Raw genomic sequence first — 57,671 nt, 5'->3', positions numbered from 1 at the left:
CGAGAATTTCATGGTGAACTTGTATGCGATCAAACGGAATCGAAAGAGCTACGCTTCTTTTCACTTGATGAATTACCTAGTAATCTTCCTCCTGTTATTGAGAAGATTATTACAGATTATCTAAAAAAACAAGGGAACGCTTAACGTTCCCCCTCGAATCCAATCCGCTTTTTAATTTCCGCTAAATTTACCTTCGCAATAGCACGTGCCCGCTCAGCACCTTTTTCTAACGCTTCATATAATAAATTTCGCTCATTCATATACATCTCATATTTCTCACGAGGTCCTGCTAATTCCCGGTCTACAACGCGAAACAACTCTTTTTTCACATCTCCCCATCCAATGCCAGTTTCATACTTTCCACGCATCGACTGTATTTCATCTTCTGTCGCAAATTCTTTATATATTGTAAATAACGTTCCTAGTTTTTTCGGTTCCTTTGGAAGTGAAGAATCCGTTTTTATTTTAAATATTAATTTCCGTAGTTTTTCTTGCTCTGCAAATAACGGGATCACATTCCCATAACTTTTACTCATCTTCCTTCCATCAAGTCCTGGTAATATTGCGCCTTCTTCTTGTATGACATACTCCGGAAGTGTAAATGTCGTGTCGAATGTGTGATTAAAATACGTCGCAATATCACGTGCAATTTCAATATGCTGAATTTGGTCTTTCCCGACAGGTACATGTGTAGCTTGAAATAATAAAATGTCAGCTGCCATTAAAATCGGGTACGTATATAACCCCATGTTCACTCCGGCATCAACCTCTAAACCCGCCTCTTTATTTTGTTCTACTTTCGCTTTATACGCATGAGCACGGTTCATAAGACCTTTCGGAGTTAGACAAGCTAATATCCAAGCTAATTCTAAAATCTCTGGTACTTCTGTTTGCCGATAAAAAACAACATCTTCTCCAAGTCCGAGCGATAACCAAGTAGCTGCTACCTCTTTCGTATAATCACTGAATTTCTCTGAATCATGAACAGCATTTAACGCATGATAATCAGCTATAAAATACAATGCTTTTCCTTCATTATTCTTTGACATTTGCAATGCAGGTTTAATCGCACCAATATAATTTCCTAAATGCGGATAACCTGTCGGCTTAATTCCTGTTAATATTATTTTCCCACTCATACTAACTCCTCCTTTCTCAAAATAAAAAGAGCCCCTCATCCTTAAAAAAGGACGAGAGACTCCCGCGGTACCACCTTCATTAGCTATCATTATAGCTCACTTCAACTTCTTAACGTGAAGTAACCGTCTTTACCTACTCATTTCAGTTAGAAGCTCCAGAGCCCATTCCATATTCATCCCTTACTGATTCCCACCACATATCAGCTCTCTGAAAAGTTTCGAATATGTACTCTTCTCTTTCATTGCTTTTTCGTTATTTTTTTACAGTTTATCACATTTCACTTCAAAACAAACCCGAACTTTCTATTTTATATAGCAGGAATTTCCACTTCAAGTGTCTAATATTATATAGGTTTGCAGAAATACTCGAAACAACTTTGGAGGTTTTTTCATGGTAAAATATATATCCATTTTAGGTTCCACAGGATCCATCGGCACATCTGCATTAGATGTCGTTTCAGCTCATCCTGAACATTTTAAAATCGTCGGTTTAACCGCAAATTATAATATCGATCTTCTTGAGCAACAAATCAAAACGTTTCAACCTCGCATTGTAAGCGTTGCGACAAAAGAGTTAGCAGACACGCTTCGTACACGTATTTCAGCGAATACAAAAATCACATACGGAACTGATGGCTTAATTGCGGTAGCTACTCACCCTGATTCAAATCTTGTATTAAGTTCCGTTGTCGGTGTTTCCGGACTACTTCCAACGATTGAAGCATTAAAGGCGAAGAAAGATATTGCCATCGCTAATAAAGAAACGTTAGTTGCAGCTGGACATATCGTAACTGAACTAGCGAAACAAAACGGATGTCGTTTAATTCCAGTCGATAGTGAGCATTCAGCTATTTTTCAATGTTTGAACGGTGAAAATAATAAAGAAATCGACAAATTAATCGTTACAGCCTCTGGCGGTGCATTCCGTGATAAAACACGTGAAGAAATGAAAACTTTACAAGCTAAGGACGCTTTAAAACATCCAAACTGGTTAATGGGCGCAAAACTAACGATTGATTCTGCCACATTAATGAATAAAGGGTTCGAAGTAATGGAAGCGAGATGGCTATTTGATATTCCGTATGAAAAAATTGATGTAATGATTCATAAAGAAAGTATCATTCATTCTTTAGTAGAATTTATTGATGGATCAGTTATGGCACAGCTCGGTGCTCCTGATATGAGAATGCCGATTCAATATGCGTTTCACTATCCTACTCGGCTACCTTCTTCCTATGAAAAATTAAATTTATTAGAAATCGGTAGTTTACATTTTGAAAAACCAGATTTAGAGAAGTTCCCTTGTCTACAATACGCATATGAATGTGGCAAAATCGGTGGTACTACTCCCGCTGTATTAAATGCAGCAAATGAAATTGCGAATGCACTATTCTTAAAAAATGAAATTGCCTTTTTCGATATTGAAAAAACAATTTACAAAACAGTTGAAGCTCATCATAACGTAAAAGATCCTTCACTAGATGCTATATTAGAAGCGGATCAATGGGCGCGCCAATACGCAAATGAATTGTTAATAAAAAAGAGCTAAAACAGTTTTATCTGTTTTAGCTCTTTTTTCACGTATTCAACTTAACAAATCTATAACCGTGCGTAACTAACACTTTTAATATCGCATACCCTGGAATGGCTAAAATAATGCCCATAATCCCGAATAAGTTTCCGGCAGTTAAAATGATAAATATGATTGTAATTGGGTGAATATCTAGCTTTTTCCCCATTACTTGCGGAGAAATAAATTTACCTTCTGCTAATTGTACAACCATCATAACGATGATTACTTTTAACACCATTGCTGGCGAGTCGATAAATGCGATAATTAACGCTGGTGTAATGGCGATAATTGGTCCTACGTACGGAACGATATTTACAATCATCGCTAAAATCGCAAGTAATACCGCATATTTAATACCGATAATAAGGTAACCGATTAATAGCATAATACCGATAAACAAGCTCACGATAATTTGCCCTCTAATATACGAACTAATCGCATAATGCATATCATCTAGTATTCTCATTGCTGCTGGTTGTCTTTGTTCTGAAATGAACTTTAAGAAGTGATTCGGCAATTGTTCGCCATCTTTTAAAAGATAGAACAATATAAATGGAACCATTACAAATGTTAAAACAACCTCTGTAACAGTACTCAAAAATCCAGTTACATTGCCAGTTACTGATGATAATGACTTTGTAAAATCAACTGTATATTCTTTTACCATATTCGCAACATTAATATTTAAATTCTCCTGGATTTTACCGAGTAAATTACTTTCCCCGAATCTACGTGCTGCTCGTTCAATCTCATGACCGAAATACGGTAAGTTATCAATTAATGCATCAATTTGATCTTTAATAATAGGAATAACCGTTAAAACTAAAAACACAAATAATCCAATTACTATTAAGTATATTGAGGCTATTGATACGATTCTTGAAACACCTTTCTTTTCTAAAAGCGAAACGAATGGATGTAAAATATAGAATAGCACGCCCGCTAATAGTACTGGGAAGAAAATTGTTTTTAAAAATACGATAAACGGTGTAAAAACAAAGGATATTTTTGTTAATAATAAAATATTAATGAACAATAACGCAAATCCAAGTAATACCGCCAAATAATTTTGTTCTCTAAAAAACTTTCTTAACTTATCTCTTTTTCTTATATTTACTTTCTCCAATGAAACCACCTCTTCGAATGATGAAAAGCCCTTATTCAGGGCTTTTCATCATAATCTATATCTCTATTTCCTTGCAGCTTTCACTACAAATGATACAATAAGAATTAACACGATTGCACCTAATAATGCTGGCACGACATGAATCCCACCAAATGATGGCCCAAAAGAGCCAAATAATCTACCACCTAACGAAGCACCTAATAAACCTGCGATAATATTTCCGAACATACCACCCGGAAAATTTTTACCCGTTATAGAACCTGCAATTGCACCTATAATAGCACCAACTATTAATGTGATAATCCATCCCATTTTTAGTCCTCCATTTCTATTATGGTGTATTTCTTTTTCATACTAAATTGTTATGTAACTATTATAATTATTATATCCAATAAAGAAAAATCTTGTCAAATCTATGAAAATACAGCCAACAAGGAGGTTCTTTCTCTATGATTCAAAAATTAATAACAACTTCTCACAAAAACGCTACTTCTATTTTAAGCATTCAAATACCAGCTTATGAAATTGAGGCAAAATATATAAATAGTACAGCTATCCCTCGCCTTTATGATACTGTAGCTGATATTCAATCATGTGACGAAATTTTTTACGGCTATTTTTATGAAGATGTACTTGCCGGATTTATTTCTTTTAAAATTGGTGGCGAGGAAGTTGATATTCATCGTTTAGTAGTATCCCCCGATCATTTTCATAAAGGAATTGCTACTAAGCTATTACTATATATATTTGACATGTTCTCCTCTTCAAAATCATATATTGTACAAACAGGGAAAGAAAATACACCTGCTTTGTCTTTATATAAAAAACATGGCTTTATCGAAGTACAAAATATTGTATTGCCTGATGGTGTAGTTTTAACTTCACTAAAAAAGACAGAAAACAATAAATAGTTTGACTAAACTGTTTATTTATGTTATTTTTTACTTTATAAAACCTTTTGCTGAGTCCAATTTTTGGAGCGGGGGAACCACTTTTGTAGCTATGCTACTTGGGGCGAATCTTTTTTAAGTAGGGAAACTCTCACTTCCCGAGTCCGACAGCTAACCTCGTAAGCGTAATGGGAGAGGAAGGTGCTTTTTGCCTATGTTACACATTTTGCCTCCTTAATTATAAATATGGGATCGATACCAAATAGTCACCTATATTTATAAAAAAGGAGATATGTATTATGTTACGTTTATCTGATCACGCAATAAAAATGATGGAGCAAAGACTTCGATTAGAACAACATCGCACATATCAAGCAAATAAAGTTGTAGATAACTTACATCACAAATACTTCTTTCAACATATTTTTCAGCCGAAACGATAATAAAATGCTTATTTAAAACTAAAAACACAAGGTGTGTCTAAAAAGACATTCCTTGTGTTTTTTATATTTCTTATAATATTCTCACTACATTTAAACTTGCTGTAATTGTACCTGCTATAGTAGTCACATGTCCAACACCTAACGGGCCATTTTGTAATATAAATGTTGAATTTGCGCTCGCTACATTTACGAGAAGCGTATTTGAAATGGATGGTTCCAGCACTACAGTTGAAGTCGTTACATTTTGTATAAAACTCCCTGTTACTTGTGTTCCATTTAATAATAATCTTACAGATACTACTTCATTCCCACCATTTGCATCCCCTTGAAAATAGTAGCTTACTAAATATATCCCTGGCGTCGCTACTGTGACTGTCGTAGCACTAGTTAAAGATACACCAGTTCCATATACAGTGGATCCCGAATTAATTGGAATGTTAGCATTTGCTGCAATTGTACTTGTTGATGTAGAGAAGAAATAGCCACCACCTGTTGATATAGCAGAAGATCCTGTTGCACCGGTTAAGCCAGTTGGACCAGTTGCTCCCGCCTGGCCTGTTACTCCCGTTCCCCCTGTTGCTCCAGTTATTCCTTGTATGCCTTGTATTCCAGTCGGTCCTGTTGCTCCTGTCACTCCCGCCTGGCCAGTTGCTCCCGTTGAACCGGTTATCCCTTGTGGACCTTGGATCCCTTGTGGACCTTGGGGACCCGTTGCTCCCGCCTGGCCGGTTGCTCCAGTTGGACCGGATATCCCTTGTGGACCTTGGATTCCTTGTAAACCTTGGGGACCCGTTTCCCCCGCCTGGCCGGTTGCCCCGGTTGGACCTGTTACTCCTTGTGGACCTTGAATTCCTTGAGGACCTTGGGGACCCGTTGCTCCCGCCTGGCCGGTTGCTCCAGTTGGACCAGTTGGTCCTGTCTGACCGGTTATTCCTTGTAGACCTTGCGGGCCTGCCTGACCGGTTGGGCCTTGTGGACCTTGCACTCCTTGTATCCCCTGAATTCCTTGGGGACCGGTTGGACCAATTGGACCTTGGATTCCCTGAATTCCTTGAGGACCTGTTGCCCCAGTCGGACCGGTTGGGCCTTGTGGACCTTGCACGCCTTGAATTCCTTGAGGACCGGTTGGGCCTATATTTCCTTGTGGTCCCTGAATACCTTGAATTCCTTGGGGACCGGTTGGACCTGTTATGCCACTCGGACCTTGTATTCCTTGCACTCCTTGTGGGCCGGTTGGACCACTCGGACCTTGCACGCCTTGTAGCCCCTGTAAACCAGTTGGGCCTGTCGCTCCCCTTACTCCTTGCTCACCTTGTATGCCTTGAATTCCTTGCGGACCTGTTGGGCCGATTGGACCCTGTGCCCCTTGCACTCCTTGTGGACCAGTCGGACCCGTTGGACCGATTGGTCCTTGTATTCCTTGTAGACCTTGCGGACCAATCTGACCCGTTGGACCTTGTATACCTTGTGGACCTTGAATGCCTTGATCACCCGTTGGACCGGTTGCCCCCATCGGTCCCTGTACTCCTTGCAAACCTGTTAAACCGGTTGCCCCTGTCGGGCCGATTACACCTTGCACCCCTTGAATTCCAGTTGCTCCTGTCGCTCCAGTCACTCCTGTTGATCCCGTTGCTCCCGTCGGACCGGTTGGACCCCCTGGTGACCCTGCTGGACCTGTTGGACCTGTCGGGCCTCCCGGTGGACCCGTTGGACCGGTTGCTCCTGTCGGGCCAGTTGCCGAACCTGTTGGACCGGTTATTCCGGTCGATCCTGTCGAACCGGTTGGACCTGGATCCCCTTGTAAACCAGTTACTCCTGTCGGACCGATTACACCTTGCACTCCTTGAATTCCTTGAGAGCCAGTTGGGCCTACCTGCCCCATGTCTCCCTGGGGACCTTGTAAACCTTGAACACCAGTTTCCCCTTGTGGCCCCACCGGCCCCTGTTCCCCTTGAACACCTTGAGATCCTGTTGGGCCTGTTGGACCAATCGAACCCTGTATTCCTTGTATTCCTGTTACACCTTGTAAACCACTACTTCCTAAATTACCTTGAACACCTTGTATACCAGTATTTCCAGTCGGACCAGTTGGACCATTTTCCCCTTGTACTCCTTGTATACCTTGTATTCCGCTTGGACCGGTGGGACCGATTTCACCTTGCAGGCCTTGTATTCCTTGTATTCCCGTTGGACCAGTTTCTCCTATTGGACCAGGTATTCCTTGTATACCTTGATTTCCCTGTGGACCTGTCGGACCTCTTTCGCCTTGAATTCCTTGAACACCTTGTATTCCCTGTGGACCTTGTTCTCCCATAGATCCTTGACTACCTTGAGAACCTTGTGGTCCAGTTAAACCCGTTGGGCCTGTTGGACCATTTTCTCCCTGCAGCCCTTGCACTCCTTGTATTCCTGTCGGACCGGTTGGACCGATTGGACCTTGTACGCCTTGTATTCCTTGCGGTCCAGTTGGTCCACCTAAAGAACCCGTCGGACCGGTTGGTCCTGTGGACCCTGTAATACCTGGCGACGGAAAAGGAATAGGTGCTTGAAACTTCCTACACTTATCTTGATTATTCACAAGCATCTCCTCCCGTTTATAACGCATCAAACTATTTGTAATATATTTAAGCTAGCTGTTATCACACCCGATAATGTTGTTACATGTCCAACAGCTAATGGACCATTTTGTAATGACAAAGTGGAATTTGGAGAAGTAACTTCAATTACCATCGTATTGGAAATCGCTGGTTCTAATACAAAACCTGCTGTAACATAAAAAATAAAACTCCCTGTGACTTGTGTTCCGTTTAACGTCAGCCTTACTGAAATCGTTTCATTTCCACTAGTTGGATCACCTTGAAAATAATAACTTACTAAATATATTCCCGGCGTACTTAACGTTACGGTTGTTGCACTTGTTAAACTAATCCCTGTTCCAAAAATTGTAGAACCAGAACTGATTGGTATTAGCGCATTCGCTGCAATTGAACTCGTTGCAGTGGAAAAGAAATAACCTCCCCCACTAGGTAAACCCGTTGCTCCTGTCGCTCCTATTATTCCTGAGAAACCTATAGGTCCTATACTACCAGTTGCTCCCGTAGGGCCGACCGCTCCACTTGGGCCTTGACTACCTTGTGCTCCAACTGGCCCTGTACTACCACTAAGCCCCGTCGTTCCTATTAATCCAGTTGGGCCCTGCAATCCTTGGACGCCTTGTATTCCTTGTATTCCAGTTACTCCCGTTGCACCTGTATTGCCTGTCGTTCCCGTTATCCCTTGTATTCCCGTAACCCCTTGAACACCTTGCACACCTTGTGGTCCAATTACCCCGGTTGCTCCCGTCGATCCAGTTTCACCCGTTGCACCTGTAATTCCAACATTTCCTTGTGGGCCTTGTGGTCCCTGATTACCTTGTGCCCCTCGGACTCCTTGAGGGCCAGTTATACCGACTTCCCCTGTATTTCCTTGGGGACCTCTAATTCCTTGTGCACCGGTTGGACCGATAATTCCTTGCACACCTTGTATTCCTTGCACACCTTGAGCTCCTGTTGGGCCCATTATTCCTTGTAATCCTTGAGGACCTTGCAAGCCAATAGCTCCAGTCGGACCGATAATTCCTTGCACACCTTGTATTCCTTGCACACCTTGTGTACCTGTTAATCCGGCAGCCCCTTGTATCCCTTGAACTCCTTGAGGACCTTGGACTCCAGCTGCTCCTATTTCCCCTTGGATTCCTTGTACTCCTTGGATTCCTTGTGCTCCAGCTGGACCTGTTGCTCCTCCGATTCCTTGAGAACCTTGAACTCCTTCCGCTCCTGTAACACCAGCCGGCCCAGCTATCCCTTGTATTCCCACCATTCCTTGTGCTCCTGTTGAACCTATTACACCTTGAGTACCTTGAATACCTTTAGGACCTTCTGCACCGGTTGGGCCAATTTCCCCCTGCGGACCTCGTATTCCTTGTGGACCTTCTGCACCGGTTGGACCTGTTATACCTTGAGTACCTTGAGGACCTTGTGCCCCTTGGACTCCAACTGCTCCAACTACACCTTGGGAACCTTGTGCTCCTCTTACACCTTGAGGACCAGTTGGACCTGTTATCCCCTGCACTCCTTGCGCTCCTATTGGTCCTATCCCTCCGCTTACCCCTATTGAACCAGTCGCTCCTGTTGGACCAGTTGGACCTCCTGGTGGGCCGGGTGGACCGGCTGGTCCAGTCACCCCACTAGAAGGACCAAGCGGCCCGGTCACTCCCGTCGGACCGCCCGGAGGTCCTCCTGAACCTTGAATACCAATGCTACCCGTCACTCCCGTTATACCTCTTATTCCCTTTATCCCTTGAAAACCTGTTGCTCCCGTTATACCTTGTATCCCTTGCACACCTTGTGGACCTTGTAAACCTATTACACCTGTTATCCCTTTTATTCCACTTATACCTTGGGCACCTTGTATTCCAGTAGAACCAGTTGGACCCAATTCGCCTTGTATCCCTTGAGCTCCTTGTGGGCCTTCCTCTCCAGTAATTCCTTGTATCCCTTGGAGGCCGTCTTCTCCTTGTATACCAGTAGTCCCTTGCTCCCCTTGTATTCCTTGAGGACCTTGAGAACCTTGGGGGCCAGTTACACCTGGGACTCCAGTTGCGCCTCTCTCTCCTTGCATTCCTTGTGCCCCCGTTTGTCCTCGCTCACCTATTTCCCCTTGTATTCCTTGTGGGCCTTGTAGACCTTGACTATCAGCAGGACCCGTAGCTCCTTGTATTCCTTCTAATCCTTGTACTCCAATATCACCAATTGGACCTTGGTTTCCGGTTAATCCTTGAGCACCTTGGAGACCAGTTGGACCAGTAATACCTTGCCCTCCGGTATCACCGATAGCTCCTTGTATCCCTTGTGCTCCTGTTGTCCCTCGCGGCCCTTGTATTCCTTGAAAACCTTGAGGACCTTGGGGCCCAGTTGCTCCTGTTGGACCGGTCACTCCTGTTGGACCAACTGGACCTTCATGTCCTCCTGTAGGTCCAATTGGTCCACTGTTACCAGTAGGGCCTGTTGCTCCTATGAGCGGAAGAGGCAGTGCCACTCCGAATTTTTTGCAATTTTTATGATGACGCACAACAATCCCCCTCCCCAAAATAATTACACTTCTTATATGAAATGCATTGTTATAATAAAAGTACACATTTAACCTCAATTTTTTAAAAATAAAAGAGGCCTATCATTTGTTTGAAATGATAGGCCTCTTTTATAAAAACACTTTATTTTCTAGCTTTATATAAAGAATAATACTTCGTAGAAGGCATCGCTAGTTCTTCATCAAATGTGCTAGATGGTTCAGGTTCTTCTATTCTCTCAATTGTAAAACTAATTTAAATTATTATTTACATTTTCTATGATTGTGTTTCATACAATCATGTCGCGGGAAACAAGGTATAACGGGTACAATCTCAGTGATTATCGGTGTTATAACCGTTGACGTATTATTAGTAGGATTTGGATCAGGTGTGTCACTACTAATAGTAGCCGTATTTACTATAAACCCAACTGCATTTGGACTTACAAATCCTCGAATTATTATCGTAACAAAAGCAACATTAGCCAATGTTCCTATCCTTAATGTCCCCGTCCATGGATTGAATGTTACTCCTCCATCTACTGAAAACTCCACATTGCTTAGTTGACTCGATATCGCATCTGTTACAACGACATTCTGTGCACTTGATGGTCCGGCATTCGCTACGAACAATGTGTAAGTTAACAATCCACCTGGAGTTATTGTATTTGCATTCACTGTTTTTATTATTGAAATGTCTGCCGATTCACTTACAGGCGTAACAACAGTAGATGTGTTGTTGTCAGGGTTTGGATCCGGCGTTATCGACCTTACAGTTACAGTATTCGTAACAAATCCTTCCGCAGCGGAATTTACTATCCCTCTTATTAAAATGATTGATGTTTCACCCTTTGGTAAATCACCTATATTCGTAGAACCTAGCCACGGATTAAACGTTAATCCTCCATCTACTGAAAATTCCACATTTGACAGTTCACTCGGTACTACATCAGTTACCGTTACAGCCCCGGCATCTGACGGGCCTAAATTCGACACTACGATAGCATAAGTCATTAACTGACCTACCGCTACTGGCACTGTACTTCCTACTTTTACAACAGCAATATCCGCTGACGTATTCACCGATGTCATAATAGTTGAGGTATTATTCGTTGGGTCTGGATCTGGTGTTGTTGAATGTACGGTTGCTGTGTTTGTAATGATTCCGAGAGCAGAAGAACTTACCATTCCCCTGATGAAGACGGTTACTGATGTCCCACTAGCTAATGTTCCTAAGTCAAGAGAACCAAGCCATGGATTAAACGTATTTCCTCCATCTGTTGAAAACTCTGGATTCAGAATCTCACTCGGCACCGTATCTGTAAGCGTCACATTTTGTGCATCTGATGGTCCGGCATTTGAGACAACCAGCCTGTAAATGAGTACCTCACCCGCATTCACTGAAGTCGGACGACCAAATTTCATTACTGAAATATCCGCTGACTCAGTTACTGGTGTAACAATGGTCGATCTGTTATTCGTTAGATTCGGATCTGGTGTCGGAGAGCTTACTACTGCCGTATTCCTAATGAAGCCAGTAGCTGATGAACTTACGGTTCCTCGAATTAAGACAGTTACTGAAGAACCATTTGCCAGTGTACCTATATTGATAGAACCAGACCATGGATTAAATGTTACCCCACCATTTGTTGAAAACTCTGGATTTAAAATTCTCCTTGATACAGCATCTATCACCGTAACAGCTTCTGCATCTGACGGGCCCAAATTTGATACAACCAACGTATAAGTGAGTACCTCGCCTGCGTTTACTGGATTTGGATTTCCTGTTTTCACCACTGAAATATCTGCAGATGCATGCACAGGCGTATCAATCGTTGTCGTATTATTCGTTGGATCTGGATCTGGTGTTGTTGAATTTACTGTTGCTGTGTTAATAATTGTATTCGTAGTAGAAGCACTTACCGTTCCCCGAATTAAGACCGTCACCGAAGAACCATTTGTCACTGTACCTATATTGGTAGAACCAGGCCATGGATTAAACGTTACTCCTCCATCTATTGAAAACTCTGGATTTAGAATTTCACTCGAAATAGCATCCGTTAACGTCACATTAAACGCATCATTTGGTCCAGCATTTGATACTACTACACTATAAGTGAGTACCTCACCAGCAATAGCTGGAGATGGGATTGCTGTTTTCACCACAGAAATATCTGCATCATTATTAACTGGCGTAATAACTGTTGAAGTATTATTATTCGGGTCTGGATCTGGTGTAGTTGAATCTACAGTCGCTGTATTCGTTATCAATCCTGTAGCCAAAGGACTTACCGTTCCTCTTATTATAATTGTTTGCGACGCACCATTCGCTAGTGTACCTATATTAATAGAACCCGGCCATAGATTAAACGTTACTCCTCCGTCTGTTGAATATTCTGGACTTAAAATTTCACTTGGTATAGCATCCGTTAACGTTACATTTAACGCATTATTCGGTCCGGTGTTCGACACTACCACAGTATAAGTCAGCACGCCTCCTGCAATCACTGGACTTGGATTCGCTGTCTTTACCACAGAAATATCAGCTGAAGTATTTATCGCGGTAAACTCCGTAGACATATTGTTTGTTGGATCTGGGTCTGGTGTAGTACTACTTACTACAGCTGTGTTCGTAATTAATCCCGTAGCAGAAGGATTTACAGTTCCTCTTATTATAATTGTTTGTGACGCACCATTTGCTAGTGTACCTATATTGATTGAACTCGGCCATGGATTAAACGTTACTCCTCCGTCTGTTGAATATTCCGGACTCAAAATCTTAATCGGCACCAAATCTGTAAGCGTCACATTTTGTGCATCTGATGGTCCTGCGTTCGACACTACAATTGTGTAAGTCAGCACGTTTCCTGCAAGTACTGGATTTGGACTTCCTGTTTTCACCACTGAGATATCAGCTAAAGTTTCAACTGGAGTTTCAAAAGTCGAGGTGTTATTCGTTGGATCTGGATCTGGTGTTGTCGACGCTACAGTCGCTGTGTTTGTGATGTTTCCAATAGCAGAAGGACTTACCGTTCCTTGAATCAACACCGTTTCTGATGTTCCATTTATGAGTGTACCTATATTGATTGAACCAGGCCACGGATTAAATGTTACTCCTCCATCTATTGAATATTCCGGATTTAAAACAACACTTGTTATAGCATCTGTGAGCGTTACGTTTGCTGCATCTGATGGACCTGCATTTGATACTACAATTGTATACGTGATTACCTGACCCGCGATTACTGGGTTAGGATTTCCTAATTTCACTACAGAAATATCTGCCGCTTCATTTACTGTTGTAACAACAGTTGAGGTGTTATTCGTTGGATCTGGATCTGGTGTTGGTGAAGCTACAGTTGCTGTGTTTGTAATGTTTCCAGTAGCGTCGGCACTTACCGTTCCTTGAATCAAGATCGTTTCTGTTGCACCATTTACCAAGGTTCCTAGAGAGAGAGTACCAGGCCACGGATTAAACGTTACCCCTCCGTCTGTTGAATATTCCGGGTTTAGAATTTCACTTGGCACCGTGTCCGTTACTGTTACATTCTGTGCATCTGATGGACCCAAATTAGATATAAAAAGTGTGTAAGTGAGTAAATCTCCACCACCCACTGGATTTGGACTTGCTGTTTTAATAATAGCAACATCCGCTGAAGCATTAACAGGGGTAATAACTGTTGAGGTGTTATTCGTTGGATCAGGGTCTGGTGTTGGTGAATCCACAGTTGCTGTATTGGTGATGCTTCCAGTTGCCGCGGTACTCACTGTCCCCCGGATCAAAACTGTTTCTGTTGCGCCATTTGTCAAAGTTCCCAAAGAGAGAGTACCCGGCCATGGATTAAATGTTACTCCACCGTCAATTGAAAATTCTGGACTTAAAACTTCACTTGGTATAACGTCCGTTAACGTTACATTTTGTGCATCATTTGGTCCTGCGTTCGACACTACCATTGTATAAGTGAGTAGTTCACCTGCTACAACTGGGTTTGGACTTGCTGTTTTAATAACAGAAATATCTGCCGAAAAATTAATAGGAGCAAAAGAAGTATCAGTATTATTGCTCAAATCAGGATCGAATGTTGTACTGCTAACAGTTGCTGTATTTGCAATAATTCCCGTAGCAGAACTGCTAACTGTTCCCTGGATTAATATTGGTACCGAATCACCTGCCGGAAGTGTTCCTAGACTTAAACTCCCAGTCCAAGGCTGGAAGGTAATACCCCCATCTAAACTATACTCTGGATTTAAAATCTCAGGTGGAATATCATCAGTTAGCGTAACATCTTGCGCAGCATCAGGACCATTATTCGTTACTTTTATCGTGTAAGTAAGCTCTTGGCCCGGTTGCACCGGCGTTGGGCTATTCGTTTTCACTATCATTAAATCCGCAACATTATTTACTTCTAAAATGTAGTCTTCTACTTCTCCATCAGAGGCAGGTCCTACACTCCTTGTATCCACAGACGCCGGCGTATTCGCGTTCTGATTAATAAGATTATCTGTTGTTAATCTAAGCCTTACAAAAGTTTGACTAGGAGTTAACGTTACGCCTGGAGGTACAGCAAAGTTTAAAATGACAGTTTGAGTACCCGGCCCAGAAGGAACCACTTGCACAGCTGCCGCTTCATTCCCTTGAAATATTCCATCCTCATTAAAATCAATCCATCCATATAAATTAGCATCACTTCCTGTATTATTCGTTACAGTTACACGTAACGAATAGCTAGTTGCACTAATTGAAAGAGTCGCAAGAGGTACCGTTAAGCCGTCATCTTGAATACCTTTTGAAATATCATCACCGGTTGCTGTAGGGTTTTGATAAGCATCTGTTTCCGCAGTAACTTTCGTCCCTAAAAATAATTCATTTATAATTTCGTGACGCGGGCCATTGTTAGCTAGTAGCGTAGAATAATTATTTGGTCCGTTACCTGGAGCAGTATTTGGGGCATCACCAAAATCCACGTTAATTTCAGCAAGCAGACACATAGTCGCATCATTAAATGAGGTTGTAACCGTACTAGAAAACAGTGCCGCGGTTGCTGTATTACCAGCGATAATATATCGGTATATGTTACCCGTTGGATTAGCAATTGCATAAATTACACCATTTGAGTCCAAAGCAATTGCTCCAAAAGGCCCTGTATTTTGGGGTGTTGTCGTTAAATTTGTAATTTGTCCTGTCGTCGGGCTTATTCTTACAGCTATACCCGTAGGAGTTATGCCATATAAAAAATTATCTGACGGATTATATACCCAATCACTTACGTTTAGTGTTGTACTTAAACCAACGCCGAAATTATTAGTTTGTTCTGTATATCCAGTTGCTGGATTAACTAGCTTCATAAATGTTGCAGAATTTGGTCGCAAATCAATCACATAAAATCTTGCAATATCATTTACAGAAATATATAGAAATCCATTAAGATCAAAAGCTCCAACATTATAATTATCCACTGGTAATCCTGGCGGTAGAGGGAATAGGGCTGTTACATTTCCACTACTATCTACACGCACAATTTTATTATTTAATTGATCATATCCATAAATATAATTATCTAAAGTATTATATGCAATAGCGTTAATATTCACAGGGGGATTTACCGTACCCTGAGTCAGAGTTGCCCCCGTTACAACATTGATGTTATACCAAATAGATGGGGTACCTGCAAACTGAATCATAGTCGTCGTACAACCTAAAGGATTATTGACAGTATCGTGGCTAAAATTTTGACTCGCAATTGTTGCACCATTATTAATCTGGGCCGCGGTAACTGTAATTGTTAGCTTTCTCGGCCCATTTGACATAGTAAATCCATCAGGTTGAGTGAAATTTGTAGGTGGGCAAGTATCACCTGGATTAGCGACAGGTTCATATACAGTGTAAGTTCCTGCCGTAGTAACTGTAAAACTATAATTTCCATTTACATCTGTTTGGGTAGTTATACATGTTGCTGCTGTACTACTAAATAAAACAACGAAAACATTAGGTATTCCCGGCTCTCCAGGATCAAATTGACCATTGTGATTTAAATCATTAAATACAATTCCCGTTATAGTTGCTACCAAACATCATCACTCCTGTCTCACTTACCATCTTATATATATCAATCAAAAAATAATCAATTAGGCCAAATGTATGATACAAGATGTCCTAATTTTTATTAATGCCTTGCTAATAAAGACATAATTATTCCACGTATTTTATTCACATTTAGTACATTATGTGAATAATTTATAAATTCCTCACATAACGTGCCAATATCTAGACTGTTATAAGGATGATCATTTGTACATTTTTATTGAATCCACAAAAAATACCCTTTAAATAAACAAATCTAAAGAGATAAAACGTTACAACTGTTTTTTGACAATATGACTTTGTTTTAAACTCACACTACCATCAATATTCTTAAACTAGTATTATTTCGTATCTAGTATTTTATTTACCAAACATAAGTTAACATCAAAAAAAACGAATTTACAGTAATACGTGCAACTTCTAATAAAACTTATCCTATTGAAAAACTGCGAATCAATTATATACAAGACTCCTTATCCCCTAACGATGTAAAAGCAGAAAATCTTAACGTAACATTTTTACATATTATGGTATAATTTGAAAGGGTTACTAGCTATTCATCTACGTTCCACACTAATCGTCTAGGAACGTAAGAATCAAAAATATTAGAAATCAGAGGTGATACTGTGAAAAAACGATGGATTTCTTGGTGGATTGGTAACATATTTTGGATTATCGCTTTTGGGGTATGGGCAGCTATTATTTGGCTACGAGATGTTGATGGTGCTGGTGTTACTCAAACATCCGAAATTAAATCAATATCACTTATCGTTTTATTAATCGCGTTTATCATACCGATATTTTTTCAAGTTGTATGGCTAATCATTAATTTGAGGATAAGTAGAAAAAATAATTATACGATTTAGTTTTTCAAATTAACAGATAAATGTTTTTCATAAAAAAAGAGAGGAATCTACATCAAAATAGATTCCTCTCTTTTACATTTCCATATGGGCTTATACTACGCTCTTAAAACAGTACTACTCCCCTTTTTTACGATGCATGATGATCTTTCTTCTTCATTAACGCTCTCTTCTTCATCGCTTTCGTTAAATATCCACCTTTAAACGAACGAATTTCATACGAAGACATAAACGCTTTCGGTGCGATTTCATTAATAATTTCTAACAGCTCTTTTTCTCTCGAACGCTTTGCAACGATATCTAAGCGATAACGTATAGAATTAATTCCTTCACCTTCAAATACTGTAACGCCAAATCCAGAGTGACGTAATTCATCTACTAATTCATTACAACGGTCTAGTAAACTAACTTGATACGTAATATAACCAATTGCTAATTTATTCTCTATATAACCACCTAATAAAAGTCCCGTACTAAAACCGATGACATAGGCAACAATGTTCATCCAATTTGATAAATCTTGAAACACAATACCTAAACTAACAATGTAAATAGCCCCTTCTAACAATCCTACGCCTGCAGCGGATCTTGTTTGATTCTTTACAAGCAAAATCGTACGAATTGTTAATATTGGAACATAAATAATTTGAAGCACAAAAATAAGTAGCGCTTGTAACATTGGTATCCACCTCTTTCAAAAAGTCTTTTGTCATGATAACATACATAACCTTTAGAAATCGATGGGTTTTTAAATTTTTTTTAATTATTTTTCATACTATTGAAAAACGAAAAAAAGAAGCGTATTATATTTGTCGCTCATTCGACTATCGGTACTTATTTTTCAACATCAAAAAAGGAACCCGATTAGGTCCCTTTCATCATAGCTGTATTTTTTTCGAAGCATTTTCCCTTTGCTTCTCTTCTTCTTTCACTAACTGCATATTTGCATAAGCTAAGTTCGCAATCATTAAAAAGTGACCACCTAAAATACCTGTACCAAATGCCCACATTTCCATTTCATGTTCAATTTCATACATGATAATAGCCCCTAAAATGGCAGCTGCAAATCGGTTTAAAACCCCTAATCCAGGAGCCTTTTCTTTCATTACAATACTTTTCCCAAGTTTCTCCACTCTGCGAGCTAATAGCCAAAGGCAATATGCACTTACAGCTAATCCGATCCCAAACCCTGTTACTTGTTTTCCAAACGGAGTAATCGTCCACATAAGTAGTAAACCACTAAAGATCACATACAATTGTAATCGATATACACGTAAGGCTTCTTGAATCAAAATATCCGCTCCTAAGTTCTCATTTTTTGTACTTTAGAAGAAAAGCAGCAACTTACACAGTTGCTGCTTTCTCTTCTTCTTGTTCTTGTTCCATCTTACGAATTTCAACACGTTTAATTTGGTAAGCGTCTTTTTCTAACACTTTAAATTCATAACCTTCTGCCTCAACGTGTTGTCCTTCTTCGATTTCATGATTTTGCATCATAATCCATCCACCGATTGTATCCACATCATCTTCTTCAATGTGTAATCCAAATAAATCTTTCACTTCTGAGATAAGCACTTTTCCATCAACAATGATATGTTGCTCGTTTACATGTTGAATTGGTGGTGCTTCATCTTCATCATATTCGTCACGAATTTCGCCGACGATTTCCTCCAAGATATCTTCAAGCGTTACAATTCCGGCTGTTCCTCCGTACTCATCATATAAAACAGCCATCGGAATTCGCTTCTTCTGCATTTGAAGTAATAAATCGTGAATTGGAGTCGTTTCCATCACTTCAATAATCGGACGCATATACGAACGAATAGATGACAAATCTTTTTGATCCTCGGTCATATATCGAATAAAGAAATCTTTTACGTTGACCATACCGATAATATCATCTTTATCTTCTCCAAAAATCGGATAACGTGTGTATCGCTCATTTTGGATTACTTTCATGTGTTCTTCTACTGAATCTTCCAGGTAGAAACCGACGATTTCTGTTCGCGGTACCATAATCTCTTTTGCAATACGATTATCAAATTCAAAAATGTTATTTACATACTTGTATTCAGCTTGATTAATTTCGCCACTTTCATAGCTATCTGAAAGGATAAGGCGTAATTCTTCTTCTGTATGAGCTACTTCATGTTCTGAAGCTGGCTTTAAACCGAATAAACCAGTTATCACACGAGCTGAACCGTTCAATACCCAAATAAATGGATACATTACTTTATAGAACATCATTAATGGACCTGCCAATAATAACGTTACTCTTTCAGCCTTTTGAATTGCCATCGTTTTCGGAGCTAATTCCCCTACTACAACGTGTAAATACGTCATAATCATAAAAGCAAGACCAAATGTTAATACTGATGAAATAGAAGGATTTAAGTTCCATTTCTCAAATAACGGATGTAATAACTTTTCGATTGTCGGTTCACCTAACCAACCTAATCCCATAGCTGTAACTGTAATACCTAATTGACAAGCAGATAAATATTCATCTAAATTTGTTGTTACCTTTTTCGCTGCTAAAGCACCGCGTTTTCCTTCCGCAACAAGCTGATCGATACGGCTTGAACGTATCTTTACAATCGCAAACTCTGCTGCTACGAAAAATCCAGTAAATGCGATTAAAATCGCAACCATGACTAAATTAAATATTTCCAATGAATCCCCTTAGTTAAAAAACTAAGGTGTCCACCTCCTGTATACTATAATGTTTTCTTATTTGTTTGTTAGAAAACATAGCCCGATACAAAAATTAAAGAGGTCGGATTTCACTTATTCTATAATAATAGAGCAAGTGTCTGTATTAAAGCTGTCGTTTGACCTGATAAAGATTTCGATATTTTTTCACGTTGTGAATCAGTCAATCCATCTAAAAGCGGCTTTAACTCCGTTAACTCAGCTTCTAATCGATGAATATGGTCTGTCACTTCATTCACTTGTTTCGAAACGTGTTCATTGATACCGAGCAGCTTCTTCTTCTCCTCGATTTTCTCTTTAATCTCACAAAGCGGCATATGCATTTCTTTGCACTTCTCAATAAATTGTAATGTCTCAAATGCTGTTTCGTCGTAATAGCGATAATTAGATTGAGATCGCTCCGCTTTTAAGATACCTAGATTCGTATAATAATCAATCGTTCGTTTCGACACGTGAGCCATGAGAGCCAACTGTCCGATTCGATACACCTTCCCAACGATCTTCCCCCCTTGTTTATATTACTTACATCATACAACACATAAACTGTACAGTCAAACGTGACGGTTTATTATTCACAATTTATACAAAATTCATCTTCACATCTTATAATATCTATTCTATTAATCTAACTACATAATAAGATTATCAATTTTAGAACACCAACAATACCGCAATATATTAAATAATCCGTTCCTTTCAACCTTTCGAATTTAAAAACATATCATAACAACATCGATATCAAATTCTTTTTATAAATAGGAGGAAAAAATGAAAGCTGTTATTCTTGCTGGTGGGTACGGTACAAGAATTGGGGAAGAAACACATTTAAAACCGAAACCTATGATTGAAATTGGAACAAAACCTATTCTATGGCACATTATGAATTTGTTTAGTCATTACGGAATTACTGAGTTTATCATTTGCTTAGGCTATAAAGGATATGCAATTAAAGAGTTCTTTCTGAATTACAACTTACACATGTCTGATTTCACAATACATTTAAGCGATAATACAATTATTAGCCATTCACACCCTATCGAACCATGGAAAGTTACATTAATTGATACTGGTCTAAATACCGAAACCGGTGGCCGAGTGAAAAAGATTCAAAATTATGTCGGAGACGAACCTTTCTGCCTCACTTATGGCGATGGATTAAGTAATGTAAATATAAAAGAACTGATTTCATTTCATAAAAAACATGGAAAAATGGCTACTGTTACTGCCGTACAACCTCCTGGCAGGTTTGGCTCTCTCGTTTTAGATAAACAATCTGTCACATCCTTTCAAGAGAAACCACTAGGTGATGGTGGATGGGTGAATGGTGGTTTTTTTGTTTTAAATCCTAGTATTTTCAATTATATTAGCGGTGATAAATCTGTTTTTGAAACAGACACTTTAGTACAGTTAGTAAATAAAAATGAACTGGCAGCCTTTCAGCATACTGGTTTTTGGCACCCGATGGATACATTGCGTGATAAAAATAAATTAGTCGAGCTATGGGAAAATAATAATGCTCCGTGGAAGGTCTGGTAATATGACTTCATCGTCTTTTTGGAATAAGAAGAAAGTATTTATTACGGGACATACTGGATTTAAAGGCTCATGGATCACCCTTTTTTTAACTTCTTTAGGTGCAGAAGTAGTTGGATACTCTTCTAATCCTCCCTCAACCCCTAATCTTTTTGAACAATGTAACGTAGCAACAGAATGCACGACAATGAAAGGCGATATTACAGATTACGATTCTTTATTCCTTGCCATAAAACAGCATAACCCCGACATACTTTTTCATTTAGCAGCCCAGCCAATTGTAACCACTTCGTATAAAAATCCTATCGATACATTTAAAACCAATGTTTTAGGTACTGTTCACGTACTAGAGGCAGCAAAGTCCGCCGGAAGCGTACGTGTCATTATTAATGTGACAAGTGATAAATGTTATGAGAATGATGGGAGTGGCGACCGAGCATTTGTAGAAAATGACCGACTAGGAGGTTTCGATCCTTATAGCGCTAGTAAAGCTTGCGCTGAATTAGTTGCAACATCTTATCACAAATCTTTTTTTCACACGAATACTACTTCGCTTGCTTCTGTAAGAGCAGGTAACGTTATTGGTGGTGGTGATTGGGCAGAAGATCGATTATTCCCTGATATCATTCGGGCATATTTGCACAATCATACTTTGTGTATTCGAAACAAATATGCCGTCCGTCCGTGGCAACATGTTTTAGATCCTCTACACGGCTACATCCTTTTAGCTGAGACACTTTGGAATGATGCTAAATATGCAGAAGCGTGGAATTTTGGTCCAATCAATGAACCTAGCAGAACCGTAAATGATGTCATTCAATCCGTAATGAAATTATGGAATAAACGACTCACAATCCATTCTCCCTCTACAAAAACTCCTTATGAATCACCAATTCTAACACTCAATAGTACAAAAGCAGTAAACAAACTCGGCTGGACTCCTAAGTTATCAACAGATGATTCTATCGCTTGGACTGTTGAGTGGTACAAAAAATATGCATCTGGTGAAAATATAGAATCTTTCACACGACAACAAATCGATGCATTCAAAAATTTATAAGGGGGCTATAAAATGGAACAGAAAAAATGCCGTTTTTGCCACTCATTACTAACTAATACTTTTTTAGATTTAGGCGTTTCCCCTCTCGCTAATTCATTTGTAGCTCCTGAAAGCTCATATAAAATGGAACCTTTTTATCCGCTGCACACATTTGTTTGTAACTCTTGTTTACTCGTACAGCTAGATGAATTTGAATCTCCACAAAATATTTTTCATGACTATTTATATTTCAGCTCTTACTCCTCAAGTTGGCTACTACACGCTAAACAATATGTAGAAATGGCGATTAAGCGTTTCAACTTAACGAAACATTCAAAAGTGATTGAAATTGCAAGTAACGATGGGTACTTATTACAATACTTTCAAAAAGAACATATCGAGACGCTGGGAATTGAACCAGCAAAAAACGTAGCAGACATCGCTATCAAACAAGGAATTCCTACTCATGTGAATTTTTTCAGTAATGACTTAGCAAAAAAATTACCACAAGCTGATTTAATCGTCGCAAATAACGTATTAGCACACGTTCCAAACTTGCATGATTTTGTCTCTGGTTTAAAAACCTTATTAAAACGTGATGGAACGATAACAATTGAATTCCCGCACTTATTAAACCTTATATCATCTAATCAGTTCGATACTATCTATCATGAGCACTTCTCTTATTTCTCACTTATAAGTCTCCAAAAAATTTTAGCTCATCATCATTTACAAATTGTTGATGTAGAAGAGCTTTCAACACACGGTGGTTCATTGCGTATTTTTATAAACCATCTAAGTTCCCAATCCACTATCCATTCCAACGTTACAAACTTACTCAAAAAAGAAGTCCATCACGGACTCGATACATTAGATTGCTATCTCCTTTTTTCTAAACGAGTGGAACAATTGAAAATAAATATTTTAAAGTTTTTTATCGAAGCGAAAGCTTTAAACAAACAAATTATCGGTTACGGCGCTCCCGCTAAAGGAAACACCCTTTTGAATTATTGCGGGATAGGTAAAGAATTTCTAGCTTATACAGTAGATAAAAACCCTCACAAACAAAATCTCCTTTTACCAGGAACTCGTATTCCAATAAAATCTCCAGAAGAAATTAAACATACAAAACCGGATTACATTCTCATACTTCCTTGGAATTTGAAAGACGAGATTATGAAGGAATGCTCTTTCATTCGTGAATGGGGCGGTAAATTTTTAGTGACGGTTCCAGAAGTTGAGGTGATCGAACCATGAAGAAAGTCGTTGTAACAGGTGGTAGTGGGTGGATCGGTAAATATGTCATACATTCACTTATACAGAAAGGGTATGAAGTGCACGCCACGTATAATAAAAATAAACCCTCTAACCTTCCTTGCCATTGGCATAAAGTAAACTTGCTTCGCGATGACGAAGTAAAAAAATTCATTTCCGACATTCAGCCTAGCCATCTCATTCACCTCGCTTGGGAAGCAGTACCACCAGCATGCTACGTATCAATTAATAATTACTATTGGCTAAAGTCTAGTATTTCATTGATTCAACACTTCACAATATGCGGCGGAAAGCGCGTCGTTGTTGCCGGTACTGGCGCAGAGTACGAGTGGTTTAACGGTGTATTATTTGAAGATTCCCCCCTCCTTTCCTATAAAACCCCGTATTCACTATGTAAAAATGCACTGCACTCCTGGTTAGAAACGTATGCACAACAAACGGGCCTCAGCATGTGTTGGGGCCGCATTTTTCATATGTATGGACCTTACGAACAAGGTAATCGACTCGTTTCTAATATCATCACTTCCTTATTAAAAAATGAGGATGCACTATGTACACATGGAAAACAATCGAGAGATTTTCTCCATGTGAGTGACGTCGCTGACGCTCTCGTAACACTATTAAACCGCAACGTTACAGGCACAATCAATATCGCTTCTGGTCAATCTGTACAAATTAAAGAATTGGCTTCTATTATTGCTAAAAAGATAGGAAAAGAAAATTTAATTCAACTAGGTGCTATCCCTTTCCCGAAAGACGAACCTTTATTCGTCGGCGTTAGTGTAGAACGTTTAAAGACTGAAGTAAACTGGAAACCAAAATACGATCTAAATACTGGCATTGAAGATACAATCTTGTGGTGGGAATCATTTATAAAAAAGCATAACGATACGCATCACTAAGTCGTAAATCCTTCGTTCCGCTCGCTAATTCCTTATACCATTCTTCTAATCTTTCCGGCGTAACAATATGGTGCGTACCCATCCCCGCATGCTTACTAGCTTCAGAAAGAGTCGGACCAATTTGTAACTTTCTCTTTCTCATCGCATCGTTCCACGGACTAAATCCAAACCATAATATACAAGCAAGAGGTGGATAGCTCATAGATTCATGTGCGGACAAATGCCTTCCAACCGTATAACTTCCGTGTGCATGATTATGAATAAATCTACCTCTTCTCCACAATCTCCAATCTTCTGGTAAATAACCATGAAATCGCTGTTTCATTAGAGATGTTCCATACTTAAGTTTTGGATAATTATAGTTAGGATCATCGACCATAATAAGCCCTTCTAGCCAATACATCCTCCCTCCCAATTCATGAAGCGATTTCCAGAACTGTTTTTTATCTTGCACACATAGAAACTCGGTCGTATTTAAAATCATTTTCCAACCTTCTATCTCTTGCTCTATCATCATCACTTCATGATCTGTCGCTAATGCATCAAATTCCGGATGTGCAGAATCTCGTACCTCCCAATGCGGTGCATATTTTTTACAAATTTCAACTGAACGATCGGTTGAACCTTTATTAATTAAAATACCATGATCAAACAGTTTCGTATGATGCTTAAGCCACCACGGTAATAAATACTCTTCATTATAAAAATGAGAAATAACGGTTGTAGTTATAATAATCTCCTCCTCTTTCTCTATGAATCTACTTATTCATCCTACTCTTAATATACTTACCGGTTATATAATTGGTTTCTTTTATTTTAAAAATATGTTTTTCTACCGTATTCTATGCTTTCTTAGGAAGCTGATCTCTCCATTTTCTAAAAAAGCAACGCCACGCAAGAAACCTTACAATAAACTGAAAATTAAGTTATAATATCATTATAAAATATGAAGGAGGAATGCACGCATGTACTACAACACTTCATTCGAAAACGATCAACCTGTAGACCGTCTATAAACTAAGGCGGGCATTTATATAGCTAATACACTTTGCCTCGTCTTAGGGAACTCATATTACCCTAAAAATAGACGGAGGTACTTCAAATGAAACAAACAATTTTAGGAGCTATATGCTTATCACTAGCAGCAAGTATATGGGGCGGTATGTACGTTGTTAGCAAATATGTACTCGACTTTATCCCACCACTGACACTCGTTTGGTTACGCTTTATTATCGCTTTTGTTGTTTTGTATGGCATTTTGAAAATAGCAGCGAAAAAACAAAAGAAAAAAGTAGTCATTCGCAAAAAGGATTGGATTCTATTCGCTTGGATTGGATTTATCGGCTATTTCATTTCGATTACATGCCAATTTATCGGAACAAAATTATCCGACGCTCATACAGGCTCGTTAGTTACATCAGCTACACCTGCATTTATGGTTATATTTGCAGCGCTCATTTTGAAAGAAAAACTAACTGCTCGTAGACTTTTATCTACTATAATAGCGACAATCGGTGTTATTATCGTAATCGGGTGGGATATCGAAATTGGCTCCTATTTTATTGGGACAATCATTTTAGTTGGAGCCGCTATTACGTGGGCTTTACTATCTATTTATGTGAAAATCGCTTCAGTTCGATTTTCACCCTTAGTTATTACAACGTACGCAATTTTCTTTTCACTCTTTTTTATTACACCTTTTATGATATGGGAGCTACAAGCGGCCTCTATCGGAACAGTAAATACGTACGTAATATTAGGCGTATTATACTTAGGAATCGTCTCAACAGCAGGTGCCTTTTTCCTTTGGAATAAAGGATTAGAATTACTGGATGCAAGCATCGGTTCCTTATTTTTCTTCTTCCAACCTATCGTTGGATCGTTACTTGGTTGGTTGCTCTTAAATGAAACATTAAATAGTAACTTTTTTATTGGTGGTATTCTTATTATATGTAGTGTTTTCATTACTACTTTTGAAAAGAAATAACAAAACAGGCAGAGATTCTTAATCTCTGCCTGTTCGCATAATTGGGTCTTGATCATGAAAACCAATACAAATCGGTATATTACTTTGCACTTCACTACGTACACTTATAAAACTACACAGCGTTTTAGCAATTAAATATAAAGTGATACCGATTGCTTTTTCACTTGTGTCAAAGCCATTTTCATTATACATATCCGCTAATTCTACAGACCCCGGTCCCTCAACATCATATGTCCATTCAGAAGCCCAATCATCATCCCCTTCTTCAAGTGGAGCATACTCCTCACAAATATAAAACTGACTAATCCACTCATTATCAAGGTCATACTCAAAATAAATCGCTTTTGCTTCTTCATTAGTAGCCATTTCTACAGCTGCATCCAAACCTACTCGAATACTTTCCTTATATGACTCTAAATCAATTTCTTTAATTCGTTCTGCATATTCTGTAGACGCCAACATGCAACAAATATCATAATACTTCGCTTCTATTTGCTCTACTGCTAACGAAAAGACATCCTCTTGCATCTCTTCTAAATACTGAAATATATCCACACTAAATACTCCTCACTCTTTACGCACTCCAATGCGATGGACGGGACAATAATTTCGGTAATTTCGTATATTTGTCCCCTCTCGCCGCATTTACTTGAACTTGCGTCAGAAAAATACTATTTGTAAAATCAGTCCCGCGAATATCTGCATCTCGCAAATCTGCTCCGATGAGATCTGCCCCTCGTAAGTCTGCACCATTTAAGTTTGCCGCAATTAAATATGCTCCTCTTAAATTTGCTCCTTGTAAATCTTTCTTTTTCAGATTTGCTCCCATAAGGTCTGCGCCGCGGTGTATAATTCGTTTCTTACGCGCAGTATTCATTTCCTTCCATACTAATTCGCTCGTTTCTAAAAGAAGAATGTTTACCTCTGCCCTATGCACTGGAACATTTATTTTCATTAACTCATCTGGATTTAAATTCGAAAGTCGCTCTGTCTCCTCAATTGCGGTCTTCAGCTCTTTATGAATTGGCTGTGTTGCCTTTAAAAGAATCGCCTCATTCAAATACCAAAGCATTTCATGAAGCTGATGCATAACTGGAAAAGCATCATACATTTTTCTCGCATGCTTAGCATCTTTCCGCCAATCAATTCCTTTAAACGTAACTTGAGAGATTTTCTGCCCAGCACCGAAACATTCAAATACTGTACAACCTTTATAGCCATTTCCTCTAAGATTTTTATGTATACTACATTTATAATCTGATTGTAAGTTGGAACATGGTTTACCACCATCTTTATTCACTGCAAAATCTACCGATGCTGCGAACGGTAACGCCACGCAACATAGACCGAAGCATGTTTCGCAGTTTGCTTTTAAATGATCATTATGATTAATCAAAATGTATACCCCCTGTTGTCCTTTGACTATTTCATAATATTCCAACTGTAATAAATAATCAATTTTAAAATAAACTAGCATCTTTCATTTCAATTCATAACTTTATTATTCGATTTCCTTTCAATTGAAAAGGACTATTTCTATTTAACGAATTATAATTAAATTATAAATTTTCAAACTAAAAGGAGACTTATTATGGCACTAGAAATGAAAACAAACTGTCAAATTTGCGATCAATCGCTCGAGCAAAATTCTGAAGCTTACATTTGCGTATACGAATGTACATTTTGCGCACCATGTACAGAGGAAAGACAAAACGTTTGTCCAAACTGCGGCGGTGAGTTAGTACGTAGACCGAAAAAGAAACAGTAAAAAGCAAAGCGATATCGCTTTGCTTTTATTGTTTTCTGGGTATATGAAATTATATCGAACACAACTTAAACATTTAAAAACTTCACACAAACAGGCTCCGGCACAACAACATCAGATTGTAAAAGTGTTAACTTTCCTGTAGATTCATTTCTTGAAAATAGCACAAGATTATGTGACTTTTCATTTGTAGCAACAAGAAACTTTTCAGTAGGGTCTAATACAAAGTCCCTCGGCCAATTTCCTTCTGTAGATGTATGTTCCACAAATGTAAGCTGACCTGAATTTTGATCTACGCTATAAACAGCGATACTATTATGACCACGATTACCTGCATATACAAAACGGCCGTCAGAAGAAATATGAATCGCACTTCCTTGACTATTTTCATCAAATTGTTCTGGAAGAGTAGAAATATACTGTACTTCTGTAAAGGATCCTTCTTGCGAGTTATATATTAACACAATAACCTCTGAACTTAGCTCAGTCATCACATAAGCGTATTTTCCATTCGGATGAAAAGTAATGTGTCTTGGACCACTTCCTGGTTTTACAGACAAGCTATTCACTTCTTGTAATGCACTATCTTTTATTTCATACGTGATTATTTTATCTATCCCTAAATCAACACCCACCACATATTTTTCATCAGGAGTATATCCCGCGTAATGTGCATGTGGTTTTTCTTGCCTTTCCTTATTCGGACCTGAACCTTCATGCGTCATAATAGATGCGGCAGGATTTACAGTTCCATTTTCTTCATTTACTACGAAAGACTCAATCGTTCCTTTATGATAATTCGCTGTAACTACCGTATGATTTCCACTATCAACACTCACATGACAAGGAGAAGCACCTTCTACTACTTGTCTGTTTTCTGCTTTTAGCTCTCCAGTTTTACTATCAATCGAATAAGCAGCTACACCACCAGATTCGCCTTCCTTAACAACAGAATAGAGATATTCATTATTTTTGCTTATCGTTACATATGTAGGGTTATCCAGCTTGGCCGCAAGTGTTACATTACTAATTTTTTTCGCTTCCGTGTCTAACGTAAACTTATATATTCCTTCACTATTTTCTTTCGTGTACGTTCCAACATATCCAATAAACCCTTTGTTATCCTTCATTTTCATAACCCTCTCTCCCTATATTTTTCGTTCATCATACTTCTTAAAATATTTTATGTTGAAAGAGTATCCTAAAAAATTGGAGTACCTCTTTATACGTTACCATATTTTCTGGCTAAATAGCTTTTAAACCCACTTTTTTTGATACGCTGCTATACTCTCATATTCTTCTTCCAGATGACGGGCCAAACGAATATAGATCGGTGTTAATTCTTTATATTTCTCCACACTTTCCATGTTTGGCTCATGATAAAAGTTGGCACCTACCATTCCAGAAACTACGTGTAATGTATCTACTTCGCCTAAGCTATATAAACCGAGGATTGCCGCTCCTAGGCAAGAGCTTTCGAAACTTTCCGGAACATATACGTCTTGATGAAAAATATCCGCCATCATCTGTCTCCAAAGTTCAGACCTAGCAAAACCACCTGTCGCTTGAATTTTTTTCGGTTCACCAATGAGTTCTTTTAAAGCAAGTAAAACTGTATACAAGTTATAAATGATCCCTTCTAAAACAGCACGAATAAGATGTTCTTTTTTATGATGCAATCCAAGTCCAAAGAATGACCCTCGTGCATTGGCATTCCATAAAGGTGCTCTTTCGCCTGCTAAATATGGATGAAATAATAAACCATCAGATCCCGGATTCACTTTTGCTGCTATTTCCGTAAGCACTTCATATGGATCTTTTCCTAAGCGCTTCGCAAGTTCAATCTCTGAAGTGCCTAATTGATCACGAGCCCACCTAAAAATCATACCACCATTATTAACTGGTCCACCGATTACCCAATGGTCTTCAGTTAGGGCATAACAAAAAATTCTACCTTTTGGATCTGTTACAGGACGATTTGTTACAGCACGTATCGCACCACTTGTACCGATTGTAACCACAACAACCCCAGGATCTATTGCATTTACACCTAAATTGGAGAGTACCCCATCACTCGCTCCTACTACAAAAGGCGTAGAAACAAGTACATTCATCTCTTTTGCAAGTTCTTCATCTAATCCTATTAAGCTGTGCGTCGTTGGAACAAGTTTAGATAGCTTTTCACCTGTAATTCCTGCAACATGTAAAGCCTCTTCATCCCATTTTAAAGATTTCAAATTAAACATTCCTGTTGCTGAAGCTATGGAATAATCAATTACATATTCCTTATATAACCTATAAAAAACATATTCTTTGATCGAAATGAATTTATAACTTTTTGCAAACAATTCTGCCTGCTCATTCTGTAGCCAAACTAATTTCGAAAGTGGTGACATAGGATGAATTGGTGTGCCAGTACGAAGGTAAATTTCATGACCATTCATATCATTCTTTATTTTCTCCGCCCAGCCTGCACTTCTATTATCTGCCCAAGTAATACATCTCGTTAATGGATTCCCCTTTTCATCTACAGCAATGAGACTATGCATTGCCGAACTAAAAGAGACACAAAGAATATCATTCGGCTGTACACTACTTGATTGTACAGTTTCTTTAATCGTATTTATTACTGCATGAAAAATTTCTTCTGGGTCTTGTTCTGCTGTTTCCGGCGTGGGAGAATGTAAAGGATATTCAATTCCATGACTTGCAATAACAGATCCATCAATCGAAAACAGAACTGATTTTGTACTAGTTGTCCCAATATCTACACCGATTATATATTTCGAGCTCACCATGTAACCCCTTTCAAATTATTCCTATAACAAAAGAGCACTATGATTTTTATTTATACAAAAAAGACTCTCCCTTATGAGAGGTACGTTTTAATAACTATACTCTCATAAGGGGGTCCTTTTTCATAACCATTGTGCTATTTTGTGTTCCTTTTCATATTGCTGCTTTCACGTAATAAGATGCCAAACTCGAGATTAAGTTTATAGGATGAAGTTACATAGAGATTGGTCCTCTCGTGAAAAAAGCAATTGGTGAAACTTCACTTCATTATAACTTAGGCGCTTTCGCCCAATCCGCAGCAAACTTTTCAATACCTTGATCTGTTAATGGGTGCATAGCAAGTTGTTCAATTACTTTATAAGGAATTGTTGCAATGTGAGCACCTGCCATCGCTACACGAGTTACATGATCTGGGTGTCTGACAGAAGCCGCAATAATTTGTGTATCTAATTGATGAATCTCGAATAATTCAGCAATTTTAGCAACTAATAGTACACCATCTTCAGAAATATCATCTAAACGTCCTAAAAATGGAGAAACGTACGTTGCACCTGCTCGGGCTGCTAAAAGAGCTTGGTTTACAGTGAAAATAAGTGTAACGTTCGTTTTCACACCTTTTTCAGTAAGATAGCGACAAGCTTCTAACCCTGCTAACGTCATCGGAAGTTTTATCGTAACGTTTTTATCGCCACCGTTAATTTTAATTAACTCTTCTGCTTGAGCAATCATTTCTTCAGCTGTAACAGCATCTGGCGTTACCTCTGCCGAAACAGATTCAACTTTAGGTACTGCCTGACAAATTTCTGCGATACGGTCTTCAAACTTAACGCCCTCTTTTGCTACTAAAGAAGGATTCGTTGTAACACCAGCTAAAACTCCAAGTTTATATGCTTTTTTTATGTCCTCAAGATTTGCAGTATCAATAAAAAATTTCATGATTAATTCCCTCCAGTTTTTAAACGTCAATGAGTTAAATTTTTAAGATGTTTATTTCTTTTCTACTGCATGTCCGCCAAATTCATTACGCAGAGCTGCTACAACTTTCCCTGTAAATGTATCATTGTCTAATGAGCGATAGCGCATTAATAGAGACATTGCGATAACAGGAGTTGCTGTTTGGAGGTCTAATGCTGTTTCTACTGTCCATTTCCCTTCACCAGAAGAATGCATAACACCCTTAATTTCATCAAGTTTTGCATCTTTAGAAAATGCGTTTTCAGTTAATTCCATTAACCAAGAGCGAATTACTGAACCGTTGTTCCATACTCTTGATACTTTTTCATAATCGTAATCAAATTCACTTTTCTCTAGAATCTCAAATCCTTCACCAATAGCAGCCATCATACCGTATTCAATTCCGTTGTGAACCATTTTTAAGAAGTGACCACTACCAGCTTTTCCAGCATATAAGAATCCATTTTCTACAGCTGTATCACGGAAGATAGGTTCAACGATTTCCCAAGCTTCTTGATCTCCTCCGATCATGTAACAAGCACCATTACGAGCGCCTTCCATTCCACCAGAAGTTCCTGCATCCATAAAGTGAATGCCATCTTTCTTTAATTGCTCATATCGGCGAATAGACTCTTTATAATGTGAATTACCAGCTTCAATTAAAATATCTCCTTTTGAAAGCAATGGTGTAACCTCATCAATAACAGAATCAACAACAGCGTGTGGTACCATAACCCAAAGAATTCTTGGTGTTTCTAATGACTGCACAAGTTCACTTAAATTAGATGTACCTGTAGCCCCATACTCTTTCATTTCTTCTACTGCGCTCGTATTTAAATCAAATGCTGCTACTTCATGTTTATGATCAATTAAATTTTTCCCTAAGTTTAATCCCATTTTACCTAAACCAATTAATCCTACTTGCATAATATAATTCCTCCTCAGATTATCTTTTATTAAAAATCCATATCACTACGATTTTGAATACCTTTCAGTATTGATAAATCCATATGTCCCGAAAGGTATTCACAGTCATAGTTTAAGAATTCAATACATTTTTTGTAATTTGAACAACATTTTCTGTCGTAAATCCAAATAGATTCATGACCTCAGCTCCAGTTCCTGAAGCGCCAAATGTTTCAATTGATAGTACTTTTCCTTCTTGTCCTACATAACGCTCCCAGCCGAGAGAGACACCCATCTCAAGAGATACTCGTTTTGTTACAGAAGACGGAAGAACCGATTCTTTATATTCTTTCGATTGGCGATCGAATAACTCCCAGCTCGGCATTGCAACGATACGAACAGAAACATTTTCTTCTAATTTTGCTTTTGCACTAGCAGCTAAGGATACTTCAGAACCTGTCGCAATTAAAATCACATCCGGATTTTCACTTGTTTGCGTTAATACATAAGCTCCTTTAGAAAGATTCTCTATGTTCGCTTTCGTTTCATCAAACACCGGTAAATTTTGACGACTAAGTACTAAAACAACTGGACCATCTGTTTGCTGTAAAGCATACGCCCAAGCACTCGCTGTTTCATTCGCATCTGACGGGCGGATAACTGTTAGACCAGGGATTGCCCGAAGAGCTGCCAATTGTTCAATTGGTTCATGCGTTGGACCATCTTCTCCTACAGCAATCGAATCATGTGTAAATACATAAGTAACCGGTAACTTTTGCAATGCAGCAAGTCGGATTGATGGACGAAGATAATCATTAAATACAAAGAATGTACTTACGAAAGGTTTTACTCCTCCATGAAGTGCCAACCCATTCGCTGCCGCGCCCATTGCATGTTCACGTACACCGAAGTATATATTACGGCCAGCAAACGATTCTACTGCATACACTGCTTCACCTTTCATATCTGTCATAGTAGAATGCGAAAGATCTGCACTTCCACCGAAAATAGAAGGAATCGATTTCACATAATGATTAATAGCTTCCCCACTTGCAACACGAGTTGAAATTATTTTTTCAGTATCAAATGATAGAATATCATTCGCTTCGATTAAAACCTCACCTGTAATCGCTTTTTCTAATTCATCTGCTAGTGCAGGATTCACTTCTTTGTATAAGTTGAACTGCTCATTCCAGTCATTGTCTTTTTCAATACCTTTTTGTTTTAATTCATTAAAATGAGCTTTCACTTCTTCAGGTACAAAGAAATCTTCCTCATAATGCCAATCATACACTTGTTTTGTCGCTGTTGCCTCTTCTACTCCAAGTGGATTACCGTGTGCTTTGTTCGTTCCAGCAACTTTTGGACTTCCATAACCTATAATTGTTCTAATTTCTATAAGAGTAGGTTGGTCCGTATTTTCTTTCGCTAATTGAATGGCTTTTGTAATAGCATCGACATCGTTTCCATCTTCAACTCTTACATATTGCCAATGTACAGATTCTGCCCTTTTCTGAATATCTTCAGAGAAAGCAATGCTTAATTCACCATCAAGTGAAATTTCATTTGAATCATACAGTACAATTAACTTACCAAGTTTCATATGTCCAGCCATTGACATCGCTTCATAAGAGACGCCCTCCATTAAGTCACCGTCTCCAACTAAAGCGTACGTATTGTGATCTATAATAGAATGACCATTCTTATTAAACTTCGCTGCTAAATGAGCTTCTGCCATTGCCATTCCGACAGCATTGGCAATCCCTTGTCCTAATGGTCCTGTAGTCGCTTCAACTCCAGGAGTATGACCAAACTCAGGATGTCCTGGTGTTTTACTATTTAACTTTCTGAAACTTTTCAGGTCATCAATCGAAACGTCATATCCAGCTAAATGAAGGAGGCTATATAATAAACTAGATCCATGTCCCGCCGATAAAACAAAGCGATCACGGTTAAACCATTCTGGATGATTGGGATTGTAATTTAAATGATTCGCCCATAATGCATAAGCCATTGGTGCTGCTCCCATCGGAAGACCTGGATGACCTGAATTTGCCTCATTAATAGCATCAATCGATAACGTACGAAGTGTATTCACTGCTAATTGATTTATGTTTTGTGCCATAGTAATTGTCCCCCTAAATACCTTCATTAAAGAATGTACTTATTTTTCCGTTTTTTGATCTAACCACCATTTAAATTCACTTTCTTGTAACAGTTCATTAGCCGCATCTGGACCATATGAACCAGACTCATATTCATGAAGTGGCAATAAGTTTTCCTCGAATGCTTCAAGAATTGGTTGTACCCATTCCCATGACAATTCAACTTCTCTCCAATGTGCAAAGAATGTAGCGTCTCCACTCACAGCATCATGGATAAGTCTTTCGTATGCTTCAGGTACTCCCACATCCGCCTGCTCGCAAGTAAAGTTAATACGGATTGGTTCAATCTCTCCATTTTTCAATGGATTTTTACTATTTAACTGTAATGAAACGTTCTCACCTGGGCTAATTTCAATTATTAATAAGTTAGGTTCTGCATTTGGATTATTATCTTGATACTGCTGTTTTAACGTATTTTTAAATTCGATTACAATACGAGTAGACTTTTCTTTCATTCTTTTGCCTGTTCGTATATAGAAGGGAACGCCAGTCCAAAACGGATTATCGATCCATAAGCGTGCAGCAACAAATGTGTCTATGTTAGAAGAAGGATTTACTCCTGGCTCCTCTTTATACGCCACAACTTGCCCGCCTTTTATCTCGCCTGAAGAGTATTGACCGCGAACGATATGGTTTTGAACGTCTTCTTTTTTCACTTTACGAAGCGTCTCCATTACCTTTCGTTTTTCCTCTCGAATTTCACATGCGTTAATTTTTTCCGGCAGATTCATAGCAGTCATCATTAATATTTGTAACATATGATTTTGAACCATATCACGAATGGCTCCTGCATGATCATAATATCCTGCCCGTTCTTCAACCCCAACTGTTTCACTAGCTGTGATTTGTACATTTGCTATATGTTCTTTGTTCCAAATCGATTGGAGAACAGGATTTGCAAATTCTAGTGCTTCAAGGTTTTGAATCATCGGTTTACCTAAATAATGATCAATACGGTATATCTCGTCTTCTGCAAACGTTCGACTAAGCTTATCATTAAGCTCACGAGCAGATGTAAGGTCGTGTCCAAATGGTTTTTCAATCATTAGGCGTTTCCATCCATCCGTTTTATCAAGTCCACTTTCCTTAATATTTAAAGCAATTGTCTCGAAAAATTCAGGTGCAACTGAAAGGTAGAACATTCTATTACCTTTTATATTTAGTTCTTCTTCCCTTTCACGAACGACTTGTAATAACCTCTCATAGTCTTCCGGCTTACTTACATCTAACGGACAATAGCGAAAATTATCTAAAAAACCTTCTAGTTCTGGAGTACCCTCTTCCCTATGACGAGAAAACGTCTCTATTGATTCTTTTATTCTTTCTTGAAAATCTTCATGAGATACTTGACGTCTTCCAAGCCCGATAACGGATATTTGCTTTGGAAGCTTTTGATCTCTATATAAGTTATATAGTGCGGGGTAAATTTTGCGTTTCGCTAAGTCCCCTGTCGCTCCAAATAAAACAAAGGTCATTGATTCCAATTTCAGTCCCCCTCATGGTGTATAACATTAGTCAATATATTAAAAATGAATTGTACAAAAGCTCATGTTTTTATAAAAAACAAAGAGTTATCTAATTCCAATTCTTTTTATACCTTTCGCTCTCTCATTGTCCCCAATATTAATAGTGGCAATTCAAAGCATTTCTACTGTATTTTACTTATTTATTAGATTTAACAAAAAAATATTTATCTAATTACTTTTAGTAATCAAATAACCTTATGTCTAGTATATTAACTACATAAGTTATTACCGTCAACAAATATGTCTTGAATTAAAGAATTTTTATTTCATAATACTTTTTAGTTTTTGTTTATTCCTAGTTCATACTATATCCATTCATTTTCAAAGATAATGATCAATACAATAAATATCAGCTTCATCAAAACCTTTATTTAACTGCGCGTTTAATTCGCGAGTGGATTTTAGCTTATGACCAAACGGCTTCTCTATAATAAGACGGTTCAATCCTCTTGTAGCCCACAATCCACTTTCCTTAATATTCAACGCAATGACATCAAATACTTCTGGTATTACAGATAGGTAAAACATGCGGTGTTCAGGAATGTTTAATTCTGTTTCACGCCTCTTTACAAGACTCAACAAATCTTGATAGTCCTCTATATTCGCTGTATTTAATTGACAATAACGAAATGTGCTAATAAATTCTTCTACTCCTGATTCATCATTAGTAGATCTTCTAGCAAATGTAGCAAGGGATTGTTCTACCTTTGTTTGAAATTCCACATCTGACATTACCCTTCTGCCAATACCGATAATTGAAATAGATTGCGGTATATTTTGATTACTAAATAGATTGTATAAAGCAGGGTAAATTTTGCGTTTCGCTAAATCCCCTGTCGCTCCAAATAAAAGAAATGTCATTGAATCCATTTGTTCTCTCCCTTTTAAAACAATTGCTAGAATAGAATATATAAGCTCATTCGCTACTTAGCACAATATTGTCTCTATAACCTCATACTTTACCAATGTTTCTTCAATACAATTTTGCCAAGAGCACGTTCTGACTCACTTATGTGGTGTGCTTTTTTTACACCTTCTACATGTAAAGGCAACACATGCGTTACAACAGGTTTAATCTTCCCGCCCTCAATTAATTCTGTAATAAGAGAAAGCTCATATCCATTAGGTTCAGTAAATATATGTTCAGCTTGAATATTTTTCTCTATAGATATTTCAGTATGCGGGACTTCTATACCCTTCGGACCATAAATGGACGCTAACTTTCCATTTTGGACAAGCACTTTATAACTATCCTTTAGTACATCCTCGCCTAACACATCAAATACAATATTGTAATTATGCAGGACCTGAGAAAAGTCTGCTGTTTTGTAATCAATGACCGTATCAGCACCTAGATCCTTTACAAACTGTATATTTTTCGTACTAGTCGTAGTTGCAACATGTGCACCGAAGCTTTTTGCTAACTGAATAGCAAACGTACCAATTCCCCCGGATCCAGCATGAATTAAAACCTTATTATCCTTTTGAATATTGGCGAACTTCACTAAACTTTGCCAACTTGTCAATCCTACAAGAGGGATTGATGCCGCTTCTTCAAAGGATAGATTTCGCGGCTTTTTCGCTACGTACTTCTCATCTACTGCCACATACTCTGCATAAGCGCCATTTCGCTCAATATCCGGACGACTATATACTTCATCACCGACTTTACATGCTGTTACGTTTTTCCCTATACCAGCAACTACACCTGCAACATCCCATCCTAAAACGAGCGGGAAATCATAAGAAATTACGTCTTGAAGTAGACCTTCACGTATTTTCCAATCCACGGGATTTACACCAGCTGCATATACTTCAATCAGTACATCGTTGTCTCCTAAGAGAGGTGTTTTCATTTCGATTTCTTGTAGTACATTTTTATCTCCATATTGTATAAGTCCTATCGCTTTCATTCTTTCCACTCCTTTACAATGCTGGGAAATGAGGAAGTACTTCTTCTCCTAGCTCATCTAATACTTCGTCAGCTGGACGTTTACCATCAAATAGAGCAAGGAATAAATGATTCACACCAATACCTCTGTATATATCAAGCAGTTCAATTAGTGCTTTACGCCCTGTACGGTAACCTAAACGGATTGGTGTAGGACGTTCATTTGGATCTTCAGATAAGTCTAAATGCATCGGCTGTATAAATGGTTTGAATACATCTGGATGATAATCCTCTACTAGTTCTCTCCATTGTCCAATTGCTGCCGCCTGATGTACCGGGCTACGTGGGTAGTACATCCATCCATCACCATGTTCAGCGAACCAGTCCATATTTTGCTGACTAAAACCTGTGATAAAGGTTGGAATATGCTTAGACGGTTTCGGAACTAAGTTTGCTCCATTCACTTCTCCTAGCGTCGACTGGATAGATGGGAAGTTTTTATACAAAATCTCTTCTAAGTAAGCAAACGCTTCTCTAAACTTTTCACCTCGTGTTTCATGACTAACACCTAACGCTTTAAAATCAGCACGTCGGTCACCTGATGAAACGCCGAGCATAATTCTTTCTGGAAACAGTTGATCCAATGTAGCAATTTCTTTCGCCACACGCAGCGGATGACGAAGTGACAATACAGTTGCCGACGTTCCAAATGCGATTTTCTCTGTTTGGCTTGCTAAGTACGTCAAATAAATCATCATATCGTAAATTTGGCCTGTTGCAGGATCACCAAAGTCAGGGTCTTGCAGCAAAACGTCACGAAGCCATACGCCTGTAAAACCATATTGTTCCGCTTTTTGTACCAATTCTACTTGTTTTTCCATCGTTGGAGCATGAAACTGATAATTTTCAATCGGAATGTGAACTCCTAATGTAAGTTGATCTTTCGCAAACATACGATTATATCCAAAATGATTCGCAAACTTTTCCATGTGTTTCACTCACTTTCCTTCATTCATATAAATCTATAATTTTTTATCTTTGGTCTTTCTTTTTAAAATTCATACTCAATTCTGTAACACAACATTGCTTCAGTTTTATCTGAGTAAAATACGATCGTAATCGTTATAACTTTGTGCTACGAGTGTTATTATAAATCGGTCATAACAGGAATAACAGTACGTACTTTAAAGTGATGTAGGCACTTTAAAGTACCTATACTAAATGATTGATTTTCACTTTCAGCAATCATTCATGCTGCATAAAAGAACAATTCCCCTTCCTTCAACAGCTCCAAAAGTTTCTTTTGCAAGTGCGTCACACTATTTCACGCAATCCCCTCTTCTTTATATAAAGTGAAACTTTAATCACCCCACACCAGTCAGGCTTTTACAGGCAGCCCGATCCCCATCTAACTTCTTTGCTCTCGCTGAATTTTGAGGTGGAGGTCTTACTGCCCCGCAAATAGCGGGATAAAACCCTCAAACAAAATGATTGACTTGGAGTTAACTCCAAGTAATACACTTGTAGTGAAAGGAGCGGAATTACAAATGAACGATTTATTCACAATATCAGATGTTGCAAAGAAAACAGGATTAAGCACAGACACAATTAGGTACTACGAAAAAATTAATCTTCTTCCCCCAGCTAAAAGAAATGAGAATAATAATAGGCAATATGTTCAATTAGATATTGATCGAATACTTTTCATTAATCATTTAAAAAGGACACAAATGCCCTTACATACAATACAAGAATATATGAAATTCTCACGAGCAAAAAATGATGAAGCTTGCAAAGCAATACTTAAAGAACATCAAAACCAAATCACAATACAACTAACGAATTTGCAAGCAACTTTGGATATTATTAATTACAAAATCACTCACTTTGATCGTATAAAAACAGGGAAAGTTAATAAAGGAACGGAAATGGAGTTACATAATGAACAAAAATAATGAAAGCACAATTCAAAAAACAATTCATTCTGGATTCGGAGCAAGAACTACCGCTAAAGAGGCTCTAGGAGGAAGAGATTTAAGCGGAAAAATAGCTATAGTAACTGGAGGCTATTCAGGATTAGGACTTGAAATAACGCGCGTACTTGTGGAAGCTGGCGCAACAGTTATCGTACCAGCAAGAAGAATAGAACAAGCTCAAGAAGCTACTTCAAACATTCCACGAGTGGAACTGGAAAAGCTAGATCTCATTAATCCAGATTCGATAGATGCTTTTGCAGAAAGATTTCTTAACACTGAACGTCCGTTGCATATTTTAGTGAACGGCGCAGGAATAATGGCTAATCCATTAAAACATGATGCGCGAGGATATGAATCACAGTTCGCAACAAATCACTTAGGACATTTCCAATTAACAGCACGACTTTGGCCAGCTTTAGCCAAAGCTAATGGAGCAAGAGTTGTATCTGTTAGTTCGCGCGGTCATCGCATTTGTGGTATTGATTTTAACGATCCAAACTTTAAAAATCGGCATTACGACAAATGGCAAGCCTACGGACAATCCAAAACAGCAAATGCATTATTTGCTGTTGAATTAGATAAACGTGGGAAAGAATTTAATGTACGCACATTCTCTGCTCACCCCGGAACGATTGTCACAAATTTGTCTCGAAATTTAACTGATGAAGAAATGCATTCAATGGGAGCACTGGACGAGCATGGAAAGCGAGCGTTAGTAAAATATAATGAAGAATTTAAAAGTATCCCAGAAGGAGCCGCTACAATTGTATGGTGTGCGGTAAATAGCCAACTTGATGATAAGGGCGGCGTGTATTGCGAAAATGTTGACATTGCGGAAGCTGTTTCTGCCGAAAATTCGGATCCATCAGGAGTTAGACCTTGGGCTTGTAATACAAAATATGCAGAAACGCTTTGGGAACTAAGTGAAACGCTAACAGGCGTTCATTTCTTGACTAAGTCATAATATTATACTTATTTTGGGTACTTTGCTATGCTATAACCACGAACAGGAGGTCATAAACAATGAAGGCACAAATTATCCATTCTTTTGGGGATTCATCTGTATTTCAATTAGAGGAAGTTTCAAAACCGAAACTTTTACCAGGTCATGTTCTAATCCATGTAAAAGCAACAAGCGTAAACCCGATCGATACGAAAATGCGTAGTGGCGCTGTTTCATCAGTTGCTCCTGAATTTCCAGCTATATTACATGGAGATGTAGCAGGTATTGTTATAGAAATCGGCGAAGGTGTTTCGAAATTTGAGCTTGGTGATGAAGTATACGGGTGTGCTGGAGGTTTCAAAGGAACTACTGGTGGTGCACTTGCAGAATTTATGCTTGCCGACGCTCGGTTGATTGCTCACAAACCAAAAAATTTAACAATGGAAGAAGCAGCTGCCCTGCCATTAGTTGCAATTACCGCTTGGGAATCTTTATTTGATCGCGCAAACATTAAATCAGGTCAAAACGTCCTCATTCATGGGGCTACTGGCGGCGTAGGACACGTTGCCATTCAACTAGCTAAATGGGCAGGTGCCAAAGTTTTCACGACAGCTTCTCAGCAAAACAAACTTGAAATAGCTCATCATCTTGGAGCCGACATAGCTATTAATTATAAAGAAGAATCTGTTCAAGAATATGTGCAAAAACATACAAATGGTAACGGATTTGAAGTTATATTTGATACAGTAGGTGGCAAGAATCTCGATAATTCTTTTGAAGCTGCCGCGGTCAATGGAACTATCGCAACCATTGCAGCTCGTTCAACTCATGACCTCTCTCCTTTACACGCAAAAGGACTCTCACTGCACGTTACTTTTATGGCTTTAAAACTATTACATACAGATAAGCGTAACGATTGCGGGGAAATCTTAACTAAAATAACGCAAATAGTAGAAGAAGGAAAACTTCGCCCGTTGCTAGATTCTAAAACTTTTACGTTTGATGAAGTTGCTCAAGCACATGAGTATTTGGAATCGAATAAAGCAATAGGAAAAATAGTGTTGAAAAACGTTTGGTAACTATAACTCGTTAAAAAATAACGATTACTTAGTGCTAAAAAGTCGGCATTTATAAGAATAAATGAAAACATCCGTCCATTCTGGGGAAATGATAGTAGCACACTATCTCCAGGACGGACGGATTTATTAATAAAATATACAAAACTGATGAAAAATACTCCACACAAAAGACTATTGCATATTTTTATAATCACTTTTAAGGATTGCCATAATAATTTCATCCGAGTACGTGTCATTATAATATAAGGATTGACGTAAGGTTCCTTCTTTTACAAACCCAACCTTTTCATACGCTCTCATTCCGCGTAAATTATGACTAAATACTTCTAACTGTAATCGATTTAATTTGAGTTGTTCAAAAACAAAACTTAGAGCCATTTTGATTGCTTCAGTCCCGTACCCTTTTCCTGTTAATGAAACAGAAGCCATTGATATTCTGAATCCTGCTTTTTGATTCTCCTCATCGATATTAAGAATCGATAACTCTCCGATCATTTCGTCAGTTTCTTGTAAACAAATAGCGAAATCATAGCGACTTGAATCGTTATTCACTTTATGTATATGTGTATGAATTTGCTCCAATGAAAAACTAGACTGCGTTCCGGTCATATAACGTATTTCTTCATCCATTGTGCTTTCTAATATAATAGGTGCATCTAACTCACAAAGAGTTCTTACATAAATCCTCTCACTCTCTAATCTCACTTTAATTCCCTCCTTTCATCATATCCCCCAACAAATTATTAGTTAAAATGAATGAATCTAACTTCGATATTACATGAACTTTATAACGTTATGGTATAGCTAGAACAACTAATAAACATTTTATACATAACAACAAATCATACGAAATACTTGCCATTCCGATTTGTAGGAAAAAACCTATCTTACTAGCTAATATTGATGGAAGAAAGTTAATTAACGAAAAAAAAGAGCCCCTATACCATCCAGGCTCCTTCCCATATTCTGTATGTTCCTTTAGGAATACTTTGATCGACTGCATTAATAGTATTAATTGTCACTAGATTGCTGTAGATATAGATACAGCGTATACAGCACTTTGCGTAATCGTTGGCACAATAAAGAGTGATATCGCATCCGTTATCGCAACTGGATTACCAGGTATCGTACTAGTCCATGTAACTGTTGCGGGTGCAACTACTGGACTTGGGTTAAATATTTTTACAGGCTGTGGTCCAATATCAGTAGGTTTAATTGAAAATACTATCGTTCCAGTAATACTGGATGTAACAGTAAATGTAATTGTAGATACGATTTGACCAACTAGCGGTGCAACTGCATTATTAAATACATTATCACATACTTGTAATAAGTATGTGCCTGGGGATAAATTAACTACATTAATAGAAGCAGCAAAACCAACAACACTACCAGCCCCGGCTGTTACATAAGGGAGTGTTTGTGAAGCTGCCCCAGGTGATCCTGCTACAAGCTGAAACCCTGCATTACTACCTCCAAACTGAATAGATTTTGTTGAAGTTGTTGGTGTGACTCCGGTTGGACCTGTTATTCCTGTCGCTCCGGTATCTCCGGTTGGACCTGTTGCTCCCGTTGCTCCGGTATCCCCGGTTGGACCTGTTGCCCCTGTTACTCCGGTATCTCCAGTTGGACCCGTCGCTCCCGTTGCTCCGGTATCTCCGGTTGGACCCGTTGCCCCCGTTACTCCGGTATCTCCGGTTGGACCTGTTGGACCCGTTATTCCGGGCACTCCAGTTGGACCTGTTGGACCCGTTGCCCCTGTTACTCCGGTATCTCCAGTTGGACCTGTTGGACCCGTCGCTCCCGTTGGGCCTGTTGGTAATGTAAATGATGGTATTGGTGGTAATGTAGGTCCTACAATACCAGGATCAATTGCTCCAGCAGATATAAAACCATCTTGATTTAACCCTTTTGAATAATTCCCACTCTCATATGACATAAATCTCCCTTACCTCCCTTAAAAAATTAATCATCGTATAGTTTGTATATACAATAAAAAAGGATATTAATTTGTTTTTTCATTTCATTTAAAATATGAAGTAAGTTTGTCATAGGTTAATTTGTTACGAATGAAACTCAATTCCATGTGTTTTTTATGAACAATTTCATTGAAAATTATTACTCAATAAATCTTGATGAAATCTATTAGACTACTCTCAATTAGCACATTTAAAAAGTGAAGCTTTCTGATAACAACAGTATCCAAACCCAACTGTGCGAATTCAAGAAAAATCAAACCACCTATCCCCTAAATAGTTTAGGGGATAGGTGGTTTAGGCGTTTTTATATGTGTCCCGTTATCGGGGTTGACTTCAGTTCTACAAGTTTTTTATCTATATATCTAAAGCAAATCATCTTAAGATGAATAATTTTCGATTCATCTTAATAATCTTAAATATAAGCTGCTTTAAAGCTTTGTTGGACAGCTTGTACTTCTGATGAATCTTTACCATATAAGTTCGTTGCTACACGAATACAAGCTTCTTTTAATTCTTTAAAGTCAGAAGTCATATTTAATTCATCCGTATTCGCATAATAGAAAATATCAAACATTTTATCTTCTCCAACGCCTTGTACATTTACTCCATTATGATTTCCACCACTAGCAATCAAATAAGCTACTTTATTAATAATGCTAGAGTTCGTGTGTACACCACCATGATCGTGGTCAGCATCAATAGGTAAGTTATTATAATGTCTATAATCCTCTGGATATCTAGAAGAGATAGATGATGGGTTTTTCATATCTCTAAATATACGACCAGATTGTTCTCCCATTGTCCAATTGAACTTTCCGTTATTGGCATACTTCTCAACTGCTACTCCTAAAATATCAGATAACGCTTCATTAATTGCACCAGCTTCTCCTGCGTACTCAAGTCCAGATTCATTTCTTGTAACCGCATGTGTAAACTCATGCCCTGCCACATCAAATGCTCTAACAATTGGATCTCCGTATACCAACATAGCCCCATTACTAAATGCATTAAACCACTGCTTAGGATTTCCTTTATTCGTACCATTTGTGTTCCAACCATGAACGACAGAAATTACTTTTTGTCCATTATTATCAAAGCTGTTACGGCCATATTTTTCTTGATAAAAATCATATACTTTCGTTGCTAAATAATGTGCACTAACTGCTTTAGGATCTGTAAAATTTGTAGAATTACTTGTAACTAAATCATCCAGATACCCCCATGCATTTCTTCTATAATTGTTATAATCTTTATAATTAGCTGTATACGTTTCAATTCCCTTACCACGAGAATAATCTGCAAGAATATACGTTCCATCACTTCGTTGTGAAATTCCAAATGTACGATTAATACCTAAATCATCTTTTCCTGCGCCTGTTAATTTTGAAGGATCTTGTGATTTATTTAATGTCGCGGATTGGACAATACTACTATCTACTTGTATACCCAATTTTTGAACAATTTCTTTTAATAAATTCCCACCAAAAGCATCAATTAATACTGTACCCGATACATATTCAGGTGTAGATGCACTAAAAGTAATTTGGTATGCGTTTGTAGCTTTATTTGTATCTTCATCTACATACACCACTTGTTTAATTTCTGGTTCCTCAACAAATGTGAGATTATTCCCATAGATGTTAAAAAGCTGTTTCTTTGCATCCTCTTTTGATAGAGTAATAGGTTGTTTCAAATCTTCCTGTTGTTGTAGATCTTGGGCACTATCCCCCGAAACACTCGTAAGTACACCATCATCATTAATATGTGCTGTTAATTGATATCCGTATACATCACGTCCTTCATATGTTTGTTGAAGACGTACCAATGTAGTACCATCATAAGATTTACGACTTTGCGTAACATTATAATTTACTTTTGATTCAGTATTAACTTGCTTTGATGATAATGCTTGCTCTGTTTTTCCTTTTAGTGCATCCTTTACTACATTTTCCGCCGAATTTTGAGAAGGTGCTGTTAAATTACCTGTTCGGAACGTATCTTCCTTTGTTTCCACTTTTAAATCTTCTGTTGCCGCATGTACTCCTGCATAAGGCATAATCGCCGATAACGCCACTCCTGTAGTTAATCCTACCTTTACGAAATTCTTCATATCCTTACTCCTTTATAATCTTATTATTAAGTTTAATAAATATTTTTTTAGAATTATAATCATAGATATTTCAAACTATCCTTGTTTATCTACTGTATATGAATTGTGATTCTTCATAATATAAATAGATTGCATCGTTACTTTTAGATTCAATTCAATTCATTTCTCAAAAATTACTCATTATATAAACTATCTTTATACTTATTCATATACATTATTTTTTGTCGTTCTGATAACATATTTATTGCCATCCACACATTCTTTTTCATTTCTAATTTTTGCATTGGTATCTCTTTTAAAACAGGATTACTTATAATTGCTTCCATTTCTTCATCAATTCTTTGCATAAGATTTTCTTCCGGATTATTTTGCAAATAAGTATTTTTCAATCCCCATTTTGTCATTATAAATTCATTTATTTTATTCATAGAATTAATAATAGTAGCTTTACTAGTTAATCGTTTTTTCATTTCATCATGATAGATTTTAATTCTATATCCTTCTTTTAGTGGAACTGTATCTTTTACAATCGTTACATTCGTCCCTTCCATTTCCTTCGTATAAATCTTTTCACCTTTATCATTAAACACTTCTATTGATGCGTATTTTTCACCTGCATAATAGCTATGAGGAGTCTTAGTAGTAACCGTAAAAACAGCTTGCTCTTGCTCTAAGTCTGTATTTAATTCGGCAAACTGGTCATCTCCTAATCCTAGGAATTGAATCGTTTCATTTACCAACTTACTCACTTTCATTTCGTTAATATCAATGTTTAGACTGTTATCTTTTTCCTTTATATAGGCATAATACGAACTGAAATGGTACATACTATCCGTCTTTCCACCTGAAATCTCAACTGTATAAACCCCATTTGGTACATCTTGTAAATTGATATCTGTTGTTTCAATTGTTTTCTCTTGAATAACTTTATTGCCTTCTTTTAATTTAATTTTCCCTCCTTTCAATATATCTATTTCATTTGTATTTAAATGGATATGCAAGTTCCCTTTTAGCCCAAGTGAAGCAATTTGCTGATTCGTAACTATTTCAAAGTTAGAGTTTATCGGAATCTCAGGATCAACTAGTGCTCTTGCTTTAACTAATTGTGATTCAGGCACTATATAAGCTAAAGAAGTAACAGCCGGATAACCTTTTTCCCTATTCATCTCTATTTGTTTATTATTAAGTTTAAAGCCCCATCTTTCAAAGACAGGTGTAAAATCAACTTGTCCATTCTCACTATAATACTGATTCATTAAATCTGGTAAAGAATGGGCACCTTTTTTGAAAGCTGTATTGCTAGCTAGTTTTCGATAACCTTGATACATTTTCGCAAAAGCTTCATCGCCAGCTTTTTGTTTCGCCATCGTTAAAAGAATAAGTTTTTGTCGTAAATCTAAGTCATCATATTTTTTATTTTCTTTCATTAAAGCATTGTATACATTCCGTTCTACGTGTTCCTTTTTCCCAAAATTAAACAACCAACCAACTTGATCTGCTTTTTTTCCATATTTACTATATTGATATTGAACACCAAATAGATTATTAGAAACTTCTCCTGTAAATATTCCTTGATTATCAAAACCAGCTTGATATCCATGAGCGATTTCATGTAAAGTTCCCCAACTTAGTTTATCTAACCACATCTTTGTACTATCTGTACTATTCGCTGTCCAATTTGAACCATAATAAGCACCGCCAGCACCGGATATATCTGCTTTTAAGAAATAACGATTTTGACTTTTTCTATTTTCAACAGTTGAGCCATCTAAACCAATAATTGAATCATACATCGCAAAAATATCTTCATAATACGCAATTAACTCATCTAACGATTGAAAATCTTTTAAAGATCTTACTAATTCTTTATCTTTTTTAGGTACAAATAATTGAAAACTCTTCCCTTGAATTAATGCATACTCTCCATCAAATCGATCCCATGCGCTAAAAAATTGAGATACACTTCCTTGTTGTTTATAAATTGGAAGAGGTTTCGTAGCACTTTCATTCCCTACTTGGTACTCAAGTATAGCGCGCTCTTCACCATACGGAGTATCTATGAAAGGAACTAAAGGCGTATCACCTTGAATAGTAACCCATTCATTTCCTACTTGTATGGACTTTTCATTTTTTGAGTCATTAGATAATAAGCGTAATGTTAATTTGTCTTTAAAATTAGGATTCGTTTGTCTTACCTTTAATGGTGTATTTCTCTGCAAAATAAACCCTAAATCCTGTCGATCATGATACTTACCTTTACTTATGCCCGCCTGAAATATCCAAGTAGGCTCTTCTAAACTAGTAACTTCTTTTACATTTATTCGTTCATCAGCATGTAAGTGTATATTTCCTATTAGGAAAAACATTGTATACATTATGCCTATAACAAGTAACCTTTTCATTTGCATCTCTCCTTTTCTATTTTTTCATATACAAAATACAATAAAACAAATTCCTCCTTCCTCACTTATAATTATGGCCAGTAAATTATTTATCAGTGTAATTATTATAGTTACATTAATTCATGATTATCAATCATTTAATGTATGTAATTTTGCATATATGAATATTTTGTGATAACTTCCAAAATATCGTATAATGATCAATATTTTTTCCATACATTATTCAATAAAAAAAAACACGAAGACCCTTAAGTCTTCATGTTTTTTTATACATGTTATTATACTTGTGATTAAATTAATTACTAAAATCTCTTTTAATCGCGAAAAATCAAATATTTTTAGGCTGATAGCCGTACCTAAACTTTTACGTTTTACTCATCCTTTTTGTTCTGTAATATTAAATTTTGAAACCAATTCCGTTAATTCTTCCACCTTTTCTTTCATTTTGTTGGATTGAATTGATATTTGTTCAATTGATACGACCTGTGATTGAATTGACTTTACTGTTTGAAGAGTCTCCTTCTTTACATCTGTTGCAGTTTCAGAAACTAGCGAAAGAGAAGCATTTACTTCTTCTGTACCAGCAGACATCTCTTCTGTCGCTGCGGATACTTCTTGAATTTGACCTGTAATTTTATCAATATCTCTCATAATAGACAAGAAGGTTCGATTCGCTTTGTGAGCAGCTTCTTTTCCTTCTACTGCCTTCTGTTGTCCTTTTTGCATGACATTAACTGTATCTTGGGTATCTTGTTGAATGGATTTTATTAAATGATTAACTTCCTTTGCAGATTCTTTAGATTGCTCAGCCAAGTCTCTAACTTCTGCGGCAACCACTGCAAATCCTTTCCCATTCTCTCCAGCACGTGCCGCTTCAATAGCAGCATTTAAGGCAAGAAGGTTCGTTTGTTCGGCAATATTAGTAATTGCAGCGAGAGCTGTATCAATCTGTTGTGTACGTGTAACAAGTTTATTTATTACTTTTGATGTTTCCTCGACAACATCATGCACACTGTTCATTTGAAGAATAGAGTGATTTATCACTTCACTACCGATATTTATTCGTTCCGTAGTCGTTACTGCTACCTCAGCGACTACTGCTGAAGATTCAGCTACAGTTTGCACCCCAGTTGTAATTTCTTCCATTGAGGATGAGCTCTCCTGAATACTAGTTACTTGTCCTTCTATTTTTGTTTTTACTTCTAAAATAGTCTGTACAACCTCAGTTGAAATATTAGATGCTCGCTTTGTATCTTGTAATACGCCCTCCGTAGAAGAAATAACCTCTTGTGTTGTCATTTTAACATTCGCAATTAATTGTTGAAGGTTATCTAACATACTATTAAAAGACTGGACAATATGTCCTAACTCATTATTTGCTTTATAAGGAGTACGTGTTGTTAAATTTCCAGCTGCTACTTTTTCCATATCATTTTGTAGTAACGCAAGTGGTTTTCGGATAGTTAATTTAATGATATATCCAATGAATATAATTATTAAAATTGCTAAAATTGAAATACTAACAAACATTATCATTGTGTTTTGAGCACCATTATTATTTTCCTTTTGTAAAAGTTCTGCATCATTACTATTATATATAATCAATTCACGAATTGATTTAATTGATTTTTGCATATTAGGTTCAATCTCTTTTAGGTAATATACATATGCTTCCTCATTATTAGATTTCCCTAATTCTTGCGCTTTCTTCATTTGAGTTCTTAATTCATTAAATGTTTCATGAAACTTGTTATATAATTCTTTTTCTTTAGTAGAAATTACTTTAGCCTCAAACTGCTTTAAAAGATGATCATTTTCCTTACGAATTCCATCCATTTCTCTTATTAATTCGTTCATTCTTTTTTCATCTTTTGATAACATTATTTCCATAAAGTTCATATTAACGTGATAAAAATTAGATTCTACAATCCCAATCCACTCAATTGGTAGTAAATTATCTTCATACATATTAGAGGAAGTACTTTTCCCTCTTTCTAATCCCCCAAACCCTATTAGGGATAATACTATACATGCAATACTTGATATAGTTATTAATATGTTTAGTTTTGTACCAACCTTACTGTTTCTTAATAATTCCAATTCACTTTCTCCATTCTAATATATAGTTTAAGTAATGTATTTTATACTAAGAATCCAAAAATTACGATGTTTATTTTGTAATATGCAATTTTGCATATTATCCACTACTGATTCAAAATAACCTAACATTGTAATGTTGATTTCCCAAAAATTCATGATTATGAACACATCCCATTCATTCTTTAACTTCTCATCCAAAATATCCGCAAATACTGCGGCACCAGGGGAACCCATCATTGATATATAAATTACGCTTCCATACAAGACTAACTTAAAAATATTTTTCTTATTTCTCATTTTTCTATTTCCTCTCTATTAGAAGTACTCCCAGTACATGACACTTTAAAGAAACGGTGTTATTCCTTGTAACCACCAAAAAATAAGGAAAGACATATCACATATGTCTTTCCTCTAAAATTGTAATACTCAATATGCTCTTGGCTCTATTTGATTTTCTAGTTAAATCCTTACATATCTTTCTTTATAATATTTCCCAACTCTGTCCAACTTGTAATACGCGAGATATTGAGATGTTGATTGTAAGAAGTAGTTTTTGCATACACTTTTATTGGCTTTCCTATTAACGTTTCTAAGACAGCTGGCTTATCATCAAAGAAATAGTTTAATTTTATTTCTTGTATGAAGTGTATTTTTTCTTCATCTTTCATTCCATAGAAAAAGCGATCTTCATGTACCGGAAACCCTTGTTCTATTAACCATTTTTTTGTTTGCTCTCCATGTTCTTTAGGTCGCGCCGTTATATAGTATATTTCATGTCCTTGCCTTTCCAATTCTTGTAAGGTCTCTATTGCATATGGAAACGGTGAACAAGAAGTATAATAAATCTCATCCAGCAAACTATTCCACATCTGACTGCCTTCCTCCGAAGTCATGCCAAATGCTTCATGAATTTCAATTGTTTTTAAAGAATGAAATACATCCAATCCTACTTTTTTGTTTAATTTTTTGTTATATAAATGAAAAGCATGCTGTCTTAAATCGATTAACGTATCATCGATATCAAATCCAAACTTCACCCTTCATCGCTCCTTTCTGCACTTCATTTATTGAAAACATAAGTAATTTTTTATTCTCCTTATTCCTCATCTTTCCGATATTTTGGATAGCCAATAAATCTATAATCTTTTCCAACCTGGGTAAAAGATATGTCCTTAAACTCAATCGCATCTTGCATTTTAGTAATACCAGCACCCTCTACAAAGCTAGGCGCCATTCTACCCCCAATAATTTTAGGTGCAATATATAAAATAAGTTTATCTATTAATTTATTTTCAATAAACGAAGCATTTACCTCTCCGCCACCTTCAATAAGCAGGGAGGAAACTCCTTTTTGCCCTAAAACATCAAGCATTTCATGTAAGTTTATATGCTTTTCTCCGCTAGTAACAAATACTTTGACTCCTGCATTTTCTAATGCTTTCTTTTTTTCCTCTGCATGATTACTTGTTGTAAATATCCAGGTAGGAGCTTCTCCATCTGTAACAACGTTAGCTTCCATCGGTATACGTAATGTTGAGTCCAATACTACTCGAATTGGATTTCTTCCATTTGGAATACGCGTTGTCAATGATGGATTATCCTTTTGGACAGTATTCGCTCCTACTAAAATAGCCGCATTTTCGTTTCGTATTTGGTGTACTTCCTGTCTTGCTTCTGTAGATGTAATCCACTTACTATCCGATAAAGAAGTAGCAATTTTCCCATCTAATGTAATTCCTGATTTAATCGTTACAAATGGACGCTTTGTCAAAATATATTTATTAAAGACCTCATTCATCTTTTTAGATTCTTCTTCACACACTCCTACAAGCACTTCAATACCAGCATCTTGTAAAATTTTAATTCCACGTCCAGAAACAAGTGGATTTGGATCAAGTGTAGCAACTATTACTCTCTTAATGCCTGCTTGTACAATTGCCTCTGCACAAGGACCTGTTCTTCCATGATGAGAACAAGGTTCAAGAGTTACATAGATTGTACCACCACGGGCCTGTTCTCCCGCCATACGTATCGCATGTATTTCGGCATGTGGTTCTCCAGCCTTCATATGTGCTCCAATCCCTACAATTCGATTATCATTTACAATTACAGATCCAACCAATGGATTAGGAGTGGTTTGTCCCTTCATAGCCTTGGCATTTTCTAATGCTAGCTTCATATACAATTCATGCTCAAGCATGTAAGTGTCCCCCTTCAAAATGTCCCGAACGCTGAACCTTCGTTTGCAAATATTTCTCATTAAACTCTGAGACATCCCCCCATAATGGTTCACGACTCGTAACATTTAATCCAGCTTTTTGTAACGCTTCTAATTTTTTCGGATTATTTGTAATAAGTTTTACAGGTTTTGAGCGTAGCGCTTTTAATACTTCAATTGTATCATCATAGTTTCGAACGTCATCTTCAAAACCTAGGTTCAGATTGGCTTCCACTGTATCTAACCCATTTTCTTGCAAGAGATACGTCATCGCTTTACTAAACAAGCCAATCCCTCTTCCTTCATGATTCGCTAAGTAAAATAAAGCACCTGAACCATGTTCTGTAATCATTTGTAAAGACTGCTTTAATTGGAATCCACAATCACAACGTTTACTACCAAAGATGTCACCAGTGTGACAAATACTATGCATACGAATTAGGGCATCTTCAGAATCCTCAAAATCACCATACACAAGCACACTAGATTGCTGCATATCAGCTAAATTAATTGATGAAAGCTTTTCAATAATTCCTTCTACACTATTTGTACCCTCACTACATTGCAACCAAGAATACCATTGGAAAACTTTAGTCTCTCCATATAAATTAATTGGCAATTTGATAGGACCTACTAAATAAATATCCTTTCCATCTTGATGTATAAATTGAATTTTATTTTCTAACATATGAATTGTATCTGTTGTAACCATTAGGTACCTCCTAGTATAGAGAATCTCTAAAAAATTCTCTTCCATTGTTATATTTTTTATTGTTTAACTTACACAGCGTAAGTGTTTTTACAGATGATATTCTTTTTCTCCCAGCTTATATGCAATATGTATCATTACAACCTTGGCTATTTAAAGAAAAGAATTCCAGTTACATAAAACAACTTAGTTACTTTATGTAAGTGAGTATACATTCGTAATTAATTTACGTCAAGTAATTAATTATAAAAATATTTGTTACTAACTGTAAGATGTTATATAATTTATTTTAGGAGGTGAAGGAAAATGAATGATTCTACATTATGCCCTCGCTTTGAAAAAGGAATGAAATTTTTTAGTCAACGATGGACAGCACTGATTATTTATCAACTTTTCTCTGGATCTCAGCGCTTTTGTACACTTGAATCTTCTCTTCCTGTTAGCGGAAGATTACTTTCAGAAAGATTGAAGGAATTAGAACTAGAAGGAATTGTCGAACGTAAAGTCTTTCCTGAGACACCAGTTCGTATAGAATATTCTTTAACTCAAAAAGGATTTGCTTTAGAATCCATTATTCGTGGAATAGAAGAATGGTCACAGGAATGGATAAAACTTGAGGAATAGCATAAAAGCTTTTTCATATATAGTTTTAAGTAATCAAATTACAAATATCTATAATTAAAACGCTAGTTTTTCAAACATTTATGAAAAGCTAGCGTTTTTGAATGAATAAAATAAAATTTAAGAAATGAAACAAGGTGATCAAAGCGATCACCTTGTTTCTTTAAAGATTAAAATATTGTTTTTAACAGCTTTTATTAATACATACTCGATTAACAGAAAGAACGAATAAAATTTTTGTAACTGAACAGTTTATTTTCACAATACCGTTAGGTTATTCCGCTATTTGCGAACAGTAAAACTTCTACTGATTAAAGTTTCACTTTATTACATTTGTATATTAATTATGAAATTTCACACGCTCTTCAAGCGGTTGGAATTCTTTTTCACCTGGTGCAGCTGTTGGGTTACCAAACGGCATTTGTGCAATTAGTTTCCAATTAGCAGAGATATTCCATTCACTTTTCACTTCATCGTCAATTAGTGGATTATAATGTTGTAAAGATGCCCCTAATCCCTCTGCTTCTAATGCGGTCCACACAACTAATTGGTGCATACCTGATGCTTGGTTTGACCAAATCGGGAAGTTATCAGCATATGCAGCAAATTTTTCTTGAAGCGATTTAACTATCGCTTCATCTTCAAAGTATAGTACTGTTCCATAACCAGCTTTAAAGGAATCCATTTTTTGTTGCGTTCCTGAGAAATCTCCATCTCCAACTACTTTTCTTAATGTTTCAGTTGTAATATCCCATAATTTATTATGAGCTTCACCAAATAATACAACTAATCGCGCAGTTTGAGAATTGAAAGCTGATGGTGTGTGTTTCACAGCAAACTCCACGATTTCTTTAATTTTTTCATCTGATACTTGTACCTCTTTGTTAATTCCATAATAAGTACGTCTTTCTTTCAGTGCAGTGTAGAAATCTTTTGTCATAATTCATTGCCTCCTGAGTTTTAATATCCTTCAAAATGATACATCTCGAAGATAATATGCGTTTAAATGAGTTCGTTTTTTAATCATGGAACTCCATAACACCACTTGCCAGTCATTCTGAATCTAACTAAACTGCTTCATATGTAAACCATTTCAGTTTACCTAAAAAACGTCTTATAACATCATTGATACGATTTAGTGATCATTCGGTACTATTTTACCCATTCTCTATTCATGTATCCTGCGTGTTTCATATTTACACAAATATGACTTTAATCACCAAAGATAATAATGTTAAATTGATTCATTATTTTAGTCAGCAAAAAAGCCAGGAAGCGTTTATGACGCATTACCTGACTTCATACATTTTCAATTTAAATTCAACTAAACATTCTTAATGAATAGTAGTAAAAATCACTTATTTAATAATTAATATCTCATAAGGATGTTGGTCCATAAATCTATTCTCCCAAGGAATCTCTAATGAACTCCAATTTGAACCGCCATCTACTGACTGATAAGCACCTTTATTACTAAATAGATAGAACGTTCCATCACTTGTTGCCTTTAATACTGGTATGATTGTGCCTTTAGGAGTTGGTAAACCTGCATTCATTTCTGTCCAAGACTGATCTTTTTCTTTCTTATAAATAAATGATTCGCAATTTCCATTATTGTAATCATGTGCTACGTGTGGATTTGAAGATGTCGCAATAATAATATTTTCCGGATCAGTTGGGTTAACTGCCATTTGATACGCGTAATGATGCTTTAACCCACTACAAATATAATTCCAAGTCTTACCTCCATCACAACTTTCTGCATACTCTTGACCTGGTTCTTTCAAGAATGAATCACCTAAAACCCCATATAAACGATTTGGTGCATTGCGATGTGATTTAAGAACGTGAATATCTTGAGGATAATTCCCCTCTTTTTCCTCCGTCCATGTCATACCGCCATCTACACTTTTAATTAATCCCCCAACCTCAATCGTTGTATAAATGATTTCTGGATTATTAGCATCAATTTCAATATGTTTTACATGGTGTGTATATGTTCGTTGAGGAAAGAACCATGATGGATACGATGGCATTTGTCGATAATCCGTTAGCAATTCAAAACTGTCTCCTCCATTTTTGGATACAAACAATGCGCTCGGTTCAGTTCCTACATATACAATCCCGTTACCGTCATCCCCCTTCGCTGGAGATACAGAAACTGCTGTAATAGCTCTCATATGAATAGCATCCGCTGGGAACACTTCACCAAACGAAGGTAACGTACCAATCGCTTCCCATGAACTTCCTCCATCTTTGCTTCTCCATAATCCCCTATCAAAAGTACCACAATACATTCTTTCTTGGTCGTATGGGTCAGAAGCTAAAGCAACTGGATTAGCACCTTCAAACTGTGAGTGCACGCTCCATACTGAATCTTTTCTTTCTGCAATTACAAGTTCTCTATCAAACGCTAATATGAATTTTTCCATAACTAAACTCTCCCCGTTTCATGAATTTTCTACTATATTATTTAAATTTTGAGCGTTACAAGTTAAGAAAAAACTTTTATATGCTATAGCATATAATCGATAAATTTTATAAGGTATATGCGATTAATAACCTACATTATATAATTTATTACCTTCAGATCAGTACGATGAACAAGATATCCTGTTAAATCATATAAGTCCATATGCCACCTCCAAATAATTTATAATATATATGCTATAGCATATATATTATAGAATGCATGATTACATGTCAAACTTTAATACTGCTTTAGAATCAGTTCTCTAGATAGCGTAAAGCAATTCAAAAGCCATCATATAAACGATAGTAAAATAAATAGAAATACTTTATTGAATAAAAATATAAAAAAGAGTGCAATTTTCGCACTCTTGAAGTGACCCCTAAAAGTT

General features: G+C 37.2%; 48 protein-coding genes, 1 pseudogene, 1 riboswitch and 1 other annotated feature (1 of these 51 running past the window's edge). Of the genes and pseudogenes, 15 read left to right on the top strand and 34 right to left on the bottom strand.

The genetic code is table 11. The features are described from left to right. Positions 1-144, top strand: the 3' end of a protein-coding gene (locus tag COK05_RS05115; RefSeq protein ID WP_098611717.1) for an NUDIX hydrolase. Its footprint begins 315 nt before the window's first position; 144 of the gene's 459 nt are visible here — the last part of the coding sequence; its start codon lies off the left edge, out of view; the stop codon is at positions 142-144. Here the strand turns inward: COK05_RS05115 and COK05_RS05110 are convergent. Then, positions 141-1,139, bottom strand: coding sequence for a tryptophan--tRNA ligase (locus COK05_RS05110; RefSeq protein ID WP_098611716.1), 999 nt, complete (start codon positions 1,137-1,139; stop codon positions 141-143). The two genes, COK05_RS05115 and COK05_RS05110, sit on opposite strands and share 4 nt — an antisense overlap. Before the next feature lie 44 nt (positions 1,140-1,183). Beyond that, positions 1,184-1,391, bottom strand: a binding site (T-box leader). A 139-nt stretch (positions 1,392-1,530) separates the two neighbouring features. Here COK05_RS05110 and COK05_RS05105 point away from each other — a divergent pair. Then, positions 1,531-2,688 carry a 1-deoxy-D-xylulose-5-phosphate reductoisomerase gene (locus tag COK05_RS05105; RefSeq protein ID WP_098611715.1) on the top strand — a complete coding sequence of 386 codons (1,158 nt, stop codon included), beginning with the start codon at positions 1,531-1,533 and terminating at the stop codon, positions 2,686-2,688. Positions 2,689-2,716: 28 nt separating this feature from the next. On the opposite strand, the gene COK05_RS05100 is transcribed toward COK05_RS05105, so the two are convergent. Next, positions 2,717-3,838: an AI-2E family transporter gene (locus COK05_RS05100; RefSeq protein ID WP_141538901.1), complete on the bottom strand. Its 1,122-nt coding sequence runs from the start codon at positions 3,836-3,838 to the stop codon at positions 2,717-2,719. Positions 3,839-3,901: 63 nt separating this feature from the next. Further along, the gene (locus COK05_RS05095; RefSeq protein ID WP_000539721.1) at positions 3,902-4,150 is read right to left on the bottom strand and encodes a GlsB/YeaQ/YmgE family stress response membrane protein; all 249 of its coding nucleotides are present in this window, start codon (positions 4,148-4,150) and stop codon (positions 3,902-3,904) included. A 137-nt stretch (positions 4,151-4,287) separates the two neighbouring features. Between COK05_RS05095 and COK05_RS05090 the strand changes: the two genes are divergently transcribed. Further along, positions 4,288-4,749, top strand: a complete 462-nt coding sequence (locus tag COK05_RS05090; protein ID WP_098611713.1) for a GNAT family N-acetyltransferase — start codon at positions 4,288-4,290, stop codon at positions 4,747-4,749. Between the two features lie 38 nt (positions 4,750-4,787). Next, positions 4,788-4,930, top strand: a riboswitch (cyclic di-AMP (ydaO/yuaA leader). 97 nt (positions 4,931-5,027) lie between these two features. Beyond that, entirely contained in the window at positions 5,028-5,171 is a 144-nt protein-coding gene (locus COK05_RS31245; protein WP_000945246.1) for a hypothetical protein, read from the top strand. Between the two features lie 70 nt (positions 5,172-5,241). Here the strand turns inward: COK05_RS31245 and COK05_RS05080 are convergent, their stop codons facing one another. The 4 genes and pseudogenes from COK05_RS05080 to COK05_RS05065 all read right to left on the bottom strand — a co-directional run bounded on the left by COK05_RS05080 (position 5,242) and on the right by COK05_RS05065 (position 16,346). Next, a complete protein-coding gene (locus COK05_RS05080; RefSeq protein ID WP_098611712.1) occupies positions 5,242-7,755 on the bottom strand; it encodes a BC_3345 family exosporium-associated protein in 2,514 nt (837 codons plus the stop codon). A 20-nt stretch (positions 7,756-7,775) separates the two neighbouring features. Next, complete coding sequence (locus tag COK05_RS05075; RefSeq protein ID WP_141538900.1) at positions 7,776-10,280, bottom strand: collagen-like protein; 2,505 nt, start codon at positions 10,278-10,280, stop codon at positions 7,776-7,778. A 142-nt stretch (positions 10,281-10,422) separates the two neighbouring features. Next, positions 10,423-10,533, bottom strand: a pseudogene (locus COK05_RS31620) (SAM-dependent methyltransferase); the annotation flags it as partial. 8 nt (positions 10,534-10,541) lie between these two features. Then, the gene (locus tag COK05_RS05065; protein ID WP_098611711.1) at positions 10,542-16,346 is read right to left on the bottom strand and encodes a DUF7507 domain-containing protein; all 5,805 of its coding nucleotides are present in this window, start codon (positions 16,344-16,346) and stop codon (positions 10,542-10,544) included. 639 nt (positions 16,347-16,985) lie between these two features. Between COK05_RS05065 and COK05_RS05060 the strand changes: the two genes are divergently transcribed. Next, positions 16,986-17,225, top strand: a complete 240-nt coding sequence (locus COK05_RS05060; RefSeq protein ID WP_098611710.1) for a DUF3923 family protein — start codon at positions 16,986-16,988, stop codon at positions 17,223-17,225. A gap of 127 nt (positions 17,226-17,352) precedes the next feature. Here the strand turns inward: COK05_RS05060 and COK05_RS05055 are convergent, their stop codons facing one another. The 4 genes from COK05_RS05055 to COK05_RS05040 all read right to left on the bottom strand — a co-directional run bounded on the left by COK05_RS05055 (position 17,353) and on the right by COK05_RS05040 (position 20,422). Further along, complete coding sequence (locus COK05_RS05055; RefSeq protein ID WP_002172712.1) at positions 17,353-17,901, bottom strand: DUF2179 domain-containing protein; 549 nt, start codon at positions 17,899-17,901, stop codon at positions 17,353-17,355. A gap of 199 nt (positions 17,902-18,100) precedes the next feature. Then, a complete protein-coding gene (locus tag COK05_RS05050) occupies positions 18,101-18,514 on the bottom strand; it encodes an ATP synthase subunit I (RefSeq protein ID WP_098611709.1) in 414 nt (137 codons plus the stop codon). Positions 18,515-18,566: 52 nt separating this feature from the next. Next, positions 18,567-19,895 (bottom strand): hemolysin family protein, encoded by a 1,329-nt coding sequence (locus COK05_RS05045; protein ID WP_000402258.1) that lies wholly within the window; start codon positions 19,893-19,895, stop codon positions 18,567-18,569. A gap of 119 nt (positions 19,896-20,014) precedes the next feature. Next, positions 20,015-20,422, bottom strand: a complete 408-nt coding sequence (locus COK05_RS05040; RefSeq protein WP_000285637.1) for a MerR family transcriptional regulator — start codon at positions 20,420-20,422, stop codon at positions 20,015-20,017. Between the two features lie 280 nt (positions 20,423-20,702). Between COK05_RS05040 and rfbF the strand changes: the two genes are divergently transcribed. The 4 genes from rfbF to COK05_RS05020 are packed head-to-tail and all read left to right on the top strand — an operon-like array spanning position 20,703 to position 24,683. After that, positions 20,703-21,470, top strand: a complete 768-nt coding sequence (gene rfbF, locus COK05_RS05035) for a glucose-1-phosphate cytidylyltransferase (protein WP_098611708.1) — start codon at positions 20,703-20,705, stop codon at positions 21,468-21,470. A 1-nt stretch (position 21,471) separates the two neighbouring features. Further along, the gene (gene rfbG, locus COK05_RS05030) at positions 21,472-22,527 is read left to right on the top strand and encodes a CDP-glucose 4,6-dehydratase (protein WP_098611707.1); all 1,056 of its coding nucleotides are present in this window, start codon (positions 21,472-21,474) and stop codon (positions 22,525-22,527) included. A 12-nt stretch (positions 22,528-22,539) separates the two neighbouring features. Continuing rightward, a complete protein-coding gene (locus tag COK05_RS05025) occupies positions 22,540-23,763 on the top strand; it encodes a class I SAM-dependent methyltransferase (protein ID WP_098611706.1) in 1,224 nt (407 codons plus the stop codon). Then, on the top strand, positions 23,760-24,683 hold the full coding sequence (locus COK05_RS05020) for an NAD-dependent epimerase/dehydratase family protein (protein ID WP_141538899.1): 924 nt from the start codon (positions 23,760-23,762) through the stop codon (positions 24,681-24,683). The genes COK05_RS05025 and COK05_RS05020 overlap by 4 nt, the downstream gene beginning before the upstream one ends. On the opposite strand, the gene COK05_RS05015 is transcribed toward COK05_RS05020, so the two are convergent. Beyond that, the gene (locus tag COK05_RS05015) at positions 24,652-25,449 is read right to left on the bottom strand and encodes a glycosyltransferase family 2 protein (RefSeq protein WP_098611705.1); all 798 of its coding nucleotides are present in this window, start codon (positions 25,447-25,449) and stop codon (positions 24,652-24,654) included. The genes COK05_RS05020 and COK05_RS05015 overlap by 32 nt on opposite strands. Before the next feature lie 336 nt (positions 25,450-25,785). Here COK05_RS05015 and COK05_RS05010 point away from each other — a divergent pair, with 336 nt between their 5' ends. Further along, on the top strand, positions 25,786-26,670 hold the full coding sequence (locus COK05_RS05010; protein ID WP_098611704.1) for a DMT family transporter: 885 nt from the start codon (positions 25,786-25,788) through the stop codon (positions 26,668-26,670). Between the two features lie 18 nt (positions 26,671-26,688). Here the strand turns inward: COK05_RS05010 and COK05_RS05005 are convergent, their stop codons facing one another. Continuing rightward, positions 26,689-27,225 (bottom strand): hypothetical protein, encoded by a 537-nt coding sequence (locus COK05_RS05005; protein WP_098611703.1) that lies wholly within the window; start codon positions 27,223-27,225, stop codon positions 26,689-26,691. A 19-nt stretch (positions 27,226-27,244) separates the two neighbouring features. Then, the gene (locus COK05_RS05000; RefSeq protein ID WP_098611702.1) at positions 27,245-28,066 is read right to left on the bottom strand and encodes a pentapeptide repeat-containing protein; all 822 of its coding nucleotides are present in this window, start codon (positions 28,064-28,066) and stop codon (positions 27,245-27,247) included. 195 nt (positions 28,067-28,261) lie between these two features. Here COK05_RS05000 and COK05_RS04995 point away from each other — a divergent pair, with 195 nt between their 5' ends. Beyond that, positions 28,262-28,438 carry a DUF1272 domain-containing protein gene (locus COK05_RS04995; protein ID WP_016080876.1) on the top strand — a complete coding sequence of 59 codons (177 nt, stop codon included), beginning with the start codon at positions 28,262-28,264 and terminating at the stop codon, positions 28,436-28,438. A 65-nt stretch (positions 28,439-28,503) separates the two neighbouring features. On the opposite strand, the gene COK05_RS04990 is transcribed toward COK05_RS04995, so the two are convergent. From COK05_RS04990 to COK05_RS04950, 9 genes are all read right to left on the bottom strand, one after another. After that, positions 28,504-29,571 (bottom strand): lactonase family protein, encoded by a 1,068-nt coding sequence (locus COK05_RS04990; protein WP_098611701.1) that lies wholly within the window; start codon positions 29,569-29,571, stop codon positions 28,504-28,506. Between the two features lie 120 nt (positions 29,572-29,691). Further along, positions 29,692-31,233, bottom strand: coding sequence for a gluconokinase (gene gntK, locus COK05_RS04985; protein ID WP_098611700.1), 1,542 nt, complete (start codon positions 31,231-31,233; stop codon positions 29,692-29,694). A gap of 265 nt (positions 31,234-31,498) precedes the next feature. Further along, complete coding sequence (gene fsa, locus COK05_RS04980; RefSeq protein ID WP_098611699.1) at positions 31,499-32,167, bottom strand: fructose-6-phosphate aldolase; 669 nt, start codon at positions 32,165-32,167, stop codon at positions 31,499-31,501. Positions 32,168-32,218: 51 nt separating this feature from the next. After that, positions 32,219-33,112: a phosphogluconate dehydrogenase (NAD(+)-dependent, decarboxylating) gene (gene gnd, locus COK05_RS04975; protein WP_098611698.1), complete on the bottom strand. Its 894-nt coding sequence runs from the start codon at positions 33,110-33,112 to the stop codon at positions 32,219-32,221. Positions 33,113-33,224: 112 nt separating this feature from the next. Continuing rightward, complete coding sequence (gene tkt / locus COK05_RS04970; protein WP_098611697.1) at positions 33,225-35,216, bottom strand: transketolase; 1,992 nt, start codon at positions 35,214-35,216, stop codon at positions 33,225-33,227. A 39-nt stretch (positions 35,217-35,255) separates the two neighbouring features. After that, positions 35,256-36,740 (bottom strand): glucose-6-phosphate dehydrogenase, encoded by a 1,485-nt coding sequence (gene zwf, locus COK05_RS04965; RefSeq protein WP_098611696.1) that lies wholly within the window; start codon positions 36,738-36,740, stop codon positions 35,256-35,258. A 363-nt stretch (positions 36,741-37,103) separates the two neighbouring features. Further along, positions 37,104-37,652 (bottom strand): glucose-6-phosphate dehydrogenase, encoded by a 549-nt coding sequence (locus COK05_RS04960; protein ID WP_098611695.1) that lies wholly within the window; start codon positions 37,650-37,652, stop codon positions 37,104-37,106. Positions 37,653-37,741: 89 nt separating this feature from the next. After that, a complete protein-coding gene (locus tag COK05_RS04955) occupies positions 37,742-38,695 on the bottom strand; it encodes an NADP-dependent oxidoreductase (RefSeq protein WP_098611694.1) in 954 nt (317 codons plus the stop codon). Positions 38,696-38,708: 13 nt separating this feature from the next. Continuing rightward, on the bottom strand, positions 38,709-39,662 hold the full coding sequence (locus COK05_RS04950; RefSeq protein WP_098611693.1) for an LLM class oxidoreductase: 954 nt from the start codon (positions 39,660-39,662) through the stop codon (positions 38,709-38,711). 558 nt (positions 39,663-40,220) lie between these two features. On the opposite strand from COK05_RS04950, the gene COK05_RS04940 reads away from it, so the two are divergent. From COK05_RS04940 to COK05_RS04930, 3 genes are read left to right on the top strand one after another with little or no spacing between them, the layout of a single operon-like run. Further along, positions 40,221-40,628: a MerR family transcriptional regulator gene (locus tag COK05_RS04940; RefSeq protein WP_098611692.1), complete on the top strand. Its 408-nt coding sequence runs from the start codon at positions 40,221-40,223 to the stop codon at positions 40,626-40,628. Continuing rightward, positions 40,615-41,613: an oxidoreductase gene (locus COK05_RS04935; protein WP_098611691.1), complete on the top strand. Its 999-nt coding sequence runs from the start codon at positions 40,615-40,617 to the stop codon at positions 41,611-41,613. Before COK05_RS04940 ends, COK05_RS04935 begins: the two co-directional genes overlap by 14 nt. 59 nt (positions 41,614-41,672) lie before the next feature. Continuing rightward, positions 41,673-42,671 (top strand): zinc-dependent alcohol dehydrogenase family protein, encoded by a 999-nt coding sequence (locus COK05_RS04930; RefSeq protein ID WP_098611690.1) that lies wholly within the window; start codon positions 41,673-41,675, stop codon positions 42,669-42,671. Between the two features lie 171 nt (positions 42,672-42,842). On the opposite strand, the gene COK05_RS04925 is transcribed toward COK05_RS04930, so the two are convergent. The 9 genes from COK05_RS04925 to COK05_RS04885 all read right to left on the bottom strand — a co-directional run bounded on the left by COK05_RS04925 (position 42,843) and on the right by COK05_RS04885 (position 54,192). Next, positions 42,843-43,376 carry a GNAT family N-acetyltransferase gene (locus COK05_RS04925; RefSeq protein ID WP_098611689.1) on the bottom strand — a complete coding sequence of 178 codons (534 nt, stop codon included), beginning with the start codon at positions 43,374-43,376 and terminating at the stop codon, positions 42,843-42,845. A gap of 316 nt (positions 43,377-43,692) precedes the next feature. Next, positions 43,693-44,610 carry an exosporium leader peptide-containing protein gene (locus COK05_RS04920; protein ID WP_098611688.1) on the bottom strand — a complete coding sequence of 306 codons (918 nt, stop codon included), beginning with the start codon at positions 44,608-44,610 and terminating at the stop codon, positions 43,693-43,695. A 452-nt stretch (positions 44,611-45,062) separates the two neighbouring features. Beyond that, on the bottom strand, positions 45,063-46,760 hold the full coding sequence (locus tag COK05_RS04915; RefSeq protein ID WP_098611687.1) for a M4 family metallopeptidase: 1,698 nt from the start codon (positions 46,758-46,760) through the stop codon (positions 45,063-45,065). A gap of 173 nt (positions 46,761-46,933) precedes the next feature. Next, on the bottom strand, positions 46,934-49,162 hold the full coding sequence (locus COK05_RS04910) for a putative mucin/carbohydrate-binding domain-containing protein (RefSeq protein WP_098611686.1): 2,229 nt from the start codon (positions 49,160-49,162) through the stop codon (positions 46,934-46,936). Between the two features lie 375 nt (positions 49,163-49,537). Beyond that, a complete protein-coding gene (locus COK05_RS04905) occupies positions 49,538-51,262 on the bottom strand; it encodes a methyl-accepting chemotaxis protein (protein WP_098611685.1) in 1,725 nt (574 codons plus the stop codon). Positions 51,263-51,289: 27 nt separating this feature from the next. Then, positions 51,290-51,559, bottom strand: coding sequence for a hypothetical protein (locus COK05_RS04900; protein WP_098611684.1), 270 nt, complete (start codon positions 51,557-51,559; stop codon positions 51,290-51,292). 170 nt (positions 51,560-51,729) lie between these two features. Then, positions 51,730-52,299 carry a 5' nucleotidase, NT5C type gene (locus tag COK05_RS04895; RefSeq protein WP_098611683.1) on the bottom strand — a complete coding sequence of 190 codons (570 nt, stop codon included), beginning with the start codon at positions 52,297-52,299 and terminating at the stop codon, positions 51,730-51,732. 59 nt (positions 52,300-52,358) lie between these two features. Beyond that, entirely contained in the window at positions 52,359-53,462 is a 1,104-nt protein-coding gene (gene ribD / locus COK05_RS04890; protein WP_098611682.1) for a bifunctional diaminohydroxyphosphoribosylaminopyrimidine deaminase/5-amino-6-(5-phosphoribosylamino)uracil reductase RibD, read from the bottom strand. After that, positions 53,455-54,192, bottom strand: coding sequence for a GTP cyclohydrolase II (locus COK05_RS04885; RefSeq protein ID WP_098611681.1), 738 nt, complete (start codon positions 54,190-54,192; stop codon positions 53,455-53,457). The genes ribD and COK05_RS04885 overlap by 8 nt, the downstream gene beginning before the upstream one ends. 303 nt (positions 54,193-54,495) lie before the next feature. Between COK05_RS04885 and COK05_RS04880 the strand changes: the two genes are divergently transcribed. Further along, positions 54,496-54,813 carry a winged helix-turn-helix transcriptional regulator gene (locus COK05_RS04880; RefSeq protein ID WP_001000105.1) on the top strand — a complete coding sequence of 106 codons (318 nt, stop codon included), beginning with the start codon at positions 54,496-54,498 and terminating at the stop codon, positions 54,811-54,813. 337 nt (positions 54,814-55,150) lie between these two features. Here COK05_RS04880 and COK05_RS04875 read toward each other — a convergent pair whose 3' ends face one another. Together COK05_RS04875 and COK05_RS04870 are read right to left on the bottom strand one after the other, a co-directional pair. Further along, complete coding sequence (locus tag COK05_RS04875) at positions 55,151-55,750, bottom strand: nitroreductase family protein (RefSeq protein WP_098611680.1); 600 nt, start codon at positions 55,748-55,750, stop codon at positions 55,151-55,153. Between the two features lie 418 nt (positions 55,751-56,168). After that, positions 56,169-57,242: a WD40/YVTN/BNR-like repeat-containing protein gene (locus COK05_RS04870; protein ID WP_098611679.1), complete on the bottom strand. Its 1,074-nt coding sequence runs from the start codon at positions 57,240-57,242 to the stop codon at positions 56,169-56,171. Between the last annotated feature and the right edge of the window lie 429 nt (positions 57,243-57,671).

This window comes from Bacillus cereus (assembly GCF_002567495.1).
Lineage (GTDB): Bacteria > Bacillota > Bacilli > Bacillales > Bacillaceae_G > Bacillus_A > Bacillus_A cereus_AQ.
The sequence above is the reverse complement of the archived record's forward strand: the minus strand, read 5'-3'. Positions and strand labels throughout refer to the sequence as shown.

Coding starts and splice junctions, on each gene's coding strand:
- COK05_RS04960 (WP_098611695.1), bottom strand. CDS start 37,652: ATGGATTCAATGACATTTCTTTTATTTGGAGCGACAGGGGATTTAGCG.
- COK05_RS04915 (WP_098611687.1), bottom strand. CDS start 46,760: ATGAAGAATTTCGTAAAGGTAGGATTAACTACAGGAGTGGCGTTATCG.
- COK05_RS04930 (WP_098611690.1), top strand. CDS start 41,673: ATGAAGGCACAAATTATCCATTCTTTTGGGGATTCATCTGTATTTCAA.
- fsa (WP_098611699.1), bottom strand. CDS start 32,167: ATGAAATTTTTTATTGATACTGCAAATCTTGAGGACATAAAAAAAGCA.
- COK05_RS05020 (WP_141538899.1), top strand. CDS start 23,760: ATGAAGAAAGTCGTTGTAACAGGTGGTAGTGGGTGGATCGGTAAATAT.
- COK05_RS04990 (WP_098611701.1), bottom strand. CDS start 29,571: ATGAAAATGAAGGATAACAAAGGGTTTATTGGATATGTTGGAACGTAC.
- COK05_RS04870 (WP_098611679.1), bottom strand. CDS start 57,242: ATGGAAAAATTCATATTAGCGTTTGATAGAGAACTTGTAATTGCAGAA.
- COK05_RS05025 (WP_098611706.1), top strand. CDS start 22,540: ATGGAACAGAAAAAATGCCGTTTTTGCCACTCATTACTAACTAATACT.
- COK05_RS04880 (WP_001000105.1), top strand. CDS start 54,496: ATGAATGATTCTACATTATGCCCTCGCTTTGAAAAAGGAATGAAATTT.
- gntK (WP_098611700.1), bottom strand. CDS start 31,233: ATGGTGAGCTCGAAATATATAATCGGTGTAGATATTGGGACAACTAGT.
- rfbF (WP_098611708.1), top strand. CDS start 20,703: ATGAAAGCTGTTATTCTTGCTGGTGGGTACGGTACAAGAATTGGGGAA.
- COK05_RS04995 (WP_016080876.1), top strand. CDS start 28,262: ATGGCACTAGAAATGAAAACAAACTGTCAAATTTGCGATCAATCGCTC.
- COK05_RS04955 (WP_098611694.1), bottom strand. CDS start 38,695: ATGAAAGCGATAGGACTTATACAATATGGAGATAAAAATGTACTACAA.
- COK05_RS04950 (WP_098611693.1), bottom strand. CDS start 39,662: ATGGAAAAGTTTGCGAATCATTTTGGATATAATCGTATGTTTGCGAAA.
- COK05_RS31245 (WP_000945246.1), top strand. CDS start 5,028: ATGTTACGTTTATCTGATCACGCAATAAAAATGATGGAGCAAAGACTT.
- COK05_RS04885 (WP_098611681.1), bottom strand. CDS start 54,192: ATGGTTACAACAGATACAATTCATATGTTAGAAAATAAAATTCAATTT.
- COK05_RS05090 (WP_098611713.1), top strand. CDS start 4,288: ATGATTCAAAAATTAATAACAACTTCTCACAAAAACGCTACTTCTATT.
- COK05_RS04900 (WP_098611684.1), bottom strand. CDS start 51,559: ATGAGAAATAAGAAAAATATTTTTAAGTTAGTCTTGTATGGAAGCGTA.
- COK05_RS05095 (WP_000539721.1), bottom strand. CDS start 4,150: ATGGGATGGATTATCACATTAATAGTTGGTGCTATTATAGGTGCAATT.
- COK05_RS05010 (WP_098611704.1), top strand. CDS start 25,786: ATGAAACAAACAATTTTAGGAGCTATATGCTTATCACTAGCAGCAAGT.
- COK05_RS05105 (WP_098611715.1), top strand. CDS start 1,531: ATGGTAAAATATATATCCATTTTAGGTTCCACAGGATCCATCGGCACA.
- COK05_RS04875 (WP_098611680.1), bottom strand. CDS start 55,750: ATGACAAAAGATTTCTACACTGCACTGAAAGAAAGACGTACTTATTAT.
- gnd (WP_098611698.1), bottom strand. CDS start 33,112: ATGCAAGTAGGATTAATTGGTTTAGGTAAAATGGGATTAAACTTAGGG.
- COK05_RS04910 (WP_098611686.1), bottom strand. CDS start 49,162: ATGAAAAGGTTACTTGTTATAGGCATAATGTATACAATGTTTTTCCTA.
- COK05_RS04920 (WP_098611688.1), bottom strand. CDS start 44,610: ATGTCATATGAGAGTGGGAATTATTCAAAAGGGTTAAATCAAGATGGT.
- COK05_RS05110 (WP_098611716.1), bottom strand. CDS start 1,139: ATGAGTGGGAAAATAATATTAACAGGAATTAAGCCGACAGGTTATCCG.
- tkt (WP_098611697.1), bottom strand. CDS start 35,216: ATGGCACAAAACATAAATCAATTAGCAGTGAATACACTTCGTACGTTA.
- rfbG (WP_098611707.1), top strand. CDS start 21,472: ATGACTTCATCGTCTTTTTGGAATAAGAAGAAAGTATTTATTACGGGA.
- ribD (WP_098611682.1), bottom strand. CDS start 53,462: ATGCTTGAGCATGAATTGTATATGAAGCTAGCATTAGAAAATGCCAAG.
- COK05_RS04940 (WP_098611692.1), top strand. CDS start 40,221: ATGAACGATTTATTCACAATATCAGATGTTGCAAAGAAAACAGGATTA.
- COK05_RS05055 (WP_002172712.1), bottom strand. CDS start 17,901: ATGTTACAAGCGCTACTTATTTTTGTGCTTCAAATTATTTATGTTCCA.
- COK05_RS05080 (WP_098611712.1), bottom strand. CDS start 7,755: ATGCTTGTGAATAATCAAGATAAGTGTAGGAAGTTTCAAGCACCTATT.
- COK05_RS04935 (WP_098611691.1), top strand. CDS start 40,615: ATGAACAAAAATAATGAAAGCACAATTCAAAAAACAATTCATTCTGGA.